Genomic DNA, 56,719 nt, shown 5'->3' with positions numbered 1-56,719 from the left:
CTCACCGGCAGCGCCTCCGCCCACGAACAGGCGATCGAGGCTCTGCTGGCAGACGGGTGGGACGAGGATACGAAGGTCCTCCTCGGGTGGGGAATCTCCACCATCGAACAGACGAGTGTGGAGACGACCTTGAAGCAGGCGCTGTCCATGGCGCAATCAGGAACTGATCGTATGGTGGTGATCATGGGGCAGGGAGTGGAATCCAGAGGAGAACTCAGTTGGTTCGAATCCAAACCGCTCTTCGGCTGGCAGGTGCTCATTCCTCGTACGAAGGAACAGGGAACCTCCACAGCAGAGGCCCTGGCAGAACTCGGCGCCGTCGGCACCGTCGTGCCGACCATCGCCGTTCAGCCGCCGCGCACACCGACCCAGATGGAGAAGGCGATCCGCGGCCTCGTCGACGGATCCTACGAATGGGTCGGATTCACTTCGGTCAACGCCGTGCGCGCCGTGCGCATGTGGTTCGAAGACTTCGGGCTCGACTCCCGGTCGATGGCCGGAGTCAAGGTCGCAGCCGTCGGCGGTCGCACTGCCGCAGCACTCGTCGACTGGGGAATCACCCCGGACCTCATCCCCGACGGGGAGCATTCGGCACGAGGACTGGCCGCAGCGTGGCCGGACTATGTCGATGACATCGACCCGATGAACACGGTGCTCCTGCCGCGTGCAGATATCGCCACCGAGGTGCTCGTGGCCGGTCTGTTGGAGAAGGGGTGGGACCCCGACGACGTCACCGCCTACCGCACCGTGCGTGCCTCCCCGCCGCCGGCGCCGATCCGCGAATCGATCAAGGCCGGAGACTTCGACGCCTTCCTCTTCACCTCCTCATCGACGGTGCGCAACCTCGTCGGCATCGCCGGCAAACCCGCCCCCACCTCGGTGATCTGCTGCATCGGACCGGCGACGGCGAACACAGCAGCCGAACACGGACTGCGCGTCGACGTCCTCGCCGAGGAAGCCAACCTCACCTCGCTCATCGACGGTCTCGTCGAATTCGCACTCACTCAGCGCGCCGAAGACGTGGAAGCCGGGATCTCCCCGCAGCGTCCGAGTCAGAAGCGCCGCAGAAGGAAGGCCTGACATGTCACTGGTTCCCGGAACCGTCCGTCCCCGTCGACTGCGGTCGACCCCGGCCCTGCGCCGCCTCGTCTCCGAAGTGCGACTCCACCCCTCTGAGCTCATCCTGCCGATGTTCGTCAAGGAGGGGCTGCGCGAACCGCTGCCCCTGGGCGGAATGCCCGGAGTCGTCCAGCACACGCTGGATTCCCTGCTCGAAGCCGCCCGTGAAGCGGTCGCGGCCGGAGTCGGCGGACTCATGCTCTTCGGCATCCCCGAACACAAGGACGAGATCGGCTCACAGGCCGACGACCCCGAAGGCATCCTCAACCGGGCACTGTCGCTGCTGGCCCGCGAGCTCGGCGATGACACCGTGATCATGGCGGACTTGTGCCTCGACGAATTCACCTCCCACGGCCACTGCGGAGTCCTCGACCAAGCCGGGGGAGTCGACAATGACGCCACCCTCGATCGCTACGCCTCGATGGCACTGGCCCAGGCCCGCGCCGGGGCCGAAGTGCTCGGACTGTCGGGAATGATGGACGGCCAGGTCGCCTACTGCCGCGAAGCCCTCGACGCCGCTGGATTCACCGACACCGTGATCATGGGCTACACCGCGAAGTACGCCTCCGCGTTCTACGGCCCCTTCCGCGAAGCCGTCGACTCCGAACTCAAGGGCGACCGCAAGACCTACCAGCAGGATCCGGCGAACGGACGTGAGGCGCTGCGTGAACTCGGCCTCGACCTCGCCGAAGGTGCTGACATCGTCATGGTCAAGCCGGGACTGCCGTATCTCGATGTGCTCGCCGAGGTGGCCCAGGAATCCATCGTGCCCGTGTGGACCTACCAGGTGTCCGGGGAATACGCGATGATCGAATTCGCGGCCGCCGCCGGAGCCATCGACCGGGAGAAGGCGATCGACGAATCCCTCATCGCCTTCAAACGTGCAGGCTCCGACGCGATCCTCACCTACTGGGCCACCGAGGTCGCCCAACGCCTCCAAACAGAGGCCGCAGGTCACCTGTCGAACAGCAACGCAGTCGGAGGCCGATGATGACCGAGCCTCGCTGGCTGTCGGCCGTCGACCAGAAAGCCTGGCGCAGCTACCTCACCGGCTCTCAGCTGCTCAGCACGCAGCTGGACAAGGAGCTGCGTGAGAAGCACGGAATCGGCCTGCCCGAATACGAGATCCTCGTGCGTCTGTCCGAGCACGAGAACCGGACGATGCGGATGGCGCTGCTGGCCACAGACACGACAATGTCGCGGTCACGGCTGACCCACAGCGTCGCCCGAATGGAGAAGCGCGGACTGCTCGAACGCTCCGCCATCCCCGAGGATGGCCGCGGCGTCAACTGCGTGATGACCGAAGCCGGATGGCAGCTGCTGCAGTCCGCCGCCCCCGATCACGTCTCCGGAGTCCGCAGCCACCTCGTCGATCTCCTCGATCCCGAGGAGATGGAGATATTGGGCCGGATCTTCACCAGGGTATCCGACCACATGACAGACACCGACGGCTCCTGAGCCGCCCCCACGCGTAACTGAGAACGATCCCGGGACGAAACCCGACCCGCGAAGAATCAGAGGAGAACCATGACGACAGCAGAGACGAACGGTCACACCACCGATCGGTCCGCCGCCCTCTTCACCCGCGCCGAGGCGGTCATCCCCGGCGGAGTGAACTCCCCGGTCCGCGCGTTCAAGGCCGTCGGCGGCACCCCCCGCTTCATCACCGAGGCGACCGGTGCGTGGCTGCGCGACGCCGACGGCAACGACTACATCGACCTCATCGGATCCTGGGGTCCGATGATCATGGGCCACTCCCGCCCCGAGGTCGTCGCCGCCGTTCAGGAAGCCGCCGTCAAGGGATTCTCCTTCGGCACCCCGTCGACCGGTGAGGTCGAACTCGCTGAGGAGATCGTGCGCCGCGTCGACCCCGTCGACCAGGTGCGCCTCGTGTCCTCGGGCACCGAGGCGACGATGTCGGCGATTCGCCTGGCCCGCGGCTACACGGGACGGTCCAAGGTCGTGAAGTTCGCCGGCTGCTACCACGGTCACGTCGACTCGCTGCTGGCCCAGGCCGGCTCGGGACTGGCCACGTTCTCCCTGCCCGACACCCCCGGAGTCACCGGAGCCCAGGCGCAGGACACGATCGTCGTCGACTACAACGACGCTGCCGGTCTCGAAGCCGTGTTCGCCGAACACGGTGAGGACATCGCCTGCGTCATCACCGAGGCCAGCCCCGGCAACATGGGTGTCGTGCCTCCCCGCGACGGCTTCACGAACACGATCCGCCGCCTGACCAAGGCGCACGGTGCGCTGATGATCAGCGACGAGGTGATGACCGGCTTCCGCGTCTCCACAGCCGGTTGGTACGGCTACGAGTCCGAGACCCTCGGCTACCCCGAAGGTCCGGCCGACCTGTTCACCTTCGGCAAGGTCATGGGCGGCGGCTTCCCGGCAGCGGCCTTCGGCGGTCGCGCCGACATCATGGCATACCTCGCCCCCTCCGGCCCCGTCTACCAGGCCGGAACACTCTCGGGCAATCCTGTGGCCACCGCTGCCGGACTGGCCACACTCAAGCTGACGACAGAACTCGATGTGTACTCGCACATCGGCCGTGCCGCGGACAAACTTCGCCCGGCCATCGCCTCGGCGCTGGAGGCCGAAGGCGTCGCCCACGTCATCCAGTCGGCGAACTCGATGTTCTCCGTCTTCTTCACCGACACCGATGTGACGAACTACGACTGTGCCCGGGCTCAGAACGTCGACCGGTACACCGCATTCTTCAACGCCATGCTCGATCAGGGCATCCATATGCCCCCGAGCGCGTTCGAAGCCTGGTTCCTCTCCTATGCCCACACCGATGAGATCCTCGACCGGATCATCAGCGCCCTGCCCGCGGCGGCCAAGGCCGCGGCAGCGGTTCCGGAGGCCGGGAAGGCGCAGTCATGACCACCATCCACCTCGTCCGACACGGCGAAGTCGACAACCCCGACGGCATCCTCTACGGTCGCCTGCCGCATTTCGGTCTCACCGAGCGCGGACATGAGATGGCCGCTCGTGTGGCTCAGCACTTCGCGTCGGCTCAGAACCGGCCGGTCGAGCTCGTCGCCTCTCCGCTGCTGCGGACACAGCAGACGATCGCACCCCTGTCCGAGGCACTCGGGCTGCCGGTGTTCGACGACGATCGAGTCATCGAAGCGGCGAACTCCTTCGAGGGACAGAAGCTCAACGCCAGGCGCCTCGCCGAGCCGCGGAACTTCGTGCGACTGTACAACCCGCTCACTCCGTCCTGGGGAGAGCCGTACAAACAGATCGTGCTGCGCATGCGGGCCGCGATGGCCAGTCTGCGCGCCAAGCTCGACCTCCACGGTCCTGACGCCGAGGGCGTCATCGTCTCCCACCAGCTGCCGATCTGGATGACCCGCCTGTCGGGGGAGGGGCGCTCGCTCGTCCACGACCCGCGCAGGCGTGAATGTGACCTGGCTTCTATCACCAGTTTCACATTCGATTCCTCCACACTGGTGTCCGTGAGTTACGAGAGCATCTGCGCGGATCTGCAGCCGGGCACCGCGGTGGCGGGAGCATGAGTTTCGGACGTCAGCCGCTCAACCGTCGGGCCCTCTTCACCTCGGCAATCGCCGTTGGCACCGCCGTGGTCCTCAGCGCCTGCAGCGAGAACGACGAACTGGCCGATCAGGCCGGATCCGATCAGGGGTACGTCTCCGGTTCGGGAGTCGTCTCACGTGTGCCCGCCGAGGACCGTGGCGAACCCCTCGACCTGAGCTTCGAGACCCTCGACGGCAAGTCGATGTCACTGGCAGACCTGCGTCCCACCCCGGTCGTCGTCAACCTCTGGTACGCGGCCTGCCCGCCGTGCCGGAAGGAAGCCCCGGACCTGAAGTCAGTGTCCGAGGAACTCGGGGACAAGGCACAGTTCCTCGGCGTCAACGTCCGCGACCAAGAGGCGGCGGCCAACGCGTTCATCCAGAGCTTCCAGGTGCCGTACCCGAATATGCTCGATTCGAACGGTGAGATGGTCTCCCTGCTCTCCGGCGTCCTACCCCCGCAGGCCACCCCCTCGACGGTGATCCTCGACGCGAAGGGTCGGGCCGCGGCCCGAGTCGTCGGAGAAGTCGACGCGTCGACGCTCAAGGGACTCGTCGAGGACGTGCTGGCCGAGTGAGTGGCCTCGGGGCGGACTTCGCCCAGACCGTTCTCTCGGGACCGCTGCTGCTGGCTGCCGGCGCGGCGGCCCTGGCCGGACTCGTCTCGTTCGCCTCACCCTGCGTGCTGCCGCTGGTACCCGGCTACGTCGGATACGTCACGGGTCTCTCCGGATCCTCGCTGAAGGACAAGCAGACGTGGCGAGTGGTCGTGGGCATCACCCTGTTCGTCCTCGGCTTCACGGTCGTCTTCGTGCTGTTGGGAACCAGCTTCTCCGCGCTCGGGGCGCTGTTCTCCCAATGGCAGTCGATCATCCTCCGCGTCCTCGGCGTCATCGTCATCCTCGCCGGCTTCGTATTCATGGGCGGATTCGGCCTGCTCCAGAACGAGCACCGCATCCGCGCCAGACCGAAGGCCGGACTCTGGGGCGCACCGGTGCTCGGCGCGACCTTCGCCCTCGGCTGGGCTCCCTGCGTGGGACCGACCCTGTCGGCCGTGCTGAGCATGTCGGTGAGCTTCGGCGGTGACGGAATGATCTGGCGCGGAGCACTGCTGGCCTTCGTCTACTGTCTGGGCTTGGGCATCCCGTTCATCCTCCTGGCGCTGGCGATCCACAAGGGCGCCGGACGACTCGAGTGGGTGCGGAAACATCAGACCGCGATCGTGCGTGCCGGGGGCATCATGCTCATCATCCTCGGCGTGCTCATGGCCAGCGGCGTATGGAACATGTGGATGACCTCTCTGCAAGGTCTCATCAATGGATTCGAAGTGGTGATCTAGTGGCGGGCTCAACCGAAGGCTCGGAGACGACGCAGCCGAAATGGGGTGCGACATCGACGGCGAAGCAGGGGGACAAGCCTGCCGCGAAGTCGACCGTGACGCAGCCCCAGCTCGGGTTCCTCGGCATGTGCCGGTGGGCCTGGACTCAGCTGACGACGATGCGCGTGGCCCTGATCCTCCTGCTCATCCTCGCCCTCGCCTCGATCCCCGGGTCTCTGCTGCCGCAGAGGATCCAGGACCCGGGCCGCGTCAACACCTTCCTGGACAACAACGGTGCCTGGGGGCAGTTCCTCGACACCATCCAGATGTTCGACGTGTACTCCTCCGTGTGGTTCTCCGCGATCTACCTGCTGCTGATGGTCTCGCTCATCGGCTGCATCATCCCGCGGTCGAAGCAGCACTGGAAGGCGATGCGCTCGTCCCCGCCCAAAGCACCGAGGCGGTTGTCCCGGATGCCCGGTTACGCCTCCTTCGCCTCGGCGCAGGGAGACGCAGAGACCCGTGAGGACGCGGACGAGGAGTTCCTCGATGCCGCCGAGGCCCGGCTGAAGAAGTCCGGTTACCGGATCAACCGGCAGTCCGATCACATCGCCGCCGAACGCGGCTACCTCCGCGAGACCGGCAACCTCGTCTTTCACATCGCGCTGCTCATGGCGACCCTGACGATGGCGATCGGATCGCTGTTCGGCTACGAAGGTCAGCGCATCCTCGTCGAGGGTGAGACGTTCTCGAATTCGCTGGTCTCCTATGACTCCTTCGAACCCGGCTCCTACTACGATGCGGACAATCTGCCGGACTTCCGGCTCAAACTCGATTCCTTCACCTCCACCTTCGACGATCAGGCGGCGGGCAACCAGTTCGGTCAGCCGCGCAGCTTCGATGCGAAGGTGACGACGACTGCGGACGGGAAGACCGAATCGCACCTGCTCAAGGTCAACGAGCCGGTGCGCGTGGGCGGCGTCGGCGTCTACCTGACCGGAAACGGCTACGCCCCCGAGGTGACCGTGCGTGATGCGAAGGGCGATATCGTCCAGTCCGGTCCGCAGGTGTTCATCCCGGACGGCGGAGACCCCGGATACACCTCCGAAGGCGTCATCAAGGTCCCGGACTCGGCCGGCACGCAGATGGGGTTCGTCGGCGTGTTCCTGCCCACCGCTGCACAGAATCAGGACGGGGAGCTGATCTCGAGCTTCGCCGAGCTGCGCAACCCGTACCTCGTGATGAGCGGGTACACCGGCGACCTCGGCCTCGACTCCGGAGTCCCGCAGTCCGTGTACTCGCTCGACGCCGACAAGATGACGGAGATGACCGACGAGTCGGGCAATCCGCTCGTCATCCAGCTCGCCGAGGGGGACACGCAGAAGCTGCCCAACGGCGGTTCGGTGACCTTCGACGGAGTCAAGAAGTACATCGCCGTCGACATCTCCCAGGACCCGACGCAGGCGCTCATGCTCATCAGTGCGATCCTCGTTCTGGCAGGGCTCGGCCTGTCCCTGTTCATTCCGCGCCGTCGCGTCTGGGTGCGGATCAAGAACGGCGACGCCGAGGTGGCCGCCCTGGCGCGTGGTGAGGATCCGATGGTCGAACGCGCAGTAGAGGACCTGGTCAAAGACCTGCGCGACACGGACCCCGATGAGGGCGAGCACGGCGAGGACGACGAAAGATGAACCCGAAGTACTACGCGGAGTAGAATAGCCGCGGAGTGCGCGTCGCCTTCGGTCTCCGCACGGAGTCGGACGGAGCGCGCAGACAGAGAACAGCATGCGATAGAAGAGCACTTCAGTGGTGCGGAGGATGAATGGACGTCAACACAGACCTCGCAATGTGGTCGAACCAGTTGATCATCTCGGCGATGATCGTCTACGCCGTCGCCATGATCTTCTACGCCTTCGACCTCTTCGGTGCGCGTGAGCTGAAAACCTCGGAGACCGAGGTCGCCACCTCCGCCAAGGCCAGCACCGTGCGCCGGACGAACCGGAAGACGGCGTCGACCGCCGTTCTCGACCGGCCGGGCGACGACGATTCCGCGACGGTGAAGTCGTCGAAGAAGAACCGGCATCGCGGTGCCCGCATCGGCACCTCGCTGCTCGTGCTCGCCATGCTCCTCCACGTCGGGGGAGTGCTCACTCGTGCGCTGTCCGTGGCCCGTGTGCCGTGGGGCAACATGATGGAGTACGTCCTGTCTGCCACTGCGATCACCGTCATCGTCTACCTCGTCGTGCTGATGAAGAAAGACGTGCGGTACCTGGGAACGTTCGTCTCCGGCGGAGTTCTCCTGTGCCTGGGACTGGCGATCACCGTCTTCTACACCCCGGCCGCCAAGCTCATCCCGGCTCTGGATTCGTACTGGATCGCCATCCACGTGCCGATCGCGATCCTCTCGACCTCTCTGCTCTACATCTCTGCGATCCTCGCGGTCTTCCAGATCCTGAAGAGCGTGCATGAGACCAAGGACCCGAAGTGGCTGCGGTTCCTCCACCGGCTGCCCTCGAGCACTGACCTCGAGCGGATCTCCTACCGGATTGCGGCTGTCGGCTTCATCACCTGGACCTTCACCCTCATCGCCGGCGCCATCTGGGCAGAGGTTGCCTGGAGCCGCTACTGGGGTTGGGACTCGAAGGAGATCTGGACGTTCGTCGTCTGGGTCATCTACGCCGCGTACCTGCACGCCCGTGCGACCCGCGGTTGGGGCCCGACGAAGGTCGCCGTGCTCAACCTCATCGGCATCGCCTCGGTGATCTTCAACTTCACCGTCGTCAACATGTACTTCAACGGACTGCACTCGTACTCCGGCCTCGACTGACGCAAATGTCCGGCCCGCGGTAGCGGCCCGGGCTCAGCCGCGCTGAGGGAGTTCAGTCGCGCTTAAGGCACTGTTTCAGGTGGGCAGCACGGTTTTGAAACCGGGCTGTCCACCTCAAACAGTGCCGTTTGCGTACTGTCTAAATGTGGTGATGGCCCGTGCGAGAAGGCGTCGGAAGCGTGTTGTGGTGCGGGCTTCTCTGAAGTCGCCACGTTCTTCGGTGAGCAGTTCAGAACAAGGAGTACCAATTCGCCGATTCGCAGCGCTGTACGGCCGCCGGGGCGTCCCACGGCTTCGCTTGATCGCAACGATGCTACGCCGCAGTGGTGTCAACGATGTCGCCGAATAGCGGCGGTATTGCCTAGCTGCGGCATTACGCGAGAGAGGGACGGACGGCTGCGAGCCGAATTGTGCTTGGCGACTCAGAGGCGAGACCAGTCAGCTGCTCAGGAAGACGGGTCGCGAGAGAGCGGTCAGTTGGAGCGGCCGCGGCCGTCGCCCTTGGTTCCCCGGTCATCGGAGTCGGCAGAGGAGTCTGCGGGACCGCTGTCGTCATCCGACTTCGCGGTGTCTTCGCTCGGGGAGTTCTCGTCGTCGTGGTCCTGAGCCGGAGGCGCGTGTTTGCCGAGCTTGAGTTCGCGATCGACCTGACGCAGATAGTCAGGGTCGTCATCGGGAGCAACCTGCCCGCGGGGGCGTGTGCCGCGGGTGGGCTTGTCTTCGGAACCGCGTCCGAACAGGTACCAGAGGATGAACCCGAGGACGGGGATGAAGAGGATGATGAGTGCCCACGCAGGTTTGGGCAGGACTCGAATCAGACCCCGATCACGCAACAGGCAATCGAAGAGTCCGTACAATGTCACCGCAGCCGCCAGGACGATCGCGGCAATGAGTAGTCGAGCCATGCATCAAGGATAGTCCACCAACCTGAGCGCGGCCTCCAGCGGGCGGTGACAAGACTGTCACGATCGGCGGCTAAAATGAGTTCAATGCGCACCTTCTGGCTCTACACACTCGCTCGCTTCGGCCTCATCATCGCCGCGGGCCTCGTTCTGTTCCCGTTCCTCGGCCTCAACCTGGTCATGGCGATCGCCGCCATCATCATCGGCGCACTGCTGAGCTACCTGCTCCTGGGCAAGATGCGTGCCAAAGCCGCAACCGAAATCGAAGCGAAGGTCGCCAAGCGGGCGTCCAAGCCCAAGCGCGTCGGTGCCGACGAAGCGGCTGAGGACGAGATCGTCGAAGAGCGTCTCGGAGAAGACGGCGACCAGTCGAAGTGAACTGAGGCGGACGCGCTTCAGAGCGCCAGGCCGAGGCCCATCAGCGCGGAGAAGGCCAAACCGGTCAGCCCAGTGGACTTGATCGGCGGAATCAGCCCAGGACCCGTCGTGCCGCTGAGCACCGTCTTGAGCGGATTGAGCGCCGGGACGAGGGCGAGGATCGCCAGGGCCACGGCGGGATGACCGTCGAGGATCGCCAGCGCCAGCAGCGCGAACGGCAGCAGCACGAGCACCGCATAGGCGATGCGTGCGGCATTGTCACCCATCTTCACAGCCAAGGTGATCTTGTCGGCTTCGATGTCGGTGGGGATGTCGCGGAGGTTGTTGACCATGAGCACAGCAGAGGCCAGGGATCCGATCGCGACTGCTCCGGCCCAACCGCTGAGGGTGAGATGACCGACCTGCATCCACATCGTGCCCAAAGTCGCCACGAGCCCGAAGAACACGAAGACGAAGACCTCGCCGAGGCCCATATAGCCATACGGCCGCCTGCCGCCGGTGTAGAACCAGGCGGCGGCGACTGCGGCGGCTCCGACGAGGAGGAACCACCATGCCTGCGAGATGAGGACGAGGACGATGCCGGCGACCCCGGCCAGGCCGAAGAAGATGAAGGCGGCTCGTTTGACCGCGTGAGGTTCTGCCGCCCCGGTCGCCGTCAGGCGGACGGGGCCGACTCGTTCGTCGTCGGTGCCGCGGATTCCGTCGGAGTAGTCATTGGCGTAGTTCGAGCCGATCTGCAGGCAGAGTGAGACGAGGAGGGCGAGAAACCCGCGCAGCAGGATCTGTCCGAAGCTGACGTGGTCGTCCTTGCCGGAGATGTCGTCGAGGATGAAGGCGGTGAATCCGCCGAGGGAACCGATGGCGGCTCCGGTTCCGATGAGGACGGGTGCGAGAGCCAGGGGCAGAGTTCGCAGTCGAGCTCCAGAAATCCACTGGGCGGCATCAGCCATAGGTCTCGCTCACCTTCCTGTCGGTTTGTGGAGCCGTCTTATATTACCGGTAGTTCACCAGTATGGGTATTTGCATCACACGCCATGAGATCGGCGGCGATCCGGGCCGCAGCCCTGCGATCGGGTTTGCCGATCGACCGGTTCGGAATCTCGGCGACCGGGAAGACGAGCTGCGGCAGCAGCTGCCCCGTCATCCCATGGTCGAGGGCATTGAGCCTCTGTGCCGATTCTCGCGGATTCTCCGCTCCGACTCCACCGCCGTCGGCAGTCCGGACGAGTGCGACGATCCGTTTGCCCCATTCCTCGTCGGGTACCCAGGTCACGAGCATCTCGGCGATTCCCGCTTTCTGCCAGCTCGGCAGCAGTCCGGTCTCCAGGGCGTGCGGAGAGACGTTCGTGCCTCCGGAGACGATGATGTCATCGGCCCGACCGAGGACACTGAGCACGCCGGAATCGACCCTGCCCAGATCGCTGGTGTGCATGATCCGCCGTCCCGCCTCGTCGACGGTGAGAGCGGGGGAGTCGACCGGTGTGATCGTCCCGTCGGCGGCGATCTCGACGTAGCCGTCGGCCACGACGGGGCCGGTCAGGTCGATCGTGCCCGCCTCGGTGATGGTCACGTCGACCCCGTCGAAGGGCACCCCGTCATAGACGCAGCCGCCCGCCGTCTCGCTCATCCCGTAGGTCCGCACGATCGCCAGCCCCGCGGCCTCGGCGCGGTCGAGCAGTGACGGTGAGATCGCTGCTCCGCCGAGGAGGATGTGCGAGATCCGTCCGGCTGCCTCGGTGGCGGCGCTGTCCTCGAGGATCCGGTGGAGTTGGGTGGGCACGATCGAGGTGTACGTCGGTCGGTCGCCCGCCCGTTCCACCAGGGGGGTGACCTCGGAGGTGAAGGACTGTGCGGTGAACCTCGCCGAGGCGGCCCTGACCGGGGCACGGCCCGCCAAGCGGGCGCGCAGCTCCACTTGGAAGCCGGCGATGTGGTTGACCGGCAGGCACAGGTGCCAGTCGCCGGGCCCGGAGAGGAACCGTTCGGTCGCCCGCGCCGAGGTGGTCAGCGCATGAGCGGACAGCGCCACAGCCTTCGCCGTCCCCGTCGACCCGGAGGTGAAGAGGATGAGCGCCGGGGCTGGGTCCTGACCGGCCCACACGCTGGGAGCCACCTCGGTGACTGCGCCGTCCCGATCGGACGGGAGGATGAGGATCGACGTCCCGTTCAGTGCCCGACCGATGGCCTCGGGCAGCTCGGCGGGGTGCAGTTCGCGTGCAGTCATGCGCAGAGCCGGTTCAGTAGTACCAGGGGAACGGCGACCAGTCGGGGTCGCGTTTTTCGAGGAAGGCGTCGCGTCCTTCGACGGCTTCGTCGGTCATATAGCCAAGTCGGGTGGCTTCTCCGGCGAAGACCTGCTGGCCGACGAGCCCGTCGTCGACGAGGTTGAAGGCGAACTTGAGCATGCGCTGCGCGTTCGGTGACTTGCCCAGGATCTCCCGCGCCATCTGGAGGGCCGCGGTCTCGAGATCGGCATGGTCGACGACTTCATTGACGGCTCCCATATCGGCCATCTCCTGCGCGGAGTAGGTGCGGCCCAGGAAGAAGATCTCACGGGCCTTCTTCTGCCCGACCATCTTTGCCAGGTAGGCGGAACCGTAGCCGGCGTCGTAGGAGCCGACATCGGCATCGGTCTGCTTGAACTTCGCATGCTGGCGCGAGGCGATCGTCATATCGCAGACGACGTGGAGGCTGTGGCCTCCGCCGGCTGCCCAGCCGGGGACGACGGCGATGACGACCTTCGGCATGGTGCGGATCAGGCGCTGGACCTCAAGGATGTGGAGGCGTCCGGCGCGGGCCGGGTCGACGCTCTCACGGGTCTCACCGGAGGCGTACTGGTAGCCGGAGCGGCCGCGGATGCGCTGGTCGCCGCCGGAGCAGAACGCCCAGCCGCCGTCCTTCTCGCTCGGTCCGTTGCCGGTGAGCAGGACGGCGCCGACGTCGGAGGTCTGGCGAGCGTGGTCGAGGGCACGGTAGAGCTCGTCGACCGTGTGCGGACGGAAGGCGTTGCGGACCTCGGGGCGGTCGAAGGCGATGCGCACACAGCCGATGTCCTTGCCGGTGGCGGGGTCGATGGCCCGGTGGTAAGTGATATCGGTGAAGTCGAAGCCGGAGACTTCACGCCAGGCAGTGGGGTCGAAGATTTCTGAAACCGTCATGGCCCCCAGCCTAGCGCTTGGCACCACTTGCACGGGCCGGACCCGGGTGGTGGATGGTGCAGTTCCGAACGGCAGGAAGTCGTGGCAGGGGAGGCGAGCGCTAGTCTGGTCGTATGGCCGATACAGCCCGTTCGCACTCCGGTGCACCCGAACCTGCGTCCCTCTCCTCAGCTCCGCTCGATCTGCCCGCACGCTTCGACGAGGTCATCGAGGACCTGCACGTCGTGCGACTGCCGATGGTCACCCGATTCAGAGGGATCACCGAGCGAGAAGTGGCGCTCTTCTCCGGTCCTGCAGGGTGGGCGGAGTTCTCCCCGTTCGTCGAATACGGCACCGAGGAAGCCAGCCGGTGGCTGCGCGCCTCCCTCGAATTCTCCGGGCTGATCCCGCAGCCCATCGCCCTCGCCGAGGCGGCCCCCTCCAATGCCCACGCGCGCGGTTCCGCCCCGGCGGCGGTGGCTAACGGTGAGACCGTCGCCGTCAACGGCACGCTGCCCGCCTGTCCGCCGGACCAGGTCGAATCGATCCTGTCCCGTTACGGTCGAGTCGGCACCGTCAAAGCGAAGGTCGCCGAACACGGTTTCGCCTCCCTGGAGGAAGACCTGGCGCGCCTGCGGGAGTTCCGCAGACTCTTCCCCGACACGACGCTGCGCCTGGACGCAAACGCCGGTTATACGCAGGCCGAAGCCGTCGAGGCCTGTGAGGCCTTCGCCGACTTCGACCTCCAATACTTCGAACAGCCGGTGCCGGCAGTCGAGCAGCTCGCGGACCTGCGCGAGGAACTCGCCCGACGCGGACTGCCGATCGTCATCGCCGCCGACGAATCCATCCGCAAAGCCGAGGACCCGCTGCGTGTGGCCGAACTCGGGGCCGCCGAAGTCATCATCGTCAAAGTCCAGCCGTTGGGTGGAATCGGTGCGGCCCTCGACGTCATCAGTGCCTCGGGGCTGCCCGCAGTCGTGTCCTCGGCGCTCGAGTCTTCCGTCGGACTGGCCGCCGGTGCCGAACTGGCGGCCAAGCTGCCGCGCACCGACCGCAGTCGGGACATCCTCGGTGACCGGGTGGCCTGTGGCCTGGGGACGGGACGTCTCTTCACCGCCGATATCGTCGCCGACCACGAGGCGCTGACTCCGGTCGACGGGGCCATCCCGGTGACGCGAATCGTCCCGGACCCTGACCGCCTGCAGCAGCTGGCGGTGGATCCGGGACGATTCGAGTGGTGGGCTCAGCGGGTGCAGAGCTGTTGGAGTGCCCTGCGCGGCGAGAACCTGCGCGGCTGAGCTCAGTCTGCCCGCGGCTGAACCTGGTCAGCCCGCTTTCGTCACGGATTCGACGAAAGCGTCAGCGGCCTTCGTCACAGTCGCTTCTTCGACATCGGCGAGGTTGGTGACGGAGACGAGGTTGTTTTCGGCCCGGGCGGTGACGATGCGAATCTCCGTAGCGGTCTGTCCTCCGGTTTCGACGGCCGCGACGACTCCGGCGGTTTCATCGGCCCCGGCGACCTCAGCATCGAAGGTCGAGTATTTCAGCGACATCTCCATGCCCGCGGTCGTCATCTTCACGTCACTGCACTCTTCGGCGATCTTCGCTGTGCCGTCGAGCTGTGACTGTGCGTCGTCGGCGCTGTCGAAGCTGGACAGGCCGGCGGACAGGACATTGTCGCTCGAGGCTCCGGCCACAGTGGTGCCGCCCGAGGCGATATTCGAATTGATCAGGTCGAGAGTGATGTCCTTGCACTTGGCAGGCTCGAATTCCGAGCTCTCCAGCGCCTTGGCCATCTCACCATTGGCATCTCCGGCACCGTCGACGGCCTTGAACGACTGTCCATCGACCTGCGTCGATTCGAGGACCTCCTTGAGCTGAGCTTCGTCGAGCTACTTGACCTCCGGCTGCGCCTCGGCCGCCGCTGACTCACCGCCGCCGTCAGCCTGCTCCGGTTTGTCTCCTCCACCCGTGCAGCCGACGAGTGAGAGTCCGGCGAAAAGAGCGATGGCTGGGAGTATGCGTTTCATGGTTGACCTCTCGAGTCAGCGTTCTGAAGAATCAGCGGCCGACGATTCGCGACCGCTCTCAATATAAACGCCAGCGGGATCGCCTGCGGTTTCTGTCTGTGACGGATCTGGAACATCGGCTGTGGACCGTCCTCCGCCGACCGCCGCAGCACCGTCGATTGCCGCCGCACCGTGACCGCGGTCGGCTGTCGAACCGACCGGCGCCGAGGCGATCCTGACCGTGGTCACCTCGTCCTGTCCCAGCGTGGCGAAGTGCGCGGTGTGCTTGCCGGGGATGATCGGATCGTGCATGGCCGCGGCCAACCGACCGGTGAAGGTCAGCCGTCCCTTCTTGTCCGCCTTCTGCTGGTAGGCGTTGTCTCCGCTGGGGCCGGACACGCTGATGTCGTAGCGTCGTCCGGGGTCGAAGAGCCCGGGAGTGCGGACACGGAAGCTGCCGGTGCCGCTCAGGGAGAAGCCTGCGGCGCTGACGGCGTCGAAGCGCACGACCTGCGCGCGACGACGGGAGATCTCCACCCTCCACCCGTGGATGTCGAAGAGGGCATGACCGGTGAGGAAGGTGAACTCTCCGCCGTCGGCCACGCGATCGGTGTGTCCGCGATCCGAGCTCGCATAGTCGCGCCGTTTGGCGAGCGTCTTCAGCCAGGCTCCGAGCTCCCGTTCCCAGCTCGTCCAATTGTGCAGACCGCTGGTGCGCGGAAACCAGGAATGGCGGATGCCGAGGGCGTTGAGACGGGCGGAGAAGCGCTCGCCCTGGGAGCTGATCATCGTCTCCAGCAGGTCACGGTCCTTCGCCCCTTCGAGGCTGCCCGATCCGGCACTGAACCACAGGTCGAGGCCGCGGAGATTCTCGGCCAGAGCATAGGGCGAATTCGCCAGCCATTCGCTGCGGTCCTGCCCGGGATCGCCGAACAGGCTGAGCGACCGCGCGCCTTCGCGCATCGCGATGATGTCGAATGCCGGCACCGTCGACAGCGGATCCAGAGGAGAGGAGAACGCTGCGGCCGATCCGTACCTGTCTGGATGCCAGGCCGCGTACTTCATCGCCCCGTAGCCGCCCATCGACAGCCCCGCCAACAGCTGGCTGCCGGGTGCCCAGTCGACGGAGAAGTTCGCTTTGAGGAAGGCGGGGATCTCCTCGGTGTGGAAGCGCGGCCAGTCGTGGACCTCGCTGCCGACGGCCAGGCGCGAATACGTTCCCGCTCCGCCGTCGGGCATGACGACGAGGTACGGGGAATCGAGGGTGAGCTCCTCGGCGGAACCGAAATCCGTCCATGAGCGGAAGTCGTCGCCGCCTCCGTGGAAGAGGTGGATGACGGGGCTGACCTCGGCGGGAATCCCCGGCAACAGCACCCGCACGCCGACGGTGCGGCCGAGTGCGGGGGAGTAGAGGAAGAATTCGCGCAGCCTCGGCGAGAGTTTCCGTTTGTCTCGGATATGCCAAGTCCGGGCGTCCTTTCCGCGGGGTTCGGGCCCGAGGAAGGACGTGGTCTGGTCGCGAGCGGGATAGCGTCCGCGCCGGGAGCGGGCCGCGGTCAGAGTGCGGATGGCCCGTGCTCCCATCGCGATGATCAACGAGCGGCGCATTTTTCGAGGTTAGAGGGCAGAGGTGAACCACAGGTGGTCAGGTGGTTGAATATCAGGTGATGTCGAATTCGAGCGCGGTGGCGCAGCAGATTGCCCGAAGCCTGGTCCATGCCGGGGTCAGTGATGTCGTCTTCGCCCCCGGTTCGCGGTCGGCTCCCTTGGTCTATGCCCTGGCTCCCCTCGCCGAGGCGGGACTCATCCGCACTCATGTGCGCGTCGATGAGCGTGATGCCGCCTTCCTCGCCCTCGGCCTGGCCCGCGGCCTGCGTGCCCGCGGCAGTGACTCCGCCGTGGCGGTCGTGACGACGTCCGGATCGGCCGTGGCCAATCTCCACCCGGCCGTCCTCGAAGCTTCGTACGGACACCTGCCGGTGCTCGCGCTCACCGCGGACCGCCCCGCCCGGCTGCGCGGCACGGGGGCCAACCAGACCATCGACGACCAGTCGCAGGTGCTCAGCGACGTTCGTGCCCGCTTCGATATCCCTGCCGGTGATACCGCCGAGGCGGTCGCCCGATCGGTGTCAGACGCCGTGGCCACGGCGTTGGGGCAGAGTGATGGAACCCTCGCCGAGGTGGCAGGCCCCGTCCAGTTCAATGTGCAGTTCGACGTGCCCTTGGTTCCCACCCCGGAGGAGTTGGGCGCATGGAAGGACGAGATCGGCGAGTTGGCTGAAATCGGGGTCGAGCATCGTGGTGCCGAGACCGGCGCTTCAAGCACCGGGCCTCGCTTCGGAGAAGCAGATCGCGGCGGTGCGGGAACCGGCTCGCGGGCATCCGTCGGTGTCACTATCACAGAAGGGACGGTCATCGTCGCCGGAGACGCCGGCGGGTATTCGGCCGGATCTCTGAGTGCACTCGCCGCTGATCATCATCTTCCCGTGCTTGCCGAACCCTCGAGTGCGCTGGCCCGCACCACTGCCGGTCTGTCGGGCTCCTCAATCTCTGGCACCGTCGAACTCACGACGGTCGTGCCCGCCCATGCCCGAGTACTCAGCGATCACCCCGAGCTGCGAGAGCCGATCCGCACCGTCATCGTCCATGGAAAACCGACCCTGACCAGGCCCGTCGCCGCACTGCTCGCCGACGAAACGGTGAACGTACAGCACGTCCCCGACAACATCGATGCGCTTGATCTGACCGTCACTGTAGCGAGAACCCCTGCCGACGATGTGACGGCGGTGGACGAGGCACAGGGCGTCCCCGCCTCCGGGTCGGACTGGGTGTGCGCATGGATCGACGCCGGGACATCCCTCGTAGCAGCCGCACGAGCAGAGCAGTCTGCGGAACGACCCGCGGCACGAGCCGCGGACGAGCACTCGGGAGCCGCCTCGGCGAGGGAATTCCAGTCGACGGCACGAAAGATCACCGAACACCTCGCTGCCCAGGACATCACCCTCTTCGTCGCCAGTTCGAACTCGGTTCGCTACCTCAGCGACGCCACCGACATCCGCGCTCGCATCCACGCGTCAAGAGGTCTGGCGGGAATCGACGGACTGATCTCGACCGCCACAGGGCTGTCTCTGGGGTTGGGGGAGCCGGTCGTCCTGCTCATCGGCGATATCGCCATGCTCCACGACATCGGCGGACTGCTCGCCCCGAACGCCGAGGAGGTCGGTGACGTGACGATCGTCGTGCTCAACGACGACGGGGGAGCGATCTTCTCCGGACTCGAACACTCGCAGGCCCACCTCGAAGGATTCCTGGAGCGCTATTTCACTGTCCCGCACGGCCGCGGCTTCGCCGAGCTCGCTGCAGGGTACGGATGGGATCATGTTGAGGTGACCAGCGTTGAGGAATTCGAAGAGGCTCTCGGCCGCATCGACGGACAGCGAGACGCCGGTGCCCGTCGCATCATCGAGGTGACGGCACCGCACTAGGCGACGGAACTTTCACCGGTCTTCCGACAGCAGGGGAGGTGCAGTGAGCGCGAAAAGTCAGTCGCGGTCGAGACCGAGCGCCCGACGCATCGGAGCGAGCTTCGCATTCGTCTCGGCCACCTCGGTGGCGGGATCCGAATCGGGCATGATCCCGGCCCCGGCGAACAGCCGGATCCGGTTGCGGTCCTCGAGCTGACCGCAGCGCAGGGCGATGCCGAACTGGCCGTTGCCGCGTCCGTCCATCCACCCGACGGGACCGGAGTAGCGGCCACGGTCGAGGGGTTCGAGCTCATCGACATGCGCCACTGCGCTCGCCTGCGGGTACCCGCCGACGGCGGCCGTCGGGTGGACGGCAGCGGCGACATCGAGGGCATTGAGGTCGGAATCGGCGGCCAGGGTCGCCTGCGCGTCCGACGCCGAATGGATGACATTGGCCAGCGGCAGCAGGTGGGGGCGCTCATCGACGGTGACATCCTCGGAGACCGAACCCAGACTGCGCTGCAGCGAGGCGATGGCGAAGGCATGCTCGGTGCTGTCCTTGTGGGCGCTCAGCAGCTTCCGTGCCGCCGGCATCTCCTCCATCGGGTTCTTCTCCACCCGGTAGGTCCCGGCCAGCACCCGTGAGGTCACCTTGTTGTCCTCGACCCCGATGAGCAGCTCCGGAGTCGACCCGATGAGACCGGCGATGTCGAAGGTCCAGCAGCTCGGGTAGCTGCGGTTGAGCGCACCGAGCACCGCACGCACGTCGATGTCCTCATCGGTGGTGACGACCTCGTCGCGGGCGAGGACGATCTTGCGCAGAGTCGGATCATCAGAGAACGCATCCACCTCCGCCGAGGTGTCGATCGGGGTGAGCATGTCAGCGACCTGCTCGACGAGCCGCGACCACTTCTCCGGACCGAGATCCCCGACCTCGGCGCGGGCCGTCTGCACGCGCTGCAGAGGTTCTGCCTGGAGGATCGGCGGCAGGGGAGGCACCTCGGCTGTCGAGATCGAGCTCAGCCACACGCGGCCACCGCGGCGACCGAGGACGAACTCGGGGACGTGGATGATCGAATCGACCGCGGATTCGCCCGAATACGCGACCGTGGCGAAGCACACGAGCCCGGATCCGAGCAGATCGACCTCATCTTCGACCTCGGCCACCTCGGTGATGGCCTTCCACGCATCGGAGAGCTCAGTGAACCGCTCGGGCCCGCGCGCTCGGATGCGCAGGGTGCGGCCGAAGCCGATGAGACCGGAGGTGTCACGGACCCAGCAGGAGAAGCCATCGGTCGGCAGCAGCTCGAGCGTCTGCTCCACTGTCGTGGGCAGACCGGATTCGAAGGGGAAGCCGGGCCCGGGATCGACGTCGTCGACGAAACGGGACCGCACATGCAGGCGCGGAGGGGCGGAGAGGATGTCGGAAATGCCGAAAGTCGTAGTCATGTCGCCTCGATTCTAGACGAGGATCGTGAGTGCCAGGGATCCGGATTCGCCCTCTCGGATGAGGTGTTGAGAGAATATGGTCATGAACCGTGCCAAGCTGGACAAACAGCCCGCCGACGTCGCGTCGATGTTCGATGATGTCGCCTCCCGCTACGACCTCACGAACGACGTCCTCACCTTCGGAATCGCCCGCGCCTGGAGGCGCACCGTCGCCCATTCCGTGGCCGCGGGGCCCGGCGAACGCGTGCTCGACTTGGCCGCCGGCACGGGCACCTCGTCGATGACGTTCACCCACCACGGCGCCGAGGTGGTGGCCGGGGACATCTCCACCGGAATGCTCGCCGAGGGGCGCCGTCGGCACCCGCAGATCGACTTCATCTACGCCGATGCGATGGACCTGCCCTTCGCCGATTCGAGCTTCGACGTCGTCACGATCTCCTTCGGCATCCGCAACGTCCACGACGTCGATCTGGCGCTCACCGAGATGCTGCGCGTGCTCAAGCCCGGTGGGCGCCTCGTCATCTGCGAATTCTCCACTCCGACGCTCGACGCCTTTAGCCTCGTCTACAAGGAATACCTGATGAGGGCGCTGCCGGCCGTGGCACGTGCCGTGTCCTCGAACCCCGAAGCCTACGTCTATCTGGCCGAGTCGATCCGTGACTGGCCGAACCAGGACGCCTTCGCCCACCAGATCCTCGACGCCGGGTTCGACCAGGTCAAGTACCGCAACCTCACCGGCGGAATCGTCGCCGTCCACCATGCCCTCAAGCCCGCCGAGGCGAACGACACCACGGAGCCGGCCCAGCCTTGACGATGAATGAGTTCGATGCCGAAGTCGTCGTCGTCGGTGCCGGTCCGGCCGGCTCGGCGATCGGTGCCTACCTCGCCCAGGCCGGGCACGAGGTCATCATCCTGGAGAAGTCCGGATTCCCGCGCGACAAGATCTGCGGCGATGCCCTGACCCCGCGCGCGGTCAAGGAGGCTGGCTATCTGGGAATGGAGCTGCCGGAATCCGACGGCTGGCACAGGAACAAGGGACTGCGCCTCATCGGCGGCGGCCACCGGCTCGAACTCGACTGGCCCGAGATCGACGGCACCCCGAACTACGGGGTCACTCGTCCGCGCATGAGCATGGACGAAGCCTTCGCCCGCCACGCCCAACGCAGCGGAGCCCGGCTCTTCGAGCAGGTTCGCGCGATGTCCCCGGACGTCGGTGACGACGGGTGGATCCGCGGCGTCCATGCTTCCGGAACCGACTACCGGGGCCGCCGAGTGGGACCCGAAGCTCATTTCAAGGCCCCGATCGTCATCGCGGCCGACGGAGTCTCCTCCCGCCTGGCCGTGGCCATGGGCTTGGAGAAGCGCGACGATCGTCCGATGGGCATCGCCGCCCGCGCCTATCACACGACGCCGCGGCACGCCGATGACTACATCGAATCCTGGGTGGAGATGCGGTCGACGAATGCGGCCGGGGAATCCGAGACTCTGCCCGGATACGGATGGATCTTCCCCCTCGGCGACGGCACTGTGAATATCGGTGCCGGGCTGCTCGACTCCTCACCCCAGTTCAAGTCCGTGGATCTGCGCGGAATGATGAACCAGTGGATCGCTGATATGGGCCATGAGTGGGGCATCGACGAGACCACCTCTCTGGGTCCGATCAAATCCGCGGCTCTGCCGATGGCCTTCAACCGCACACCGCACTTCCACCGCGGTCTGCTTCTCGTCGGCGACTCCGGCGGAATGGTCAATCCGTTCAACGGCGAGGGCATCGACTATGCGCTGGAATCCGGGCGTATCGCCGCCGAAGTGATCTCCACCTATTCGCGCTACCCGCAGGCCGTGATGCGTCGTCGCTTGGAGGAGTACCCGGCTCTGCTCGGAGACTCCCTGGGCGGCTACTTCACCCTGGGTCGCGTTTTCGCCTCGATCATCGGCCATCCTGCGCTCATGCAGTTCGGAATCAAGTACGGTATGGGTGTTGACGTTGTGATGGAGTTCGTCGTCAAATTGTTGGCGAACCTCTACCGCGACCCGAAGGTCTCCGAGGCCGATCTCATCGACAGGATCATTTCGGCCCTGACCCGAATCGTCCCGGCCACCAGCAATGTCTGAGCGAACGGAAGACGCTGAGACCACAGTGAAGAATTCTGAGCGCAAGGACGAGGACAACGGCATGCCGACACCGACTACGACGAATGACGAGGACATGAGCCACCCAGCCTCTCCGGCCACCTTCACCGGTGACGACGCCCAGCTCGCGGCAGAGATCTCGACTCAGTTGGAAACCGTGGAGGCTCGTCTCTACGAGGTCACCGAACAGACGCGGAGACTGCCGGACGAGACCTCGAAGCACCTGCTGGCCGCCGGCGGAAAACGCGCCCGCCCCAACCTCGTGCTGCTCACCGCCCGCCTTGGCGATGCGGACAACGACGACATCATCGATGCGGCCGTCGCCGTCGAACTCATCCACCTCGCCTCGCTGTACCACGACGACGTCATGGACGATGCTCCCGTGCGCCGCGGAGCCAAGGCCGCTCATGAGGTGTGGGGCAACTCGGTGGCGATCCTCACCGGAGATCTGCTGTTCTCCAAGGCCTCCGGCGTCACCGCGAAGCTCGGCCCCGAGGCCGTGCGCATCCAGGCCGAGACCTTCGAACGACTCGTCCTCGGTCAGCTCAACGAGTTCGCGGGCCCTCCCGCGGGTGCCGACGAGATCGAACACTACATTCAGGTGCTCGCCGACAAGACCGGCTCGCTCATCGCGACCTCGGCGCGCTTCGGCGTCATGTTCTCGGGAGCCGATTCGGCGCTGGCCGAACCCGTCCGGGTCTTCGGCGAACGCGTCGGTGTGGCCTTCCAGCTCGCCGACGACATCATCGATCTGACCACGACATCATCGGAGTCAGGGAAGACTCCGGGCACGGATCTGCGCGAACGCGTTCCCACCCTGCCCGTGCTCTATGTGCGCGCCGCCGCGGCTGAGGGTGATGAGTCCGCCGCCGAGGTGGTCCGACTGCTCGACGCCGACCTCGATTCCGATGAGGCCCTGGAAGCTGCGCGTGCAGCACTGGCCGCCCATCCCGTGACCGAGCGGGCCCGCACCGAGGCGGCCCGCTGGGCCGAGGAGTCCAAGGCCGCGTTGGCACCGCTGCCCGACGGCCGGGTGAAGGAGGCGCTGTTCGCCTTCGCCGATTCCGTCGTCTCCCGCAGCTCCTGATCTCGTTCCCTCTGCCATCTCTCTCCTGATTCACCGCCGTTTCGGCATGAGCGCAAAGGACCTACCGCGATGACGCACACCCAGGCTTCGGCACCGGTGAGGACTCCACAGAGGCTCGGTGCCGCCGATTGGATCGGGCTGGGTGTGCTCGCACTGCTGCTCGTGGTGGGCCTGAGCTGGTCGAAATGGCTGCCGTACTGGGACAAGGCATGGACGCTGAGCAAGACCTCGCTGTGGGACGGTGCTCCTCTCTTCGACGCCGCAGGGGAGACGGTGTCGTTCTCGGGCGCGTGGGACTTCACACTTGTGTACTTCACCGCCGTGTGGAAAGCGCTGCTCGTGGCGCTGCTCGTCGCGGCGGCCGTCGATGCCCTGGTGCCGCGTGACTGGCTGCTGAGGCTGCTCAACCGGCGCAGCCACACCGGCCAGTCCCTCGTCGGGGCGGCGCTGTCGATGCCGTCGATGATGTGCACCTGCTGTGCGGCCCCGGTGGCCGCGGGGCTGCGGGATTCGGGTGTGCGCCGTTCTGCCGCTCTGGCCTACTGGGTGGGCAATCCGATGCTCAACCCCGCGGTCCTCATCTTTCTGGCTCTCGTCCTGCCGTGGCAGTACATGGCGGTGCGCATCGTCTTCGCGCTGCTCATCGCCGTTGGCGCCGCTGCTCTCATCGGACGGTGGGTGAGCGGTCCCGCCGATGCGGCACCCGAGTCCGGGGCCGCCTCGGCGAATCTGCTGACTCTGCCCGTGCGCTATCTGCGGTCCTTGGCCAGGTTCACCCTCATCCTCGTTCCCGAACACCTTGCGCTCGTGTTCGTCATCGGACTCATTGCACCGTGGCTGACCGGGGTCTTCGGACTCGAAGCCCAGTTGGGAGCCGGTGCCGTCCTCATCGTGGCGGTCGCCGCGACCCTGCTGGTCATCCCCACCGGCGGAGAGATCCCGATCATCCTCACCCTCGTGCCTCTCGGCGTCGGAGCCGGTGTCACAGGTGCTCTGCTCATCGCCCTGCCGGCGCTGAGTATCCCCTCGATGGTCATGGTCGGGAAGGCCATGGGGTGGAAGTCGACGGCCGCGATGGGCACGGCCGTGGCCGTGGCCGCGGTGCTTGCCGGGGGAGTGCTGGCCCTGCTCAGCTGAACCGCGGACCGCGGGACCGCCTCGGCGAGGTCTATGTCGTCAGGCGACGCACGGTGAGGTACGAGCCGAGGGCGAAGACTGCGCTCAGTCCCAGTGCCCACAGGGCCAGTCCGACCGCCTGCGCATCGACGAGTGCCGCCCAGACCTCGGGCCAGGCTTGATTGACGTTGACCCATGCGGCGCCGGCCAGCAGCGCCAGGGCGATGGCGATGAGGGAGCTCGTGAGGATGAGCGTGCCGAAGCGTTTATAGACGATCGCAAACCAGAAGCCGAGGATGTAGCACAGGATCGTGAGCACGAAGTAGACGAATCCTGCGCCGAGCGGTCCGTGTTCCCACACCCATGGCAGGTAGGAGACATAGCCGTTCATGCCGTAGCCGTCGGTGGCTTGCTCGATGAACCCCATGACGACGAAGACGGCGGACATGCCCACGGCGCTGATCGCGGCGGCCAGGAAGGAGCCGAGGCAGAACTCCCTGCGGGTGAGGCTCATGGCTTGCGAGAAGTAGAAGGTGAGGTTCACCGCTTGGGCTCCGACGATGGCGAAGTACCACAGCGGTGCCTGTGAACTTCCGCTGTACATCGGACCGTCCACGCCCGCAGAGGCGATGATCCAGTGGATGATGAGAGTGATGAGCCATGCGCCGGTGAGGATCAGGAGGGGCATCCAGATGAAGGTCTGCCGGTTCGTGAACTGCAGGCGGACGACGCCGAGGATGCGGCTCTTCGGTCGTGAGGTTCGGGCTTCGGGCGGGTGGTCGATGAGGGCGGTCATGATTGCAGGCTCCTTGAGTCGGTCTCCGCTGCCGTCGGATCGGCGAGGTCCGCTTGAGTGCTGCGGACGACGAGCTGCTGCAGCGAGACGGGAGTGAGGTCGAGGTTGGCATCGGAGATGAGTTCGCGATCGGCATTGCTGAGGTGACCGAGCATCGTCACCGAGGCGACTCGGCCGAGTGATTCGCGGTGGATGACCTCGCGACCGACGACGAGCCGATTGATCGCGTCGGCATCCCCGACGACGTTGACCGCGCGGCCGCGGACCTCCTCGGTGGTCTCATCCATGATGATCCGACCGCGGTCGATGACGATGACCTTCTCGATGAGATCGGCGACTTCGTCGATGAGGTGGCTCGAGAGCACGATGGTGCGCGGGAATTCTGCGTAGTCGGCGATGAGGCGGTCGTAGAAGATCTGTCGGGCAACGGCGTCGAAGCCGAGGTAGGGCTCGTCGAAGAAGGTGATCTCGGCTCGGGAGGCGAGGCCGATGATGACACCGACGGCCGACTGCTGACCGCGGGAGAGCTTCTTGATCGGGGTCTTCAGAGGCAGAGCGAAGTCGTCGACGAGTTGGTCGGCGAATTCCTGGTCCCAGTTCGGGAAGAAGAGGCTGGCGTTGGTCAGGGCGTGGCGGGCGTTGGAGTCGTCCGGGTACTTCTGGCTCTCGCGGACGAAGCACATGCGACTGAGCACGCGGGCGTTCTCATAGGGGTCCTCCCCGAAGACCTTGACGTCGCCGCTGGTCGCGAAGTTCTGGGCGGTGAGGATGGACATGAGTGTGGTCTTGCCGGCGCCGTTGCGTCCGAGCAGTCCGTAGATCGAATCCTCGTCGATGCTCACGCTGACATCGTCGAGTGCGGTGGCGGTCTTATACGTCTTGGTGAGGTGGCGGACCTCGACGACGGAGTTCATGGGTCATCCCTTCGCTGCGGTCGGATCGAGTGCGGTGGTCAGATGGAGTTCTCGGGAGCGCTCTTCGATGAGCGCGATCACGTCCTCGGACCCCAAGCCGAGGCGGTTGGCCTCGCCCAACAGGGGACTGATGAAGTTCTCGGAGAAAGTGGTGCGGTGTTCGTTGATGAGCAGAGCTCGGGCGCCTTCGGTGACGAACATTCCGATGCCGCGGCGCTTCTCCAACACTCCTTTGTCGACGAGTCGGTTGATGCCTTTGGCGGCGGTGGCCGGGTTGATGGAGTAGAACGATGCGAGCTCGTTCGTCGATGGTGCTCGGGAGAGCTCGGGCAGGGTGCCGTTGAGGATCGAGTCCTCGACCTTCTCGGCGATCTGAGTGAACAGGGGTTTGGTTTCGTCGATCACGGTCGGCTCCATGTGGGTCGGTTAGTTACTTAACCAATGAACCATGGTGCCAAGGATAGTGTCAAGGGGGTTCCGGGATATTTCCGCAGTCAATCCTGGAATTACTACCTGACGGCGGCCCAGCAACCTCGCGCGAGGTATCTGGGCCGCCGTCAGGTAGTAATGGAGGGGTGCTGCGGGGTCGGGGCAGGGTCAGGAGCGGCGTCGGCTGTGGCGGATCATGTCCGTGCACAGCAGGACCACGGCGATCCAGATGACGAAGAAGCCGACCCAGCGGGTCGTCGACATCATCTCTCCGAGCACCGTGACGCCGAGCGTGAATTGGATGGTCGGGGTGAGGTATTGGAGCATGCCCACCCAGGACAGGGGGATGCGGCGGGCGGCGGCGCTGAAGAGGATGAGCGGGATCGCGGTGGCCGGACCGGTGACGATGATGACCACGACGTGCCAACCGCCGAAGCCGGTGAATGTCTGCAGTCCCAGCGAGCCGAGGACGATGAGGTAGATCGCCGAAGGCACGGCGAGGACGAGGCTTTCGACCGCCATGCCCTCGAGCGCGCCCACTCGGCTGCCGACTTTGTTCTTCACCAGTCCGTAGAGGCCGAAGGACAGGGCGACGGTGAACGCGAGGTAGGGGACGCGGCCGAGGCCGATGCCGACGATGATGACGGCGAGCAGACCGAAGCCCACGGCAGTCCACTGCAGTGGCCGCAGCTTCTCGCCGAGGAAGACGACGCCGAGGCCGATGGAGATGAGGGGGTTGAGGTAGTAGCCGAGTGAGATCTCGACGAGTTGGTTGGTTTCGACCCCGTAGATGAACGTCGTCCAGTTGATGGCGATGAGCACGGATGCCAGAAGCAGGAGGCCGAAGAGGCGCGGTGAGCGCAGAATCTGCCAGGTGCGGAGGAACCCGCCGGTGAAGACGAGCAGGATGGCACAGAAGCCGAGTGACCAGATGACGCGGTGGGAGACGAGTTCGAGGGCGCCGGTGGGAGCAGCGGCCGCGAAGAGCAGCGGCATCACACCCCACAGCAGGTAGGCGGAGAATCCGTTGATCAGACCGGCACGGCGAATCGCGCTATCATCGGGGGCAGGGTTCTGGCTCACAGGCTTCAGTCTAATGAGACCGCGTCGTCGGGGGAGTAGGCGGGACCGCCGGTGAGACGGCGTCATATTGAGAGCTGACGTCCCGCTGGTCGGGCCGCGGCGGTGCGAGTTTGGTCACGTCATTGTAAGGATGACCTACATTGACGATAGACTCGATGGGACTGAACAGAGAGGTGTGAGAATGACTCGTCCCTTCCGGGTGGCCATCGTCGGCGCCGGTCCTGCTGGGATCTACGCGGCCGATCTCATGACGAAGGCGGAACGTGATTTCGATCTGAGCATCGATCTCTTCGACCGTCTGCCGACTCCCTTCGGACTCGTCCGCTACGGAGTCGCCCCCGACCACCCCCGGATCAAGGGCATCATCAATGCCCTGATCAAGGTCCTCGACCGAGGCGACATCCGCCTGTTCTCCAATGTCGAGTACGGAGTCGACCTCCACCTCGAAGAGCTCACCGACCGCTATGACGCGGTGGTCTTCTCCACCGGGTGCTTCGTCGATGCCGCACTTGATCTGCCCGGCATCGACCTGCCCGGATCCTACGGTGCCGCTGACTTCGTCAACTGGTACGACTCGCATCCCGATGTCTCGCAGTCCTGGCCGCTGGACGCCGAACGCGTCGCCGTCATCGGCAACGGCAACGTCGCCCTCGACGTCGCCCGTGTTCTGGCGAAGCAGGCCGACGATATGCACACCACGGAGATCCCCGACCACGTGTACGAGGGGCTGAAGTCCTCGAAGGTCACCGACGTCCACATCTTCGGCCGCCGCGGACCCGCTCAGGCGAAGTTCACCCCGCTGGAGCTGCGCGAACTCGGTGCCGTCAAGGACGTCGACCTCATCGTCTACCCGGAGGACTTCGAGTTCGACGAAGGATCGATGCAGGCGATCGAGTCGAGCAACCAGGTCAAACAGGTCGCGAAGACGCTCACGGACTTCACGATGCGCGAACCCACCGGAGCGAAGCGACGTCTCCACCTGCACTTCCTGCACGCACCGGTCGCCATCCTCGGCGAGGACAAGGTGACGGGACTGCGTACCGAACGCATGGAACTCGACGGCTCCGCAGGTGTCAACGGCACCGGCAGCTTCCACGATTGGGAGATCGATGCGGTCTACCGTGCCGTCGGTTATGCGGGCACTCAGCTGCCGCAGCTGCCCTTCGACGACCGCAAACGTGTGATCCCGAACCACGAAGGCCGTGTCGTCGACACCGATGATCAGTCGACTGCCGCCGACGCCGATGTCGTCCAGGGCGTGTACACCACCGGGTGGATCAAGCGCGGACCCGTCGGGCTCATCGGCCACACGAAGGGCGATGCGCTCGAGACCATCGGCCACATCCTCGACGACCGCGCCGCCGGGGTGCTCACCGACCCGGTGTACCCGGACGAATCGGCCATCGTCGAACTCCTCGAATCCAAGGGCGTTGATTTCGTCGATTGGGAGGGCTACCACCGCGTCGAATCCGCCGAGAAGGCCGCCGGCGAGGTCGAAGGCCGTGAGCGGATCAAACTCGCCACCCGTGAGGAGATGCTCGCCGAGGCGCGCGGACACGTCACCGCCGAATCCGTCGGTCAGTCCTCCGCCAGTCACTGAGACCGAAGCGTCACCACCTCAGCCTGAGCGTCACAACGCCCCGGCAGTGACTTCTCCTCCCGTTGCACAGGGAGGACGAGTCGCTGCCGGGGCGTTCTGCGTCTACCGCGTAGAGTCTGACCATGGAACTCGGTGCACATCAGGCACCGAGAGACACCGAACGTCCATGAGAGTCTACCGTCGGCAGGCAGGGGAGAGCGCGTGAAGAACGAATCGCAGCTCAAAACGATCGTCGAACGCGCTTATGTCGAACGGCTTGACGCCTGGCAGCTGGCGGCCGTGCGGATCAAGCACTGGCTGACCGAACAGCAGAAGGGGCTGCTCAAGGACAAGGACATCTCCCGCCTCGACGTCGACGGCCATCGGATCAAGGACGCGGCACGCACCCTGGCGAAGCTGACGGAGAAGACCGAAGACGATCCGCAGCTGACCATCACCAGCACCGAGGATGTCGAAGACCAGATCCGCGACATCGTCGGTATCAAGGTGCTGTGCAAATCACCGCGTGATCAGTCGATGATGTTCGCCGCGCTGCGTGATCCCGACCAGCTCGGAAGCTTCGAACTCATCGAGTGGAAGGACTACACGGACCCGCCGAAGGCCAGCGGCTACCGTGCCTGCCACGTCACCCTGCGCATTCCGTCTGACCAAGGGGCACCGGTCTTCGCCGAGATCCAGGTCAAGACCCGGCTCCAGGACGCCTGGAGCGAACTGACCCATGAGGACATGTACAAACCCGGCGCGGCGATGAAGCCGAGCAAGCTGCACGGCGAATTCGCCCGCGCCATGGCGAATATGCTCGCCACTGTCGATGACATGGCCGATACCCTGGCCGTCGAGCTCACCGCGCTGACGAACCCGGAACCCGTCGTCGAAATCGACGAGCTGCGAGAGCAGGATTCGGGCATCGACGTCCGGGTCCGTGCGACCGGCCCGAAGTACGCGCTCGCCGTCGATGGCTCGGGACGACAGGGTCTCATCCCCGCGTTCGCGATCCGTCGGCTCAGCGGCCAGAAGGGCACGATCAAGGTCAATGACTTCATCCACCTCGACGATCGCCTCCGGGCCAGTGTCGAGGAGGACTCGAAGGGCCTGTATTACATTCCGCTCGAGCTCCCCGAACACTGACCCGGGCTTCACTGACCCGACCCTCGCCGAGGCGGTTCAGACGGTGACCTGGACCGTTTCCAATACTTCCTGGCGCGCGGCGACGAGATTGGCCAGGGAAGCGCGCACTTCCGGGTAGTCGCGTGTCTTCAGCCCGCAGTCCGGATTGATCCACAGACGATGCGCAGGCACATGTTTCAACGCCGCCTCGATGAGTTCGCGCAGCTCCTCAACGCTCGGCACACGTGGGGAGTGGATGTCATAGATTCCGGGGCCGATGCCGCGGGCGAAGCCGAAGCCGTCGATATCGTCGAGGACCTCCATCCGTGACCGGGCCGCCTCGATGCTGGTGACATCGGCGTCGAGGGCATCGATCGCGTCGATGATCTCTCCGAACTCCGAATAGCACAGGTGCGTGTGGATCTGCGTCTGCGGGGAGACGTGGGCATTGACCAGGCGGAAGGCGCGCACCGACCAGTCGAGGTACTCGGCTCGGTTACGGCCGCGCAGCGGAAGCAGCTCCCGCAGAGCCGGCTCGTCGACCTGGATGATGCCGATGCCCGCCGCTTCGAGGTCCGCAACCTCATCTGCCAGTGCCAAACCGATCTGGTCGGCGGAGACCCGCAGGTCGACATCGTCGCGGACGAATGACCACGCCAGGATCGTCACCGGACCGGTGAGCATGCCCTTGACCGGACGTGGAGTGCGGGAGGCGGCGTAGCGTGACCAGCCGGCGGTGATCGGCGCGGGACGGGACACGTCTCCGAAGAGGATCGGCGGGCGAGTGCATCTCGACCCGTAGGACTGCACCCATCCGTGCTCGGTGGTCGTGAAGCCGTCGAGGTGTTCGGCGAAGTACTGGACCATGTCGTTGCGTTCCGGTTCCCCGTGGACGAGGATGTCGAGACCCAGCTCCTCCTGCAGGCCGATGACCCGGTCGATCTCGGCCCGCATCGCCTGCTCATATGCGGCGTCATCGAGACGCCCGGCGCGGTGATCGGCCCGTGCTCGGCGTACCTCGGCCGTCTGCGGGAAGGAGCCGATGGTCGTCGTCGGCAGATCTGGGATCCCCAGTGACTCTTGGGCGGCGATCCGTGTGGCGGCATCGGTGCGGAAGCCGTCGTTGGTTGCCTCGGCGGCGGTGCGGGCAGCCACCTCGGTGTTGTGGACCCGGGTCGACGAAGCGCGTGTGCGCCGGACACGATCGGCTCGGTTGAATGCCGCCGGACGAGCTTCGACTCCGTCTGTGAGAGCCGCGGCCAGGGCCTCGACCTCGGTCACCTTCTCCTCGGCGAAGGACAGCCAGGAGGCGACGTCGACGGGCAGCGAAGTCTCCTGGGCGATCGTATAGGGCACGTGCAGCAGTGAGGTGGACGTGGACACGCTCACCGACTCCCGACCCAGACCGGTGAGCACGTCGAGGCTGGAGACCAGGTCATCGGCCCAGACATTGCGTCCGTCGACGACCCCGGCGACGAGGTGGACCGAGCTGGGCACTGTCGCTGCCACCCTGCGCGGGTAGTCAGGATCGATCCGACGCGTCGCGGCGGACAGGTCGACACCCAGGGCATCGATGCCGGATTCGGCGAGTGCCGGCAGACCATTGTCGAGGCTTCCGTAGGGGGTAGTGACGAACAGCTGCGGACGATCGGGCGCGGTTGTCAGCGTCGCATAGCTGCGTCGGGCCGCCTCGGCGAGTCGGGCATCCGTGATGCCGGGGATGTCGGCGACGAGGGCCGGCTCATCGAGCTGCACCCAATCGATGCTGGCGTCACCCAGGGCCGTGAGGATGTCTCGAAAGACGAGGGTGAGCTCGTCGAGACGGTCGAGCGGCAGCGTCGTGGCACCGGGGGAGGATTTGGTCAGTGCCAGCAGGGTGACGGGTCCGACGAGGACCGGCCTGACGAGGTGGCCGGCGGCCTTCGCCTCGGCGGCGAGGGAGAGAAGCTGCTGCGGGTGGGCGGTGAAGGTCGTGGAATCAGCGAGCGCGGGGACGAGGTAGTGGTAGTTCGTGTCGAACCATTTCGTCATCTCCAGCGGAGCGCGCTGCGCCGTTCCGCGAGCGAGAGCGAAGTAGTGCTCGAGGCTGCCGGCAGAATCCGCATCGGTGTTGGCACCCGTGGCAGAGGGGATGAGTCCGACGGCCAGGGCTGTGTCGAGGACGTGATCGTAGTGGCTGTAGCTGGCGGGGATCGCATAGTCCTCGCTCAGTCCCAGCTGGGCCAGGCGGCGGTAGGTGTCGATGCGCAGGGTGTGCACGGAGCGGGTGAAGTCCGCGGCATCGATGCGGCCGGCCCAATAGGCTTCCAGAGCCTTCTTCTGTTCGCGGCGGGCGCCGATGCGCGGGTAGCCGGTGATGGTGGCGGTCGGGAATGGGGTGGTCATGCGTGGTTCTCCTTCGTTGTTGTGTGATCGGTCGATGGCGGCCAGCGCCGAGGCGGAGGCTGGGGTGGGAATGAGCTCACGGAGATCCCTTTCTGGTCGAGTGCGGTGAGCAGGTCTTCGGTCGTGTTCTGGTCATTGAAGGTGTAGAAGTGCAGTCCGTCGGCGTCGTGTTCGAGGATCGCCGCGGTGTGTTCGGCGGTGATGTCGAGGCCGATCCGCCTCGCCGAGGCGGGGTCGGAGATTCCGTCGAAGCGTGCAAGCAGACCGTCGGGGACGGGCAGGCCGGAGAGCCGGGACATCGTGTGCAGACGACGGGGATCGGTGATCGGCAGGATGCCGGGGATGATCGGGATGATGATGCCGGCGTGTTCGGCACGTCTGCGCAGCCGGGAGTACGCGGTGGGGTCGAAGAAGAGCTGGGTGATGGCGAAATCGGCGCCGTTGCGCTGTTTGGCTGCGAGCACGTCGAGGTCTTCTTCGGGACCGGTCGACTCCGGGTGCCCCGAGGGGTAGGCGGCGACGCCGATGCCGAGGCGACCGGCGGCCAGGCAGGCGACATTGTCGTTCTCAATACGGCGGAGGAGGCTGACGAGAGCATCGGCGTGGGGGAGATGCCCTGCCGGGAGTGAAGTCTGTCCGGCGGGGATGTCGCCGCGGATGGCGAGGAATCCGCGCACACCGACGCCGAGGAGGTGGTCGATCCAGCCGAGCAGTTCGGCTTCTGTTCCGGCGGTGCACGCGAGGTGGGCCAACGGCCGCAGAGTGGTCGTGGCGGTGACCTCGGCGATGAAGTCAGCGGTGCCCTGCAGCCAGTTGCTGGTGGCTGAGGAGGTGACGGCCAGATAGTCGGGACCGAGCGAATCGAGGAACTTCAGCAGTCTCGGCATCCGCGCGGCTTGGGCCGGCGACCGGGGTGGGATGACTTCGAAGGACAGCGCTCGCCGCAACCGGCGACGGCCGACGGGCAGCCGATCGGGTGCGTTGTCCGGGGCGGAGGCCGAGAGCCGCGGGGTGACGAAAGTGGATGACATGTCGTCATCCTGGCTGGTGACAGCCGGCCAGAGCCTCGGCGGCCGATGATCTGTGTCACACCCCGTCATAAGCGGGTCAAGGAGCGTCCCCGGACGTCAGAAGGGGACGTGTTCCGACATATTCGTCAGGTGAGCCGACGGCTGAGTTCTCCGAGGCCGCAACGTCTCGGGCAATAAAGACGCCGGCCCGGTGCGCACTGCTGAGTGCGCACCGGGCCGGCGTGGGGTGATGGCGATCAGCGGTAATTCGTGAACTGCAGGTCCACCTCGAGGTCCTGTCCCTTGAGCAGGGCGATGACCTCCTGAAGGTCGTCACGCTTCTTCGAGCTCACACGCAGCTCGTCGCCCTGGATCTGAGCCTTGACGCCCTTGGGGCCTTCGTCGCGGATGATCTTCGAGATCTTCTTCGCATTGTCCTTGTCGATGCCCTCCTTGAGGGATGCGTCGATGCGGTACTCCTTGCCGGAGGGGTAGGGTTCGCCGTCCTCGAGCGACTTCAGCGAGATTCCGCGCTTGACCAGCTTCGACTGGAAGACGTCGAGGATGGCCTTGACCCGGTCCTCGCTGTTGGCTTTCATCTGCACGGCTTCGCCGCTCCAAGCGATCGACGCATCGGTGCCGCGGAAGTCGTAGCGGGAGTTGATCTCCTTCGCAGCCTGGTTGAGTGCGTTGTCGGCTTCCTGACGGTCGACCTTGCTGACGATGTCGAATGAGGATTCGCTGGCCATGAATGCTCCTTTGTCTGCGATCGGTGGTGCCCGTCGAAAACGGGCGTGGCTGTTGCCTCCGAGTCTAGTCGAGGCCCCGAATTGTGATCTGTGTCTACCGAGTTGGTGATTCGGGTCCGCGCCTTGTATTCTTTTCAGGTGCTCATCGAGCGCCACCTGCGGCAGATTGCCCGAGCGGCCAAAGGGAGCTGACTGTAAATCAGCCGGCATTGCCTTCGAAGGTTCGAATCCTTCATCTGCCACGCAGAACGGAGAAGCTCCGTGACCGAAAGGTCACGGAGCTTCTCTCTTTTCCACCCCAGATCCCTTGCCCCGCGTCATTGTCGGCGCCTACCGTTTGAGAACGTAGATGAACTCCGCCGAGGAGGGGCGAGCCGATGAGCGATGATACTGACGATGCGCAGTCGCCTCGGCGTTTGAATTCGCTCGAGGATCGCAATGCCGTCGTCGAATCCGCCCTCGACAAGGCCATCAAACGCGGTGATTTTGACGATCTGCCGGGTCTCGGCAAACCGCTGTCCGGGCTGCACAGCTCCTCTGATCCCGATTGGTGGATCAAGCAGAAGATGGATTCCGAAGGCATCAGCGGCGTCGCTCCGGCAGCGTTCCAGTTGCGCAAGGAGAACGCCGTCCTCGAAGACACCGTCGACGCCTTCTCCACCGAATCCGACGTCCGCGACTACCTCGCCGGTTTCAACGCCCGGGTGCGGGAGGCGGTGATGGATCTGCGCGACGGCCCACCCGTGTTCACCCCGCCCCGCGACGTCGAGAAGGAAGTCGCCGCATGGCGGCAGCGGCGGAGCGCGAAGAAGAACGACACCGGCACCGAGGCGGCCCCAGAGGAGGAGTTCACCGACACGGAATCGGTGGGTTCACCTCGGCGATGGTGGCATCGCTTCCGCCGTTGATGAGGGAACGTCGGGTGCGCGCACGTTCGAACTCCCTCCGGCGAAGACGACCGCGATCGCGGTGCACACGAGGCCGAGCACGGCCAACGGAAGGTCGAGTCCGTAACTGGAGATCGCCAGGGATTGGAAGACGAACAGGGCGACGGCGATGACGGTGACGGCATCGGAGGGCCACCTCGGTGAGAGGATCGGCTGTGGGCTCTCCCAACGTTTCGTGACCGTCGAGATCGCCCACACGACGAGCAGGACGGCGACGACGAAGATCGGACGGCTCAGCCACCAGGCTCCGGTGCCAGGATCGGGCATCGGCAACCACAGCAGCTGGACTCCGGTGAGCAGGACGATCGCCGGCACATGCCACAGGTAGACGGACATGAGTCGGCTGCCGAGGAAGAACACGTTGGCTTGGGCGGGTCGAGTCTCCATGATCGCCGTCAGCGGCCGGTGGAGCAGCGTCAGCAGGGCTGCCTGGATGACGGCGAGGACGGCCAGCGGCAGGGTCGGCGGCCACTGATTCGTGAGCATGCTCGCCGAATATTCGCCGAGGATGACGAGCAGTCCCAGGCAGGCGAATCCGGCGACGATCATGACGAGATTCCACCAGCGGACGCGGGAGAACCAGCCGTCGCGCAGACAGAAGCCGATCTGCTGAGCGAAGAGCCAGACGAAGGCGACGTTGGGCAGACCGAAGAGTTCGTCACCGATGCCGTAGCCGTCGGCGGGGATCCGACCGAGCCCGAGGCCCTGGATGCCGACGACCAAGCGGACGACGTCGACGAAGAACGCTCCCGCGAAGAGGACGACGAGGGCCAGCCACGGATTGCGTTCATGCCAGCGGATCATCCACGGCGCCAGGGCCTGGGCGAGGGCGTATGCAGCGAGGAACCACAGGACGGAGCCGACGGGGACGGCGATGGCGTCGGCCAGATCGGGGTCGATGCCGAGTAACCGGACGGTGGTGAGAGCGGCAGTGAGGACGATGAAGAGCGGCAGCGCCGGAAGTGCGAGACGACGCAAGCGGGTGCGGACGAACGTCGAGGCGGATTCGCCGCGGCGCTGGGCCGATTCCCAGCCGACCTTGGCCGCGAAACCGCCGACGACGAAGAACATCGGCATGATCTCGGCGATCCAGGTGGCCGGGGCGAACCAGCGTTCGCCGGAGACCGGGTTGACGATGAAGGGGGAGCCGTCGGGATTGCGGCCGACCCCGACGAGCAGGAGGTGGACGAACACGACGACGAGCACGCAGACGACTCGGGCGAGGTCGAGGGTGAGATCGCGGTGGCGGGGGATCGAAGTGGTCACATGAATCAGCGTATGAGCGGTGTTCGCCGAATTCTGCGGAATCGGGTTCCAGATCGGTTGCATGACGAATCTGGCTTAGCTGGTCGACTATCTGTGTGGGACATCGCGCTCGGTGGGGCATAGGCTGAAGCCATGAGTTTTCAGCAGTTCCTCCACGAGCGGGGCATCGTCGAACGCCCCAGAGTCGGAAGCCGCCCACTGGTGATCGCCCATCGCGGCTATTCCGCGGTTGTTCCCGAGAACAGCCTTGCCGCGGTCGATGCCGCACGCGCCCTCGGCGTCGACTTCATCGAGGTCGATACCTCGACCAGCGCCGACGGTGTTCCCGTCATCCTCCACGACCCGGATCTCGACAGAACCACGAACCGGAAGGGGCCGGTCGTCAATCTCACCGCCGAAGAGCTGTCGTTCGTCGATGCCGGCTCTTGGATGGGTCCGGGATTCAACGGAGTCCGCATCCCGACACTGTCGGCCGTGATGAGGGACATCCAGCACCGAGGCGGCGAACTCCTTCTCGAGCTCAAGGGGGAGTGGTCGTCGGGTGCGGTGTCGAGAATCTCCGAGCTGGTGGTGGAGACCGGGATCGCCGATCGGATGGTCGTCCAGTCGTTCAATTTCGAGACGCTTGAGACCTGCCGAGACATGCTGCCGATGGTGGCTCGCTTCCTTCTGCGCATGGTCCCCAAGCCCGAGGACATCGAGGTCGCCCGGGATCTCGGGGCGGTGGCGATCAATCCTTCGTACAAGGGTTTCTCCATGCGCAAATCGGTCGTCACCGAGATCATGGACAACGACCTCGGTGTCTTCGTCTGGACTGCCGATGAGATGAACGAATGGCGGGAACTCCTCGGTGCCGAGGTCGACGGAATCATCACGAACCACCCCGGTCGCCTGCAGGGATTTCTTGCGGGCCGATTCGACCCGGTGAAATAGGCGTTTTCGCTGGTGACAGCGGTGCGGGTCGGGGTGCGGTGGCAGGTTTCACCGAAGAACCAGTGTCGTGTGAGTGACGTCACTGGTACCCGATTTGCCCAGAGCGCGCGAACCCGTGTAAATTCTTACCTGTTGCCCCGATAGCTCAGTCGGCAGAGCATCTCCATGGTAAGGAGAAGGTCAAGGGTTCGATTCCCTTTCGGGGCTCTCGTGCCGCCTAGAATGCGGCGCTGGGGCGGGGTAGCTCAGCTGGTTAGAGCGCACGACTCATAATCGTGAGGTCGGGGGATCGAGTCCCCCTCCCGCTACCAAACAAGACCCTCACCTGGGACGGATCCCGGAGTGGGGGTCTTTTCTTGTTCCCGTGCACCTCAGGTATGGTCATCGTCCGGTTCGGCAACTACTCTCGAAGAGACTGTTCGACCGACGTGGGAGATCGACGATGATCAACACAGAACTGTCCGACTGGCTCCTCGACTCCGACCCGTCCCTGCGATGGCAGGTCGAACGTGATCTCCTCAGCGCAGAGGACACGATCTGGCAGGGAACCCGCGCTCGAGTGGAGCACGAAGGCTTCGGTGCAGAGCTGCTGTCCCACCAGGACCCGGACGGGCAATGGGCAGGCGGGGCCTACTTCCCCTCCGACTTCACCTTCGACGATGACCGAGCCCAGCCGTGGACGGCCACGACATGGGTGCTCAAGGAACTGCGCGAATGGGGGCTGGCCGCCTCGGCGTTGGAAGGCACGGCAGAGAAGCTCGAATCGGCCCGCTGGGAATACGAGGATTTGCCCTACTGGGGTGGCGAAGTCGATGTCTGCATCAACTCGTGGACCCTGTCGAACGGCCTGTGGCTGGGTGCCGATGTCGACGACCTCGTCGATTGGTTCATCGACCACCAGCTGCCCGACGGCGGGTGGAACTGCGAATGGGTCGAAGGTTCGACGGTCGCGTCCTACCACTCCACTCTCAACGCGCTGGTGGGACTCCTCGACTACCAGAGGACCACAGGCGACAGCGGACGAGTTGCGGAAGCCCGCGCCAGGGGAGAGGAATACCTGCTGTTGCGGGACCTGTTCCGCAAGCTCAGCACCGGGGAGCCCTTTGAACGCCGCGCCCTCGCGCTCTTCCACCCTCGTCGGTGGTTCTACGGGATCCTGCCTGCACTCGACTACTTCCGCGAAGCGTCGAGCATCGACGGCACTGCCGCCGATTCCCGAATGACCGCGGCCGTCGAGTTGATCCGGTCGCGCAGGGGCGACGACGGGCGTTGGAACCAGGAGCACCGCCTCGACGGGGACGTCTGGTTCCACGCCGATGTTCCCGCCGGCGAACTGTCGAAATGGGTGACCCTGCAGGCCCAGCGGGTCCTCGACTGGTGGGACAGATCAGAGAACGTCTCGACGAACTGAGCAGAGCTGCCTCGGTGATCAGTCCTTGAAGTCGAAGTCTTCCTTGTCGATGCCGGGGAACATAAGTTCGTACTTGACCATCTTGTCCTTGTGGTCGACGATCTTCACCGTGCCGAAGTACTTCTTCCTGCCTTTGTAGGCGTCCTTGTCTTTGACGGAGACCTGGCACGATTTGAAGCCGTACCATTCATTGAGCTCCATATCGGAATCGCATTTGGCTTCCTTGACCTTCAAATCGAGCTTGTTCTCGAAGAGGTCGATGAGGTCGGCTTCGATCGATGAGGCCGGCACGACTCCGTTGCCCTTCTTGTCGATCTTCATGCCGTCATCGCTGGCCCAGTTCGTCGTCTTCGCAGCATCGGCGAACGGGTCGGTCGATTTCGTATCGGTCGGCTCCGCCTCGGCGGATTCAGGCTCTTCCGACTCGACGGCACCTCCGCCGAAGCCGCCCTTCTCGGTCTGCGCCGCTTCGGACTTCTGACCCTCGGCGGGTTCGTCCCCTCCGGAGCCTCCGCAGGCCGTCAGGGACAGGGCGAGTACGGTTCCAGCGGCGGCCGTCAGCAGGCGGGGCATCCAAGTGGACCGGCGAATCGGGGTCATCGTGTTTCTCCTTCGCGCTCAGGCGATCACAAGCGTTGTCGATACACCTTGATTCTGCCATGGCCGACTGCCGGAAACCCCGGCTCGGTGTGCAGATCCGGCGACACCTGTGGCGATTCGGACACATCCGGGCCGGGGCACGTTGCAGGCGAAGGCACGTGAGACTCCGAGGTAACAGGCTCCGCCTACTCCGCGGCGGGGGAGTTGACGGCCTTCGCGAGGGCCTCGAACGCGCGGATCGTCGGGAACAGCTTCCCCGCATCCTGCGGCAGCCCCCAGCTCGAGAGCTTCACACCGAGGACGTTGGCACCCGGGTTCATATAGATCATCTGCCCGTGGATGCCGAGAGCGAGGAAGGCATGCGAATCCGGGAACGGGAACCAGAACTGGTTGTGATATGCCCCGCCCGGCATCCGGTTGTCTCCGGGACCATCGGCGAATGCCTGACGCACATCCTCGGTGGTGGTGAGCGTATCGCCGATCCATGTCGTCGGAGCCACCTGCTGCCCGGTCAGCGACAGACCTCGGTTGGTGTAGACAAAGCCGAACCGGGCGAGATCGCGCAGCGTCGTGTTGATGCCGCCGTCGAACATCCCGACCCCGTACTGATCGGTGGCGATGATCGCATCCTGTTCGGCACCGATCCGCGACCACAGCACCCGCGACATGAGCGACTGCATGCGCTCACCGGCGATCTTCTCGCACACCCACCCGAGCACATCGGTCTCGCACGACCGGTATTCGAAGACCCCGCCGTGCTCGGACTTCGCCTCGAGCGTGGTGAGGAACTCATACATGCCGATGCCCGGGTTCTCCCGCTTCGCCTCGGACCAGCCGATCGACTCCTCGATCTGCCTGACCTCGGACTTCGGGTCGAGGTAGTCCTCGGAGAAGCGGATGCCCGAACGCATATCGAGGATATGGCGCACGGTCGCCCCGGCGTAGCCGGACTCGGCGAGCTCGGGCACATAGTCGGTGATCAGGCGGTTCGGGTCGAGGTCACCGGAACCGACGAGGACACCGGCGACGGTGCCGACGAGCGACTTGGACACCGACATGAGCAGATGCTCGGTCGACGCGCTCATCTCCCCGAAGTACTCCTCGGTGAGCACGGTCCCGTTGTGCATGAACATCCACGCATCGGTGTCGGTGGACTCGATGACGCTGCGAACGCTGCGCGCTTCCGAATACTCCGTCGCGGGAACCTCGACCTCGCCGAGGTCCTGCAGATCGGCGGGCAGCTCGGCCACCGGACCGGTGCCCCGGGAGATCGGCGTCGTGGGAAGGACCCGTGCGACGTTCTGGAACGACCAACGCACATTGTCCGGGTCCTGCCAATTGTCCCGGTCGATTCCGGCCGCCGGATCGACAGGCGCCGATGGGGTCACTGCCTGGTCTGCCGGGGGAGTGGCCGCGGTCTGCTCCGGTGACGGTTCGATCACTCTTCACCTCTGATTCTCGCATCGGTCTGTCCGCGGAACGGGTCCGCGGACGGCGGGCGGGCGCCGCCTCGGGTCGTGTTGAGACTATCACCGAGGCGGCTCTGCCCTACGTGGAAAAGCGGGCTCAGTCGCCCTTGGCCCCGGGTCCGCCCAAGGCCGGTGCCGGATCGTCCGGGACGACCGGAACCCCGGCATACATGGCCCGAATCGAATCGATGAAGTGCTTGGCGCGGATGCTCAGCGCATCGGAACCGCCGACGTTCGTCTGCAGCGGATTCTTCGTCACCAGCACTCCGAGGTCCGCACCCTTCCACCGATAGTCCCCGGCACCGAAGATGCGCAGGAAGAAGACTTCGCTGCCGTTCTGCAGCGGGTGCCAGTCCAGGGCCGCACGTTTGTACGTCAGTGTTCCGTACTGATCGAGATAATACTGGCCGGTCAGCGGCGAATGCGTGATGTACTCGGTGATCGGAGCCGTCTCCTTGATGATCATCTGGCTCCACTCGTCAGCTCCGGAGAGCTCCTCCCATCGTTCGTTGATCTCCTGGACGTCGAGGTCGAATTCGACGTCGAGGTATTCGAGAAGGTGGAACAGGAACAGCGGCACATCGGCGTAGGCGCCGGCCGTGACGTTCGTGATCGCCGAGGCCCCGGAGATGCGCGGATTGAGCTCGCCGAGGTAGCAGTCGTCGGTGTCGAGATCGACGAGGACGTCGACCTCGAAGAACCCCCGATAACCGCGCTTGCGCAGACCTTCGCCCATCTTGCGCACGAGCTCTCGGGTCTGTGCCCGCTGCTCGGCATTGAGCACATCGGGCTTCATCTCGTTGCCGCACCAACCGCCCTTGTACGGGGTGAGCTCGGCGAAGCCGGCCAGCTCGGTCAGATACGGGCCGACGAGGACGCCGCTGGAGGTGATGACCGCCTCGACGGCGACGGGGGTGTTGTTGATCCGCTTCATCACCTTCAGCTGCTCGCCGATGATGTCGTCCTTGTGCGTCTCCCAACCGGCGGCATCGGAGATGAAGAACGTCGTCTTCCCCGAATCACCATAGGGAGTCTGCACGACGAGATCCGAGCCCAGCCCCGCCTCGGCGGCGCGATCATTGAGCTCTTCATAGGTATCAGCGGTGGTCAGCACATTCGGGACGGAGAACGCGCCGGCCTCATTGCCGAGCTTCGTCGTCTCGATCTTCGAATCGAGCTGATTGCGCAGCGCCGCCGACGGCAGGATGAGGTCGTAGCCGAGTTCCCGGCAGATCCGCTCCGTCTCCTCGTCGAAGAAGACCATCGCCACCTTGACGCGCTCACCGTGGGGGACATTGCGCGTCATATGCGCTCGCACCTCCGCGTTGAGGAGCAGCCAATTGTTGATCGCCTCACCGGACTCGAACTCGACATAGGGCTTGTACCGCGGGGAGAAGACGCGCGGATGACCGCCGTCCCAGCCGTCGTAATAGGTGATGTACGAGAAGTTGCGCACCCACCGGTCGAGACCCAGCAGGTTGAACGGGGTGGCGCCGACGAAATAGATCGGGGTCTGATTCGTGCGGAAGAAGTGTCGGACCTCGGAGACGTTGCGCAGCGGTCGGCGCAGCTGGACTCGGTCGGCTTCCTTGCCGGCATAGGCGGCATCGGTGGCCACAGCCACCTCGACCTGTTCCGGGGCGTCATTGGCAGCCGCCGGTGCCGGACCGGAACCGGCGGCAGCGGCTGACGGGGCTGCGGGGGCACCGGGACCGGGGGAATGCGGTGAGGGGACCGCGACAGCATCTTTGACTCGTGCGCCGGGATTCGCCGTCTGTGCCTCGGGACTCTGCGGGCCGGCGTTGGGGGATTCGTTCGTCATCGCACTACTCCTTACCGAATGTGATGTGGACAACATATACCAGTTTCGAAGCCATGGGCCCGATGGTGCATCAATTGTGTGAACCGGATGCGAACGCGTGATCAATTCTTCGCCGGTGAGCGTTGCCTACAGGCCGTGCTTTAGGCTGGTGTCGATACTGACCCCAGTGGAAGAGAGAGCGCATATGCCGGTGAATACGGAGAAGCAGGGGGCCACGTTCACCCTGCCTCAGCCCTATGAGGTCTCCAGGGAGGCGATCGCGGAATTCGCGCTCGCCACGGGAGCGAGGGCCGATTACCATTTCGACACCGAGGCGGCCACCGCACTGGGCTACCGGGACGTCGTCGCTCCGACCACCTTCGCCGTGATCATCGCGCAGAAATCGGAAGCCGCCTATATCTCCGACCCTGATTCGGGCATCGACTTCTCGAAGGTCGTCCACGGCTCCGAGCAGTTCTCGTTCACCCGCCCCATCGTCGCCGGTGACGTCCTGTCCGCCGTGACCCATGTCGATGGAGTCCGAGCCGCCGGCAGCAACGCCATGATCACCACCCGCACCGAGATCACCGACGTCGCGCAGCAGCCCGTCGTCACCGTGACCTCGACCATCGTCGTGAGAGGAGACGGAGAATGAGCGCCATCGACTTCTCCACACTGACCATCGGAGACACCGTCGTGGAATCCGAGATCCCGCTGTCGCGTGCGTCCCTGGTCGACTACGCCGCAGCCTCGGGCGATCACAATCCGATCCACTGGAACGAGCGCTTTGCCCGCGAAGTCGGTCTCGACGATGTCATCGCCCACGGAATGCTCTCGATGGCGGCGGTCATCGCGCCGGTGGCCGAATGGCTCGGCGACCCAGGAGCGATCGTCGACTACCGGACCCGCTTCTCCGCACCCGTCGTCGTCCCCGATCCCGAAACCGGATCGCCGGCGACTCCGACGACCTCGCTCAAGCTCACCGCCACGGTCGGCGCCGTCGACCCTGCCGTCGGCACGGCCCGCATCGACATCACTGTGAAGTCCGGTGAGGCCGATGTCCTCAGCCGCACCCAGGTTCGGGTCTCCGCGTGACCGCAGTCCACCCGCAAGAACTGTCCGCGTTCACCACCTTCCGTCTCGGCGGACCGGCCCCGCAGGTCACCGTCGCGAACACTCGCGACGAACTGCTCGACTTCTGTACCGCCCATCCGCTCGGACTCAGCGGTGAGGAGCGGTCCGAAGTGCTGTTCATCGGCGGCGGATCGAATCTGCTCATCGCCGATGCCGGGTTCGACGGCGCGGTCTGCGTGGTCCGAACCTCCGGAGTCGAGACCACCGAGACCACGACGACCGACACCCGGGTCACAGCCGAGGCGGGGGAGGACTGGGACGCATTCGTCGCCCACACGCTCGACCTCGGTCTCTCGGGGCTCGAAGCGCTGTCCGGGATCCCCGGATCGGTTGGTGCGACCCCGATCCAGAACGTCGGCGCCTACGGCACGGAGGTCGGCGAACTCATCTCGTCGGTCGAGGTCTTCGATCGTGTGGCCGGTCAGATCCGCCACCTCACCGCCGTCGAACTCGAATTCGGCTACCGCACCTCTGCGCTCAAGCGCGCCCAGATCGCGGCCGGAACCCCACAGTTCGTCGTGCTCTCTGTGACTTTCGACCTCCAGCGCAGCGACGAATCGCTGCCGGTGCGCTACGCCCAGCTCGCCTCGACCCTCGACGTCGAGATCGGCACCCGCGTCCCGGCGGCGCGCGTGCGTGAGAACGTCATCGCGCTGCGCCGGTCGAAGGGCATGGTCCTCGACGCGGCCGACCACGACTCCTGGTCGGCAGGGTCGTTCTTCACCAACCCCATCGTCGACGACGCTGAGATCCTGCCCGCCGAGGCTCCTCGCTACCCGGTGACGGATCCGCTGAGCGGAGCGAAGATCGAGGGGAAGACGAAGACCTCGGCGGCCTGGCTGATCGAGCACGCCGGATTCTCCAAGGGCTTCAGCATCGGAGAGGGACGAGCCTCCCTGTCGACCAAACACACCCTGGCGCTGACGAACCGGGGACACGCGAGCGCAGCCGATGTGATCGATCTCGCCTCGACCGTCGTCGCCGGCGTCGAGGACGCCTTCGGCATCACCCTCGAACCCGAACCGACCTTCATCGGCTGCTCCATCGACGACGGGCAACATCCTTAGACTGGTGGCCGTGTCATCACGTCGGAGAATCACTGCACTCGTCATCACCCTGGCGGCGGTTGCGCTTGTGACCCTGCCCTGGGCGCTGTTCACCTCGCGGGCCGATCTCACCTTCGGCCCGCATGAGGCGCAGTACCGTATCACCGCGGACTCCCGGCTCACCGTCGACTTCGGCCCCTTGGGCAAAGTTCTCGTCCCCACCGAGGATGTCATCCCCCTCGGTCTGGGCGTGCACGTCGACATCGGTGAGATCCCCGTGTCCGGTGAGTCCGCCGACGACGAGCGACCCGCAGCCGACCCCGATGCGGTGGCGGACCCCGGTGGGGGATCCGTCGATGCCCTCGGCGGCGACATCGCCTCCTACGCCTCGCTGTTCTCGGCCCCGCAGGCGCAGATCGACGAGGTCATCGACGGACTCAGCCAAGAGATCCTCACCCGGTGGGCCCTGGCCGTCTGCGTCATCACCGGCGGACTCGTCGGACTGGCCCTCTTCCTCGGACCCACCCGGGTCGACACCATCATCCGCGCCTTCGTCGGCAAGGAGCTCCTCGGCATCGGGCTGGTGCTCGTCCTCGTCCTCACCGGACTGGGCACCGTCGTGCTCAACCGTCCGCAGCCGATCTCACCCGATCCCGCGTTCGAGGGCACGCCCCTGGCCGGATCCCAGGTCACGGGCCGCCTCGGTGGGATCATCGACACCGCGTTCGGTGCGGTGCAGGACTTCGCCGCCGACAACGACGCCTTCTATGACGATGTCCTCGAAACCCTGCGGGCGCAGTGGAACGACCGTCCGATCACCGGCAACTGGACCGACCGGGGACTCGTCCCGCCGGCGGGAGTCGGTGCACCCGCCGACAGCGGCGGTGAGGGCGAAGGACAGAAGGGCGTGACGACGTTCGTCTTCGGCTCCGATATCCACTGCAACATCGGAATGGCCCGCGTCGTCGGTGCGGTCGCGGGCATGAGCCGGGCCGATGCCTATATCGACGGCGGAGACATCTCCATGACGGGCACATCGGCAGAGAACTACTGCCTCGACGTCCTCGACGACGAACTGCCGGAGAAGCTGCCGCGCATGATCGTCAAGGGCAACCACGATTCGATGGGCACGACCCAGCACGCGAAGACCCGCGGTTGGAAGGTCCTCGAGGACTCGACTGCAGAGATGGCCGGGGTGAAGTTCTTCGGCGCCGCGGATCCACGTCGCACAGTGTTCGGGTCCGGTCCGCAGCTGGAGACGGACCTCACCGCCGATCAGTACGCGCAGCGACTGCGGGACGAAGCCTGCGAAGCCGATTTCGACATCATGCTCATCCACGACCCAGCCGTCGGCGGACCGAGTCTCCGTTCGGGCTGCACCGACTACGCTCTCAGCGGACACTGGCACCGCCGGGTCGGACCGGAGAACTTCGGCTCCGGAACCCGCTATGTCAACTCGACGACCGGGGGAGCGCTGGCGAATGCGCTGACACCGGGACCGCTGAAGATGAACGCGGAACTGAGCATCATCCGCGTCGACAACGAGACGAAGCGCCCCATCGACGTGCAGATCATCACCGTCACACCGGACAAAAAGGTGCAGATCGACCCGTGGATGCGGTTCCCCGAACCCAGGCCTCTCGTCGGCCAGCCGCCGGTCGACGAACCCGGTCGCTGAGTGAGCGTCGACACGTTCGAGACGCTGCTTCGAGGCTCGGTTCGACGAACGGCCGTCGGGCACGGTATGCTCGTTTCTCGTGGTCGGACACCACAGGGATCGACAAGATCGCTCAGGTCCGATCAGAGGGGTGTGGCGCAATTGGTAGCGCAACGGTCTCCAAAACCGTAGGTTGCAGGTTCGAGTCCTGTCACCCCTGCGCAGTTGACTCTGCCGAAGTCTCATCGGCCAGGCGCCGTCCTCGACAGGCACGAACAATTGTGAAGCCAAACGAAACCGACCGAGTGAGGATGTGTGAGCGACACACCGGCAAAGAAGACTGGCAGCGCACGCGACAGTGCCTCCGGTCCTAAGAAGCTCGGATTCTTCGGACGAATCCTGCAGTTCTTCCGCGAAGTTGTGGCAGAGCTCAAGAAGGTCGTCACTCCGACCCGGAAGCAGCTGCTCAACTACACGCTCGTCGTGCTGGGCTTCATCCTGTTCATGATGCTTCTGGTCATGGGCCTCGACCTGGTCTTCGGCAAGCTCGTCGGATGGGTATTCGGCGGAGCTCCACTGTGGCCCCTGTGGTGATACGGCCTCAGCCGTGACCCACCCCAAGCTCAAACTTCACTCCCAAACGGGAATCACAAAACGCGAAGCGAGGAATTGATCGGTGTCGGATACCAACTCACCTGAGCAGGAGACCCCTGAGACCCAGGACGTCACTCCCGAGGAGTCGGGTGCCGCTGTGGTGCCCGAAACCGAAGAGACGGCCAACGACGCCGAGGCGACCGCCGCCGAGACTGCTGACGTCGAGTCCGCAGACGAAGCCGTTGACGCCGATTCCGCAGAAGCTGCCGAATCCGCTGACGCGGCCGACGGCGAGCAGGACGACGCCGCTGAAGGCGACGCCGCCGATGAAGTCGACCCGGCCGAGGAGTTCAAGGCCGAGCTGCGCATGCAGGAGGGTGACTGGTACGTCATCCACTCCTACGCCGGCTACGAGAACCGCGTGAAGCAGAACCTCGAGAACCGCACCATCAGCCTCAACCTCGAAGAGTTCATCTTCGAAGCGCAGGTTCCGATGGAAGACGTCGTCGAGATCAAGAACGGACAGCGCAAGCAGGTCCGCCGTGTGCGCATCCCCGGCTACGTGCTCGTCCGCATGGAACTGACCGACGAGTCGTGGGGCGCCGTCCGCCACACCCCGGGTGTCACCGGATTCGTCGGCAACGCCTACGACCCCACCCCGCTGTCGATCGACGAGGTCTTCTCGATGCTCGCCCCGATCTTCGAAGAGCGCCAGGCCGAAGCCGCCGCTGCCGAAGGCCCCGCTGCCGAGGCCGCTGCGAAGTCCGCCCCGATCACCGAGGTGGAGTTCGAGGTCGGCGAGTCCGTGCTCGTCAAGGAGGGCTCGTTCGAGGGTCACCCCGCAACGATCCAGGAGATCCGTCCGGAGTCGCAGAAGCTCACCGTGCTGCTGTCGATCTTCGAGCGCGATGTTCCCGTCGAGCTCGGCTTCGACCAGGTCTCGAAGCTCTGACGACCGCATAGCTGTACTGATTGCCTCGGTGCGATCATGGCCGAAGGGGCCCGGATGTTTCCGGGTCCCTTCGGCGTTCCCCGGTTCGGCGGCATCAGGATGACCACGTCTGCGCGGGGAGGGGGCGGCCGCCTCGGCGAGATTTCGATCCGGTGATGCGCTTCACGGCATTTGCCCGCAGGCGTGGGCGCATGGAATACTGGTGTGGTTTGATCGCGGCCCTTATCGGAAGGCCGCAGTCGAACGATGTGCTGTATATGTCTGGCACATCGAAACCTCAAGATTAAGGACCGTACATGCCTCCCAAGAAAAAGGTAGCCGGCCTCGTCAAGCTCCAGATTCAGGCAGGTGCCGCTAACCCGGCTCCTCCGATCGGTCCGGCGCTTGCCCAGCACGGCGTCAACATCATGGAATTCTGCAAGGCCTACAACGCCGCCACAGAATCCCAGCGTGGAAACATCGTTCCCGTCGAGATCACCGTGTTCGAAGACCGTTCGTTCACCTTCGTTCTCAAGACCCCGCCGGCCGCGGAACTCATCAAGAAGGCCGCTGGAGTCAAGTCGGGTTCGGCCACTCCTCACACCGTCAAGGTTGCTCACCTGAGCGCCGACCAGGTGCGTGAGATCGCCACCACGAAGATGCCCGACCTGAACGCCAACACCCTGGATCAGGCCGACCGCATCGTTGCCGGAACCGCGCGTTCCATGGGCATCACCACCGACATCGAGGTCTGAGACCTCACCCCACTCAGTGGCAGGGCCCACGCAGCCCACACCACGACTGCAAGGAGTAAAGCAGATGGCAAAGCGTTCGAAGGCCTATCAGGCCGCGGCTGAGAAGATCGCCGCAGATGTGAACTACGAACCGGCTCAGGCAATCGCCCTGGCCAAAGAGACCAACGTGGCGAAGTACGACGCCACCGTCGAGGTCGCTCTCCGCCTGGGTGTTGACCCCCGCAAGGCGGACCAGATGGTGCGCGGCACCGTCAACCTTCCGCATGGTACCGGTAAGACCGCTCGGGTCCTGGTGTTCGCTGCCGGCGACCGTGCAGAAGCTGCCCGTGAAGCAGGTGCTGACTACGTCGGCTCCGATGACCTGCTGGAGAAGGTGGCCGGAGGGTTCACCGACTTCGATGCCGCTGTTGCGACCCCCGACATGATGGGCAAGGTCGGTCGTCTCGGTAAGGTGCTGGGTCCCCGTGGCCTGATGCCGAACCCGAAGACCGGCACCGTGACCATGGATGTCGCAAAGGCCGTGACTGACATCAAGGGCGGAAAGATCGAATTCCGCGTCGACAAGCACTCGAACCTGCACTTCATCATCGGAAAGGTCTCCTTCTCCGAGGAAGCTCTGCAGGCGAACTTCGATGCTGCGATCGACGAGATCCTGCGTCTGAAGCCGTCCTCGTCGAAGGGCCGCTACATCAGCAAGGCCACGATCACGACCTCGAACGGCCCCGCCGTTCCGGTCGACCACTCGGGTCTGCGCGTCTGATCGATGCATAGACAGAGGGCGGGAGCGAACATTCGCTCCCGCCCTCTTCTTTTCCCCAATTGCTACCTGACGGCGGCCCAGCAACCTCGCGCGAGGTATCTGGGCCGCCGTCAGGTAGTTCTGGGAGGGTGGGGCCTTGTTCAGGGACGGGTTCGCGATTAGATTATGAGCAGTCTCTTTTCCGACACCCGCCGATGGAGGTGGACCGTCCGCCATGAATTCGACGCTGCTGCTCGAAGACACCTATCAGCGTGCCGTTCGACGCGCACATGAGCGTCTGGCCGGACCATCGGAGACAAGCCTCCACCTGCCCTCGTCAGGACCCGGGGTGCGTGCCTCTGTCTTGGAATCATGGGACCGGTCTCTGGCCCGGCTGCGCGATCCCGACAGCGTCCAGGTTCAGGTCGCATACGAAGCCGACCGACTCGCCGAGGTGCGCCGACGCCATCCCTTCCATGCGATCATGCCGCTGCTGCGATCCCACCTCATCGAACCCGCCAAAGACGCCGGACTCCTTGCCGCGCTCGGCGACGAACAGGGCCGGCTGCTGTGGGTCGAGGGGGAGCGGGGCGTACGCAACCGCGCCGAAGCCATGGGCTTCGTCTCCGGCTCGGACTGGTCAGAAGAGGTCATGGGCACCTCCGCCCCCGCGCTGGCTCTGCGCTCGGGCCAGCCCGTGCAGGTCAGCCGTGCCGAGCATTTCGCCCCCGACGTCCATTCCTGGAGCTGCAGCGCGGTTCCCGTCACGCACCCGCTGACCGGGCAGGTCATCGGGATCATCGACGTCACCGGGGGAGACGACGCCGTGTCCTCCATCGTGTTGCCGCTGCTGTCATCGACGGCCAAGGCCGCCGGTGCCCAGCTGTCCCAACTCTTCACCCCGCAGCAGATGAACACCGGCGCCGAGGCGGCCGGAACCAGACTGACCGTGCTCGGTCCCAGCCCCGCCTTGGAAGGCCCCGACGGAACGCGGATTCCCCTGACCCGCCGTCATGCCGAAATCCTGTTGCTGCTGCACCGGTTTCCCGACGGCATCAGTGGTGCCGGACTGGTGGAGCGGCTGTGGACGGTCGGCGGTAGCGAAGTCACGGTCCGGGCGGAGATCAATCGTCTGCGCAGAACGATCGGCAGCCTCGGCGATCTGCGCATCGAAGCCCGCCCCTACCAGCTGTGTGGTGACGTCGATTCGGATCTCGAGCGGACCGTTCAGGCACTGGCCAGCGGTGACGCGGATTCGGCCCTCGAGCAGTTCACGGGATCCGTCCTGCCGGACTCCGACGCGCCGGGAGTGCGCGAGATCGGAGCGGAGGTCGATGCGCTCATGCGCGCGACCCTGCTGCAGGACGGAACCTGGCAACAGCTGTGGCGGTTTGCGAACCTGCCGGACTTCCGCGACGACGTCGAAGTCCTCATGACCGTGCTGCGCCTGGCCCCGCCCGAGGCCGCCGAGCGCAACGCCGCGGTCGTGCGCCTGGAGGCGCTGGGTCTCTGACCTCGGCGAACCCATACTGGTTCGGCGTACGGGACGGTGCGGTCGCCTCGGCGATGTGATGCAACCCACATGCAACGTTGCGCTCGGTAGCGTCGTGGTCACACGGAGATAATCCGGCGGAATCAGACGCATCAAAGGAGTTGCAATGACTGTCTACGCACAGCCTGGTCAGGACGGGTCGCTCGTCACTTTCAAGTCCCGCTACGAGAACTTCATCGGCGGTCAGTGGGTGCCGCCGGTCAAGGGCAACTATTTCGAGAATCCCAGCCCGGTCACCGGAAAGACCTTCACGGAGGTCCCGGCCAGCACCGCTGAGGACATCGAGCTCGCACTCGACGCCGCGCACAAGGCGGCTCCGGCCTGGGGCAAGACCTCGGTCGCCGAACGGGCGAACATCCTCAACAAGATCGCCGACCGACTCGAGGAGAACCTCGAGATGGTCGCCGTCGCCGAGACCTGGGACAACGGCAAGGCGATCCGCGAACCCCTCAACGCCGATCTGCCGCTGGCGGTCGACCACTTCCGCTACTTCGCCGGAGCGATCCGGGCGCAGGAGGGCGGACTCTCGCAGATCGACGAGGATACCGTGGCGTACCACTTCCATGAGCCGCTCGGTGTGGTCGGTCAGATCATCCCCTGGAACTTCCCGATCCTCATGGGTGTGTGGAAGATCGCGCCGGCACTGGCCGCGGGCAATGCGATCGTGCTCAAGCCCGCCGAGCAGACTCCGGCGTCGATCCTCGTCCTCGTCGAACTCATCGCCGACCTGCTGCCCGAGGGCGTGCTCAACGTCGTCAACGGCTTCGGTCTGGAAGCCGGTAAGCCGCTGGCGTCGAACAAGCGGATCTCGAAGATCGCGTTCACGGGTGAGACGACGACCGGTCGTCTGATCATGCAGTATGCCTCGCAGAACATCATCCCCGTGACGCTTGAGCTCGGCGGAAAGTCGCCGAACATCTTCTTCGAGGATGTGCTGGCCAAGGACGACGCGTACGCGGACAAGGCCCAGGAGGGCTTCACGATGTTCGCTCTCAACCAGGGCGAGGTCTGCACCTGCCCATCGCGTGCGCTCATCCAGGAATCGATCGCCGATCCCTTCCTCGAGAAGGTCGTGGCCAGGACGCAGAAGATCGTCCAGGGCAACCCGCTCGACACCGACACGATGATGGGTGCGCAGGCTTCGAACGACCAGTTCGAGAAGATCATGTCCTACCTCGACATCGGTCGTCAGGAAGGCGCCGAGGTGCTCACGGGCGGCGGTAAGGCCGAACTCGATGGGGATCTGGCCGGCGGCTTCTACGTGCAGCCGACGATCTTCAAGGGCACGAACAAGATGCGCATCTTCCAGGAGGAGATCTTCGGGCCCGTCGTCTCGGTCGCGACGTTCTCCGATTATGCCGACGCGTTGGCCACGGCCAATGACACGCTCTACGGCCTCGGCGCCGGAGTCTGGTCACGCGACGGCAACACCGCCTACCGGGCCGGTCGTGAGATCCAGGCCGGACGCGTGTGGGTGAACAACTACCACGCCTACCCAGCACATGCTGCCTTCGGCGGGTACAAGGCATCGGGCATCGGACGCGAGAACCACAAGATGATGCTCGACCACTACCAGCAGACGAAGAACCTGCTCGTCAGCTACTCGGAGAACGCCCAAGGCTTCTTCTGATCCCAATTGCTACCCGACGGCGGCGCAGCAACCTCGCGCCAGGTATCTGGGCCGCCGTCAGGTAGTACCAACCAAAGTTCAAACCCCGCATCGCCTCATCAACCATCATCACAAAGGAGCGAATGATGTCCGCAATGAAAGCTGCAGTGGTCGAGGGCTTCGGCCAGGAACTCGTCGTCGGAGACAATGCGATTCCCGAACCCGGCCCGGGTCAGGCTTTGGTCAAACTCATCGCCTCCGGTGTCTGCCACACCGACCTCCATGCTGCGCACGGTGACTGGCCGGTCAAGCCGAAGGTGCCGCTGATCCCGGGACATGAAGGAGTCGGCGTCGTCGAGAAGGTCGGCGAAGGCGTCACCGATGTCGAGGTCGGACAGATGATCGGCAACGCATGGCTGTGGAGCGCGTGCGGAACCTGTGAGCACTGCCGTCAGGGCTGGGAGACCCTCTGCGAATCGCAGGTCAACGGCGGCTACGGCATCGACGGCTCCTTCGGCGAGTACATGCTCGTCGACACGAAGTTCGCTGCCATCATCCCCGACGGTGCCGATCCCTATGAGATCGCCCCGGTCCTGTGCGCCGGCGTCACCGTGTACAAGGGACTCAAACGCACCGAGGTGAAGCCGGGCCAGTGGGTCGTCATCTCCGGAATCGGCGGACTCGGCCACATCGCCGTCCAGTACGCAGTCGCCATGGGCATGCGCGTCGTGGCCGTCGATGTCGCCGACGACAAGCTGGCGCTGGCGAAGAAGCACGGTGCCGAGATCACCGTCAACGCCTTCGCCGAGGATCCGGCCGAGATCATCCAGGACAAGATCGGCGGCTCCCACGGAGTCCTCGTCACCGCCGTCCACCCGGCCGCGTTCGGTCAGGCGATCGGAATGACTCGCCGAGGCGGCACTATCGTCTTCAACGGACTGCCGCCCGGCGATTTCCCGGCCCCGATCTTCGACATCGTGCTCAAGGGTCTGACGATCCGCGGTTCGATCGTCGGCACCCGGCAGGACATGGTCGAGGCGCTCGAGTTCTATGCCGCCGGCAAGATCCACCCGACGTTCACGAAGCGTCCGCTCGAGGACATCAACGCGATCTTCGATGAGATGATCCACGGCAAGATCGACGGGCGCGTCGTCATCGAATACTGACGAACAAGCACACCCGCGCCCTAGGACTACCTGACGGCGGCGCAGCAACCTCGCGCCAGGTTGCTGCGCCGCCGTCAGGTAGTGTGGGAGGGGTCTCGGTGGTCGGATTGGACTTGCCGGGAAAGACTTAGCTAGACTTGAACTACCCAAGACCGTCGGTCTCTGTGGAATCATCAGGATTCGCCATCGAATCCCGGTGCCCGCAGACGAAGACTCCTAGTGAGTGACCCACGCAGGTGAGCTCGAGATTCTTCCGTCAGGTTCCGTATGGAATCAGACGGCCAAGCGTTTCACGCCTTCCTGCGTGGAGCGCTTTTTCTGTTGTCGGGACAGACCGGACGACTTATGAAAGGAACACCATGGCGAGGCCAGACAAGGCAGCCGCAGTCGAGGAGATCAAACAGCAGTTTGAGAACTCCGACGCTGTGTTGCTGACCGAGTACCGCGGTCTCACCGTCGCGCAGATGAAAGAACTGCGCGTCTCTCTCGGTGAGAACGTCAGCTACGCCGTGGTAAAGAACACGCTGACCAAAATTGCAGCCAAGGAAGCCGGAGTCACCGGTCTCGATGAGCACCTCAATGGGCCCACCGCGATCGCGTTCGTCAACGGTGAACCACCTGAGGCTGCCAAGGCTCTGCGTAACTTTGCCAAGGCGAACGACAAGCTCGTGGTGAAGGGCGGCTACTTCGATGGAGCCGCACTCAGCCCCGAACAGGTCAACCAGCTCGCCGACCTCGAATCCCGCGAAGTGCTGCTTGCAAAGGCAGCTGGTGCTATGAAGGCAAGCCTCCACCAGGCGGCTTACCTCTTCACCGCTCCGCTGGTCAAGGCCGTGCGCACTGTCGATGCACTGCGCGAGAAGCAGGACGACGCTCCTGCATCCGACGCCTGAGCATCACCCCAAACCGAATCGGTCACTGATCGTGACCAAAACAGGAAGGACTAGCCACCATGGCTAAGCTCACCACCGACGAGCTCCTCGAGGCTTTCAAGGAGCTCACCCTCATCGAACTGTCCGAGTTCGTCAAGAAGTTCGAAGAAGAGTTCGACGTCGAGGCTGCCGCTCCGGCCGCCGTTGCCGCTGCTCCTGCTGCCGCTGGTGGCGGAGAAGCCGCTGCTGAAGAGCAGACCGAATTCGACGTCATCCTCGAATCGGCCGGCGAGAAGAAGGTTCCCGTCATCAAGGAAGTTCGTGGACTCACCTCCCTCGGACTCAAGGAAGCCAAGGACCTCGTCGACGGAGCTCCCAAGGCCGTCCTCGAAGGCGCTTCGAAGGAAGACGCCGAGAAGGCCAAGGAGACCCTCGAGGCTGCCGGCGCCACCGTCACCCTCAAGTGATCTTCTGGGCAGCAGCCTGACTGCTGCCTGAGGCTTCGAACCCCCACAGTCCGCTGTGGGGGTTCTTTGCATCCCTCGCCGAAAATTCCGCCCCGGCCGAAAATGCCTTCCCTCGCCGAGGATGCCCACCCCGTTCCGCAGCCATGTGACCGATTCGGAACACCGATCGACAGAGGCTGGGCAGAAGCTGAATTATCCTTGACTGGTGACTGAGACGACGAGCTACGCCCGCGCGCAAGAGCAGCTGCGCGACCGCATTCGCGGTACGTGGGCGCAGCGGCCCCTCTTCATCGACGAGATCATCAGGCCGGGACTGACCGAGAACCAACTCAACGCCATCCGGCATGCCTCTCAGCAGACCGAGGACACCGGTCTCACCCATTTCCTCGCCATCATCCCCAAACTCCAGATCATGGGCCATGGTGATTGGGCGAAGTTCACTTCGGACTTCGCATTCGACATGCACGAGAAGTCGGGGGAGAAGCAGACCCTCGTCCTCTTCAGCGAAGGCGATACCGCCGCCCGCTCGTACGCCTATCTCGTCACCGACAACGGACCCGTCGTTCCCACAGGAGCCCCCGAACTGATGCGGTCGAAATCCGACGACTTCATCCCCGTCGAACTCGCCGTTCCCTACTATCTGCAGGTCCTCGTCGCCGCCGCAGACGGCACCGAACCTCCGCCTGCACCGGATTTCGACACCCGCGACGTCGGCACCCGCAGCGAGGACTACATCGAGCGCTTCGGCCTCGACAACTCCGATCCCGACGCGCTCGTCTTCGGTGCGACGACTGTCGCCGCCCTCGGCGCAAGCCTGTGGCTGCTCGGCCGCCGCAATCGCTATTCCTGGCGGACAGAGCTGACGACGAAGCCGGAACTGGTCAATTCGCATAACCTGAAGAAAGCTGTCACCGAGGCGGCCGCCCCGATCCCCGAACCCGTCCGTCCCGATGACGAGACGTGGGCCCTGTACGACCGAGGCCGACGAATCCAAGAAGCACTGACGGCCCTGACCGCGGCCCACCCGGATTGGGCCGAATCCGCCGACTTCGCCCACCGCAACGGAGTCTTCGTCCTCGTCACCCTGGACCGCTGGGTGCGCCGACAGCTGCGCAGGCGTTCCGGCACGGTCGATGAGGAACCGCGCTTCTGCTTCCTGTTCCCGCACCACCGCAGAGACATCGAGGACCACGTGCTCAAACAGTCCGGCCGC

At 65.0% G+C, this 56,719-nt stretch carries 54 protein-coding genes and 4 tRNA genes (2 of these 58 only partly in view); 39 read left to right on the top strand and 19 right to left on the bottom strand.

From position 1 onward, the window contains the following. From BEP01S_RS14465 to ccsB, 9 genes are all read left to right on the top strand, one after another. On the top strand, window positions 1-1,080 hold the 3' portion of the coding sequence (locus BEP01S_RS14465; protein ID WP_062244598.1) for a bifunctional uroporphyrinogen-III C-methyltransferase/uroporphyrinogen-III synthase. Its footprint begins 525 nt before the window's first position; only the last 1,080 of its 1,605 coding nucleotides appear in the window; its start codon lies off the left edge, out of view; its stop codon occupies window positions 1,078-1,080. 1 nt (window position 1,081) lies between these two features. Further along, on the top strand, window positions 1,082-2,110 hold the full coding sequence (gene hemB / locus BEP01S_RS14460) for a porphobilinogen synthase (RefSeq protein WP_062244595.1): 1,029 nt from the start codon (window positions 1,082-1,084) through the stop codon (window positions 2,108-2,110). After that, window positions 2,110-2,577, top strand: a complete 468-nt coding sequence (locus BEP01S_RS14455; protein ID WP_062244581.1) for a MarR family winged helix-turn-helix transcriptional regulator — start codon at window positions 2,110-2,112, stop codon at window positions 2,575-2,577. Before hemB ends, BEP01S_RS14455 begins: the two co-directional genes overlap by 1 nt. Before the next feature lie 69 nt (window positions 2,578-2,646). Next, a complete protein-coding gene (gene hemL, locus BEP01S_RS14450; RefSeq protein ID WP_062244578.1) occupies window positions 2,647-4,008 on the top strand; it encodes a glutamate-1-semialdehyde 2,1-aminomutase in 1,362 nt (453 codons plus the stop codon). Then, window positions 4,005-4,646, top strand: coding sequence for a histidine phosphatase family protein (locus tag BEP01S_RS14445; RefSeq protein WP_062244574.1), 642 nt, complete (start codon window positions 4,005-4,007; stop codon window positions 4,644-4,646). Before hemL ends, BEP01S_RS14445 begins: the two co-directional genes overlap by 4 nt. Beyond that, window positions 4,643-5,242, top strand: coding sequence for a TlpA family protein disulfide reductase (locus BEP01S_RS14440; protein ID WP_039206534.1), 600 nt, complete (start codon window positions 4,643-4,645; stop codon window positions 5,240-5,242). The genes BEP01S_RS14445 and BEP01S_RS14440 overlap by 4 nt, the downstream gene beginning before the upstream one ends. Further along, window positions 5,239-6,003, top strand: coding sequence for a cytochrome c biogenesis CcdA family protein (locus tag BEP01S_RS14435; RefSeq protein ID WP_062244572.1), 765 nt, complete (start codon window positions 5,239-5,241; stop codon window positions 6,001-6,003). Before BEP01S_RS14440 ends, BEP01S_RS14435 begins: the two co-directional genes overlap by 4 nt. Beyond that, window positions 6,003-7,670 (top strand): cytochrome c biogenesis protein ResB, encoded by a 1,668-nt coding sequence (gene resB, locus BEP01S_RS14430; RefSeq protein ID WP_244882266.1) that lies wholly within the window; start codon window positions 6,003-6,005, stop codon window positions 7,668-7,670. Before BEP01S_RS14435 ends, resB begins: the two co-directional genes overlap by 1 nt. Window positions 7,671-7,801: 131 nt before the next feature. Further along, on the top strand, window positions 7,802-8,806 hold the full coding sequence (gene ccsB / locus BEP01S_RS14425) for a c-type cytochrome biogenesis protein CcsB (RefSeq protein WP_062244569.1): 1,005 nt from the start codon (window positions 7,802-7,804) through the stop codon (window positions 8,804-8,806). Between the two features lie 473 nt (window positions 8,807-9,279). On the opposite strand, the gene BEP01S_RS14420 is transcribed toward ccsB, so the two are convergent. Continuing rightward, the gene (locus BEP01S_RS14420; RefSeq protein WP_062244566.1) at window positions 9,280-9,711 is read right to left on the bottom strand and encodes a PLD nuclease N-terminal domain-containing protein; all 432 of its coding nucleotides are present in this window, start codon (window positions 9,709-9,711) and stop codon (window positions 9,280-9,282) included. Between the two features lie 84 nt (window positions 9,712-9,795). Here BEP01S_RS14420 and BEP01S_RS14415 point away from each other — a divergent pair, with 84 nt between their 5' ends. Beyond that, a complete protein-coding gene (locus BEP01S_RS14415; protein ID WP_062244564.1) occupies window positions 9,796-10,086 on the top strand; it encodes a DUF4229 domain-containing protein in 291 nt (96 codons plus the stop codon). Between the two features lie 17 nt (window positions 10,087-10,103). Here BEP01S_RS14415 and BEP01S_RS14410 read toward each other — a convergent pair whose 3' ends face one another. The 3 genes from BEP01S_RS14410 to BEP01S_RS14400 are packed head-to-tail and all read right to left on the bottom strand — an operon-like array spanning window position 10,104 to window position 13,244. After that, window positions 10,104-11,036 carry a 1,4-dihydroxy-2-naphthoate polyprenyltransferase gene (locus tag BEP01S_RS14410; RefSeq protein WP_062244561.1) on the bottom strand — a complete coding sequence of 311 codons (933 nt, stop codon included), beginning with the start codon at window positions 11,034-11,036 and terminating at the stop codon, window positions 10,104-10,106. A gap of 38 nt (window positions 11,037-11,074) precedes the next feature. After that, window positions 11,075-12,310, bottom strand: coding sequence for an AMP-binding protein (locus BEP01S_RS14405; RefSeq protein ID WP_062244558.1), 1,236 nt, complete (start codon window positions 12,308-12,310; stop codon window positions 11,075-11,077). Window positions 12,311-12,323: 13 nt separating this feature from the next. Then, entirely contained in the window at window positions 12,324-13,244 is a 921-nt protein-coding gene (locus BEP01S_RS14400) for a 1,4-dihydroxy-2-naphthoyl-CoA synthase (RefSeq protein ID WP_062244554.1), read from the bottom strand. Window positions 13,245-13,357: 113 nt separating this feature from the next. Between BEP01S_RS14400 and BEP01S_RS14395 the strand changes: the two genes are divergently transcribed. Further along, window positions 13,358-14,524: an o-succinylbenzoate synthase gene (locus BEP01S_RS14395; protein ID WP_157070582.1), complete on the top strand. Its 1,167-nt coding sequence runs from the start codon at window positions 13,358-13,360 to the stop codon at window positions 14,522-14,524. A gap of 27 nt (window positions 14,525-14,551) precedes the next feature. Here BEP01S_RS14395 and BEP01S_RS14390 read toward each other — a convergent pair whose 3' ends face one another. From BEP01S_RS14390 to BEP01S_RS14385, 3 genes are all read right to left on the bottom strand, one after another. After that, complete coding sequence (locus BEP01S_RS14390; protein ID WP_062244551.1) at window positions 14,552-15,022, bottom strand: hypothetical protein; 471 nt, start codon at window positions 15,020-15,022, stop codon at window positions 14,552-14,554. Window positions 15,023-15,118: 96 nt separating this feature from the next. Next, the gene (locus BEP01S_RS16865; RefSeq protein ID WP_157070581.1) at window positions 15,119-15,256 is read right to left on the bottom strand and encodes a hypothetical protein; all 138 of its coding nucleotides are present in this window, start codon (window positions 15,254-15,256) and stop codon (window positions 15,119-15,121) included. Window positions 15,257-15,271: 15 nt separating this feature from the next. Beyond that, window positions 15,272-16,843, bottom strand: a complete 1,572-nt coding sequence (locus BEP01S_RS14385; protein ID WP_244882264.1) for an alpha/beta hydrolase — start codon at window positions 16,841-16,843, stop codon at window positions 15,272-15,274. 59 nt (window positions 16,844-16,902) lie between these two features. On the opposite strand from BEP01S_RS14385, the gene menD reads away from it, so the two are divergent. Beyond that, window positions 16,903-18,720, top strand: a complete 1,818-nt coding sequence (menD, locus tag BEP01S_RS14380; RefSeq protein ID WP_244882263.1) for a 2-succinyl-5-enolpyruvyl-6-hydroxy-3-cyclohexene-1-carboxylic-acid synthase — start codon at window positions 16,903-16,905, stop codon at window positions 18,718-18,720. 57 nt (window positions 18,721-18,777) lie between these two features. Here the strand turns inward: menD and BEP01S_RS14375 are convergent, their stop codons facing one another. After that, window positions 18,778-20,148 (bottom strand): isochorismate synthase, encoded by a 1,371-nt coding sequence (locus BEP01S_RS14375; RefSeq protein WP_062244548.1) that lies wholly within the window; start codon window positions 20,146-20,148, stop codon window positions 18,778-18,780. Window positions 20,149-20,230: 82 nt separating this feature from the next. Between BEP01S_RS14375 and BEP01S_RS14370 the strand changes: the two genes are divergently transcribed. The 4 genes from BEP01S_RS14370 (at window position 20,231) to BEP01S_RS14355 (ending at window position 24,505) form a co-directional block, all read left to right on the top strand. Continuing rightward, window positions 20,231-20,959: a demethylmenaquinone methyltransferase gene (locus BEP01S_RS14370; RefSeq protein ID WP_062244626.1), complete on the top strand. Its 729-nt coding sequence runs from the start codon at window positions 20,231-20,233 to the stop codon at window positions 20,957-20,959. A gap of 2 nt (window positions 20,960-20,961) precedes the next feature. Further along, window positions 20,962-22,263 (top strand): geranylgeranyl reductase family protein, encoded by a 1,302-nt coding sequence (locus BEP01S_RS14365; RefSeq protein WP_062244545.1) that lies wholly within the window; start codon window positions 20,962-20,964, stop codon window positions 22,261-22,263. 94 nt (window positions 22,264-22,357) lie between these two features. Further along, window positions 22,358-23,368 (top strand): polyprenyl synthetase family protein, encoded by a 1,011-nt coding sequence (locus tag BEP01S_RS14360; RefSeq protein WP_062244623.1) that lies wholly within the window; start codon window positions 22,358-22,360, stop codon window positions 23,366-23,368. A gap of 69 nt (window positions 23,369-23,437) precedes the next feature. Further along, on the top strand, window positions 23,438-24,505 hold the full coding sequence (locus BEP01S_RS14355) for a permease (protein WP_062244542.1): 1,068 nt from the start codon (window positions 23,438-23,440) through the stop codon (window positions 24,503-24,505). A 31-nt stretch (window positions 24,506-24,536) separates the two neighbouring features. On the opposite strand, the gene BEP01S_RS14350 is transcribed toward BEP01S_RS14355, so the two are convergent. The 4 genes from BEP01S_RS14350 to rarD form a co-directional block, all read right to left on the bottom strand. Further along, window positions 24,537-25,280, bottom strand: a complete 744-nt coding sequence (locus tag BEP01S_RS14350; RefSeq protein WP_062244538.1) for a hypothetical protein — start codon at window positions 25,278-25,280, stop codon at window positions 24,537-24,539. After that, window positions 25,277-26,194, bottom strand: a complete 918-nt coding sequence (locus tag BEP01S_RS14345) for an ABC transporter ATP-binding protein (protein WP_039206557.1) — start codon at window positions 26,192-26,194, stop codon at window positions 25,277-25,279. Before BEP01S_RS14345 ends, BEP01S_RS14350 begins: the two co-directional genes overlap by 4 nt. Window positions 26,195-26,197: 3 nt before the next feature. Beyond that, entirely contained in the window at window positions 26,198-26,599 is a 402-nt protein-coding gene (locus tag BEP01S_RS14340) for a GntR family transcriptional regulator (RefSeq protein ID WP_039206606.1), read from the bottom strand. A 192-nt stretch (window positions 26,600-26,791) separates the two neighbouring features. Beyond that, window positions 26,792-27,706, bottom strand: coding sequence for an EamA family transporter RarD (gene rarD, locus BEP01S_RS14335; protein WP_062244535.1), 915 nt, complete (start codon window positions 27,704-27,706; stop codon window positions 26,792-26,794). 181 nt (window positions 27,707-27,887) lie between these two features. Between rarD and BEP01S_RS14330 the strand changes: the two genes are divergently transcribed. Beyond that, a complete protein-coding gene (locus BEP01S_RS14330) occupies window positions 27,888-29,306 on the top strand; it encodes an FAD-dependent oxidoreductase (RefSeq protein WP_062244532.1) in 1,419 nt (472 codons plus the stop codon). Window positions 29,307-29,507: 201 nt separating this feature from the next. Next, window positions 29,508-30,434, top strand: coding sequence for a GTP pyrophosphokinase (locus BEP01S_RS14325; protein WP_062244530.1), 927 nt, complete (start codon window positions 29,508-29,510; stop codon window positions 30,432-30,434). 36 nt (window positions 30,435-30,470) lie between these two features. On the opposite strand, the gene metE is transcribed toward BEP01S_RS14325, so the two are convergent. The 3 genes from metE to BEP01S_RS16945 all read right to left on the bottom strand — a co-directional run bounded on the left by metE (window position 30,471) and on the right by BEP01S_RS16945 (window position 34,557). Beyond that, window positions 30,471-32,798, bottom strand: a complete 2,328-nt coding sequence (gene metE / locus BEP01S_RS14320; protein ID WP_062244527.1) for a 5-methyltetrahydropteroyltriglutamate--homocysteine S-methyltransferase — start codon at window positions 32,796-32,798, stop codon at window positions 30,471-30,473. Then, a complete protein-coding gene (locus BEP01S_RS14315; RefSeq protein WP_083532749.1) occupies window positions 32,795-33,829 on the bottom strand; it encodes a methylenetetrahydrofolate reductase in 1,035 nt (344 codons plus the stop codon). Before BEP01S_RS14315 ends, metE begins: the two co-directional genes overlap by 4 nt. A 236-nt stretch (window positions 33,830-34,065) precedes the next feature. Then, window positions 34,066-34,557, bottom strand: a complete 492-nt coding sequence (locus BEP01S_RS16945) for a YajQ family cyclic di-GMP-binding protein (protein WP_039208913.1) — start codon at window positions 34,555-34,557, stop codon at window positions 34,066-34,068. Between the two features lie 160 nt (window positions 34,558-34,717). On the opposite strand from BEP01S_RS16945, the gene BEP01S_RS14305 reads away from it, so the two are divergent. Both BEP01S_RS14305 and BEP01S_RS14300 read left to right on the top strand, forming a co-directional pair. Beyond that, window positions 34,718-34,799 (top strand) — tRNA-Tyr (locus BEP01S_RS14305). 135 nt (window positions 34,800-34,934) lie between these two features. Then, entirely contained in the window at window positions 34,935-35,465 is a 531-nt protein-coding gene (locus BEP01S_RS14300; protein WP_039208910.1) for a DnaJ family domain-containing protein, read from the top strand. Here the strand turns inward: BEP01S_RS14300 and BEP01S_RS14295 are convergent. Then, complete coding sequence (locus BEP01S_RS14295) at window positions 35,430-36,770, bottom strand: acyltransferase family protein (RefSeq protein WP_167348287.1); 1,341 nt, start codon at window positions 36,768-36,770, stop codon at window positions 35,430-35,432. The genes BEP01S_RS14300 and BEP01S_RS14295 overlap by 36 nt on opposite strands. A gap of 132 nt (window positions 36,771-36,902) precedes the next feature. Here BEP01S_RS14295 and BEP01S_RS14290 point away from each other — a divergent pair, with 132 nt between their 5' ends. From BEP01S_RS14290 to BEP01S_RS14275, 4 genes are all read left to right on the top strand, one after another. After that, window positions 36,903-37,703 carry a glycerophosphodiester phosphodiesterase gene (locus BEP01S_RS14290; protein ID WP_062244521.1) on the top strand — a complete coding sequence of 267 codons (801 nt, stop codon included), beginning with the start codon at window positions 36,903-36,905 and terminating at the stop codon, window positions 37,701-37,703. A gap of 134 nt (window positions 37,704-37,837) precedes the next feature. Beyond that, a tRNA-Thr gene (locus tag BEP01S_RS14285) sits at window positions 37,838-37,910 on the top strand. 27 nt (window positions 37,911-37,937) lie between these two features. Next, window positions 37,938-38,014, top strand: a tRNA-Met gene (locus tag BEP01S_RS14280). Window positions 38,015-38,145: 131 nt separating this feature from the next. Beyond that, window positions 38,146-39,114 (top strand): hypothetical protein, encoded by a 969-nt coding sequence (locus BEP01S_RS14275; RefSeq protein ID WP_062244518.1) that lies wholly within the window; start codon window positions 38,146-38,148, stop codon window positions 39,112-39,114. An 18-nt stretch (window positions 39,115-39,132) separates the two neighbouring features. Here BEP01S_RS14275 and BEP01S_RS14270 read toward each other — a convergent pair whose 3' ends face one another. The 3 genes from BEP01S_RS14270 to BEP01S_RS14260 all read right to left on the bottom strand — a co-directional run bounded on the left by BEP01S_RS14270 (window position 39,133) and on the right by BEP01S_RS14260 (window position 43,005). Next, a complete protein-coding gene (locus tag BEP01S_RS14270; RefSeq protein ID WP_083532748.1) occupies window positions 39,133-39,714 on the bottom strand; it encodes a hypothetical protein in 582 nt (193 codons plus the stop codon). A 185-nt stretch (window positions 39,715-39,899) separates the two neighbouring features. Next, entirely contained in the window at window positions 39,900-41,156 is a 1,257-nt protein-coding gene (locus tag BEP01S_RS14265) for a serine hydrolase domain-containing protein (RefSeq protein WP_235354883.1), read from the bottom strand. A gap of 124 nt (window positions 41,157-41,280) precedes the next feature. Next, complete coding sequence (locus BEP01S_RS14260) at window positions 41,281-43,005, bottom strand: biotin carboxylase (RefSeq protein ID WP_082018741.1); 1,725 nt, start codon at window positions 43,003-43,005, stop codon at window positions 41,281-41,283. 184 nt (window positions 43,006-43,189) lie between these two features. Between BEP01S_RS14260 and BEP01S_RS14255 the strand changes: the two genes are divergently transcribed. The 15 genes from BEP01S_RS14255 to BEP01S_RS14185 form a co-directional block, all read left to right on the top strand. Then, window positions 43,190-43,639, top strand: a complete 450-nt coding sequence (locus BEP01S_RS14255) for an FAS1-like dehydratase domain-containing protein (protein ID WP_062244512.1) — start codon at window positions 43,190-43,192, stop codon at window positions 43,637-43,639. Beyond that, complete coding sequence (locus tag BEP01S_RS14250) at window positions 43,636-44,079, top strand: MaoC/PaaZ C-terminal domain-containing protein (protein ID WP_062244509.1); 444 nt, start codon at window positions 43,636-43,638, stop codon at window positions 44,077-44,079. The genes BEP01S_RS14255 and BEP01S_RS14250 overlap by 4 nt, the downstream gene beginning before the upstream one ends. Next, window positions 44,076-45,185 carry a UDP-N-acetylmuramate dehydrogenase gene (locus BEP01S_RS14245; RefSeq protein WP_062244506.1) on the top strand — a complete coding sequence of 370 codons (1,110 nt, stop codon included), beginning with the start codon at window positions 44,076-44,078 and terminating at the stop codon, window positions 45,183-45,185. Before BEP01S_RS14250 ends, BEP01S_RS14245 begins: the two co-directional genes overlap by 4 nt. Window positions 45,186-45,195: 10 nt before the next feature. Next, window positions 45,196-46,842, top strand: coding sequence for a metallophosphoesterase family protein (locus BEP01S_RS14240; RefSeq protein WP_062244621.1), 1,647 nt, complete (start codon window positions 45,196-45,198; stop codon window positions 46,840-46,842). A gap of 126 nt (window positions 46,843-46,968) precedes the next feature. Next, window positions 46,969-47,041 (top strand) — tRNA-Trp (locus BEP01S_RS14235). 95 nt (window positions 47,042-47,136) lie between these two features. Further along, window positions 47,137-47,415: a preprotein translocase subunit SecE gene (secE, locus tag BEP01S_RS14230; RefSeq protein WP_039206418.1), complete on the top strand. Its 279-nt coding sequence runs from the start codon at window positions 47,137-47,139 to the stop codon at window positions 47,413-47,415. Between the two features lie 82 nt (window positions 47,416-47,497). Then, window positions 47,498-48,367: a transcription termination/antitermination protein NusG gene (nusG, locus tag BEP01S_RS14225; protein ID WP_062244504.1), complete on the top strand. Its 870-nt coding sequence runs from the start codon at window positions 47,498-47,500 to the stop codon at window positions 48,365-48,367. Window positions 48,368-48,663: 296 nt separating this feature from the next. Next, window positions 48,664-49,101 (top strand): 50S ribosomal protein L11, encoded by a 438-nt coding sequence (gene rplK, locus BEP01S_RS14220; protein ID WP_039206420.1) that lies wholly within the window; start codon window positions 48,664-48,666, stop codon window positions 49,099-49,101. 64 nt (window positions 49,102-49,165) lie between these two features. Continuing rightward, complete coding sequence (rplA, locus tag BEP01S_RS14215) at window positions 49,166-49,861, top strand: 50S ribosomal protein L1 (RefSeq protein WP_062244501.1); 696 nt, start codon at window positions 49,166-49,168, stop codon at window positions 49,859-49,861. 214 nt (window positions 49,862-50,075) lie between these two features. Continuing rightward, window positions 50,076-51,353: a helix-turn-helix domain-containing protein gene (locus BEP01S_RS14210; RefSeq protein WP_062244498.1), complete on the top strand. Its 1,278-nt coding sequence runs from the start codon at window positions 50,076-50,078 to the stop codon at window positions 51,351-51,353. Window positions 51,354-51,498: 145 nt separating this feature from the next. Beyond that, on the top strand, window positions 51,499-53,022 hold the full coding sequence (gene exaC / locus BEP01S_RS14205; protein WP_062244496.1) for an acetaldehyde dehydrogenase ExaC: 1,524 nt from the start codon (window positions 51,499-51,501) through the stop codon (window positions 53,020-53,022). 125 nt (window positions 53,023-53,147) lie between these two features. Continuing rightward, window positions 53,148-54,167: an alcohol dehydrogenase AdhP gene (gene adhP, locus BEP01S_RS14200; protein ID WP_025776632.1), complete on the top strand. Its 1,020-nt coding sequence runs from the start codon at window positions 53,148-53,150 to the stop codon at window positions 54,165-54,167. 359 nt (window positions 54,168-54,526) lie between these two features. After that, window positions 54,527-55,060 (top strand): 50S ribosomal protein L10, encoded by a 534-nt coding sequence (gene rplJ, locus BEP01S_RS14195; RefSeq protein WP_062244493.1) that lies wholly within the window; start codon window positions 54,527-54,529, stop codon window positions 55,058-55,060. Window positions 55,061-55,119: 59 nt separating this feature from the next. Then, window positions 55,120-55,506, top strand: a complete 387-nt coding sequence (rplL, locus tag BEP01S_RS14190; protein ID WP_062244490.1) for a 50S ribosomal protein L7/L12 — start codon at window positions 55,120-55,122, stop codon at window positions 55,504-55,506. A gap of 205 nt (window positions 55,507-55,711) precedes the next feature. Next, window positions 55,712-56,719, top strand: partial view of a hypothetical protein gene (locus BEP01S_RS14185; RefSeq protein ID WP_062244487.1) — the 5' portion only. Its footprint extends 225 nt past the window's final position; 1,008 of the gene's 1,233 nt are visible here — the first part of the coding sequence; its start codon is at window positions 55,712-55,714; the stop codon falls past the right edge of the window.

It is taken from the genome of Brevibacterium epidermidis NBRC 14811 (assembly GCF_001570805.1).
GTDB classification, from domain to species: Bacteria; Actinomycetota; Actinomycetes; order Actinomycetales; family Brevibacteriaceae; genus Brevibacterium; species Brevibacterium epidermidis.
The sequence above is the reverse complement of the archived record's forward strand: the minus strand, read 5'-3'. Positions and strand labels throughout refer to the sequence as shown.

Bases quoted from the DNA above. Each gene is read 5' to 3' on its own strand.
- hemB (WP_062244595.1), top strand. From the start codon at position 1,082: ATGTCACTGGTTCCCGGAACCGTCCGTCCCCGTCGACTGCGGTCGACC.
- BEP01S_RS14455 (WP_062244581.1), top strand. From the start codon at position 2,110: ATGACCGAGCCTCGCTGGCTGTCGGCCGTCGACCAGAAAGCCTGGCGC.
- hemL (WP_062244578.1), top strand. From the start codon at position 2,647: ATGACGACAGCAGAGACGAACGGTCACACCACCGATCGGTCCGCCGCC.
- BEP01S_RS14445 (WP_062244574.1), top strand. From the start codon at position 4,005: ATGACCACCATCCACCTCGTCCGACACGGCGAAGTCGACAACCCCGAC.
- BEP01S_RS14440 (WP_039206534.1), top strand. From the start codon at position 4,643: ATGAGTTTCGGACGTCAGCCGCTCAACCGTCGGGCCCTCTTCACCTCG.
- ccsB (WP_062244569.1), top strand. From the start codon at position 7,802: ATGGACGTCAACACAGACCTCGCAATGTGGTCGAACCAGTTGATCATC.
- BEP01S_RS14420 (WP_062244566.1), bottom strand. From the start codon at position 9,711: ATGGCTCGACTACTCATTGCCGCGATCGTCCTGGCGGCTGCGGTGACA.
- BEP01S_RS14415 (WP_062244564.1), top strand. From the start codon at position 9,796: ATGCGCACCTTCTGGCTCTACACACTCGCTCGCTTCGGCCTCATCATC.
- BEP01S_RS14410 (WP_062244561.1), bottom strand. From the start codon at position 11,036: ATGGCTGATGCCGCCCAGTGGATTTCTGGAGCTCGACTGCGAACTCTG.
- BEP01S_RS14405 (WP_062244558.1), bottom strand. From the start codon at position 12,310: ATGACTGCACGCGAACTGCACCCCGCCGAGCTGCCCGAGGCCATCGGT.
- BEP01S_RS14400 (WP_062244554.1), bottom strand. From the start codon at position 13,244: ATGACGGTTTCAGAAATCTTCGACCCCACTGCCTGGCGTGAAGTCTCC.
- BEP01S_RS14395 (WP_157070582.1), top strand. From the start codon at position 13,358: ATGGCCGATACAGCCCGTTCGCACTCCGGTGCACCCGAACCTGCGTCC.
- BEP01S_RS14390 (WP_062244551.1), bottom strand. From the start codon at position 15,022: ATGGCCAAGGCGCTGGAGAGCTCGGAATTCGAGCCTGCCAAGTGCAAG.
- BEP01S_RS16865 (WP_157070581.1), bottom strand. From the start codon at position 15,256: ATGAAACGCATACTCCCAGCCATCGCTCTTTTCGCCGGACTCTCACTC.
- BEP01S_RS14385 (WP_244882264.1), bottom strand. From the start codon at position 16,843: ATGCGCCGCTCGTTGATCATCGCGATGGGAGCACGGGCCATCCGCACT.
- menD (WP_244882263.1), top strand. From the start codon at position 16,903: ATGTCGAATTCGAGCGCGGTGGCGCAGCAGATTGCCCGAAGCCTGGTC.
- BEP01S_RS14375 (WP_062244548.1), bottom strand. From the start codon at position 20,148: ATGACTACGACTTTCGGCATTTCCGACATCCTCTCCGCCCCTCCGCGC.
- BEP01S_RS14370 (WP_062244626.1), top strand. From the start codon at position 20,231: ATGAACCGTGCCAAGCTGGACAAACAGCCCGCCGACGTCGCGTCGATG.
- BEP01S_RS14365 (WP_062244545.1), top strand. From the start codon at position 20,962: ATGAATGAGTTCGATGCCGAAGTCGTCGTCGTCGGTGCCGGTCCGGCC.
- BEP01S_RS14360 (WP_062244623.1), top strand. From the start codon at position 22,358: ATGAGCCACCCAGCCTCTCCGGCCACCTTCACCGGTGACGACGCCCAG.
- BEP01S_RS14355 (WP_062244542.1), top strand. From the start codon at position 23,438: ATGACGCACACCCAGGCTTCGGCACCGGTGAGGACTCCACAGAGGCTC.
- BEP01S_RS14350 (WP_062244538.1), bottom strand. From the start codon at position 25,280: ATGACCGCCCTCATCGACCACCCGCCCGAAGCCCGAACCTCACGACCG.
- BEP01S_RS14345 (WP_039206557.1), bottom strand. From the start codon at position 26,194: ATGAACTCCGTCGTCGAGGTCCGCCACCTCACCAAGACGTATAAGACC.
- BEP01S_RS14330 (WP_062244532.1), top strand. From the start codon at position 27,888: ATGACTCGTCCCTTCCGGGTGGCCATCGTCGGCGCCGGTCCTGCTGGG.
- metE (WP_062244527.1), bottom strand. From the start codon at position 32,798: ATGACCACCCCATTCCCGACCGCCACCATCACCGGCTACCCGCGCATC.
- BEP01S_RS14315 (WP_083532749.1), bottom strand. From the start codon at position 33,829: ATGTCATCCACTTTCGTCACCCCGCGGCTCTCGGCCTCCGCCCCGGAC.
- BEP01S_RS16945 (WP_039208913.1), bottom strand. From the start codon at position 34,557: ATGGCCAGCGAATCCTCATTCGACATCGTCAGCAAGGTCGACCGTCAG.
- BEP01S_RS14300 (WP_039208910.1), top strand. From the start codon at position 34,935: ATGAGCGATGATACTGACGATGCGCAGTCGCCTCGGCGTTTGAATTCG.
- BEP01S_RS14290 (WP_062244521.1), top strand. From the start codon at position 36,903: ATGAGTTTTCAGCAGTTCCTCCACGAGCGGGGCATCGTCGAACGCCCC.
- BEP01S_RS14275 (WP_062244518.1), top strand. From the start codon at position 38,146: ATGATCAACACAGAACTGTCCGACTGGCTCCTCGACTCCGACCCGTCC.
- BEP01S_RS14270 (WP_083532748.1), bottom strand. From the start codon at position 39,714: ATGACCCCGATTCGCCGGTCCACTTGGATGCCCCGCCTGCTGACGGCC.
- BEP01S_RS14260 (WP_082018741.1), bottom strand. From the start codon at position 43,005: ATGACGAACGAATCCCCCAACGCCGGCCCGCAGAGTCCCGAGGCACAG.
- BEP01S_RS14255 (WP_062244512.1), top strand. From the start codon at position 43,190: ATGCCGGTGAATACGGAGAAGCAGGGGGCCACGTTCACCCTGCCTCAG.
- BEP01S_RS14250 (WP_062244509.1), top strand. From the start codon at position 43,636: ATGAGCGCCATCGACTTCTCCACACTGACCATCGGAGACACCGTCGTG.
- rplK (WP_039206420.1), top strand. From the start codon at position 48,664: ATGCCTCCCAAGAAAAAGGTAGCCGGCCTCGTCAAGCTCCAGATTCAG.
- rplA (WP_062244501.1), top strand. From the start codon at position 49,166: ATGGCAAAGCGTTCGAAGGCCTATCAGGCCGCGGCTGAGAAGATCGCC.
- BEP01S_RS14210 (WP_062244498.1), top strand. From the start codon at position 50,076: ATGAATTCGACGCTGCTGCTCGAAGACACCTATCAGCGTGCCGTTCGA.
- exaC (WP_062244496.1), top strand. From the start codon at position 51,499: ATGACTGTCTACGCACAGCCTGGTCAGGACGGGTCGCTCGTCACTTTC.
- adhP (WP_025776632.1), top strand. From the start codon at position 53,148: ATGTCCGCAATGAAAGCTGCAGTGGTCGAGGGCTTCGGCCAGGAACTC.
- rplJ (WP_062244493.1), top strand. From the start codon at position 54,527: ATGGCGAGGCCAGACAAGGCAGCCGCAGTCGAGGAGATCAAACAGCAG.
- rplL (WP_062244490.1), top strand. From the start codon at position 55,120: ATGGCTAAGCTCACCACCGACGAGCTCCTCGAGGCTTTCAAGGAGCTC.